The 57,671-nt window shown below is 69.4% G+C and carries 33 protein-coding genes (2 of these 33 running past the window's edge); 23 read left to right on the top strand and 10 right to left on the bottom strand.

Translation table 11 applies throughout. The annotated features are described in order from the left end of the window. The 6 genes from AB0I19_RS11720 to AB0I19_RS11695 all read left to right on the top strand — a co-directional run. On the top strand, positions 1–2,949 hold the final stretch of the coding sequence (locus AB0I19_RS11720; protein WP_357147466.1) for an amino acid adenylation domain-containing protein. 4,329 nt of this gene lie to the left of the window's left edge; only the last 2,949 of its 7,278 coding nucleotides appear in the window; its start codon lies beyond the left edge, outside the window; it ends in the stop codon at positions 2,947–2,949. 45 nt (positions 2,950–2,994) lie between these two features. After that, positions 2,995–8,817: an amino acid adenylation domain-containing protein gene (locus AB0I19_RS11715; protein WP_357147463.1), complete on the top strand. Its 5,823-nt coding sequence runs from the start codon at positions 2,995–2,997 to the stop codon at positions 8,815–8,817. A 140-nt stretch (positions 8,818–8,957) separates the two neighbouring features. Next, positions 8,958–16,295 (top strand): amino acid adenylation domain-containing protein, encoded by a 7,338-nt coding sequence (locus AB0I19_RS11710; protein WP_357147460.1) that lies wholly within the window; start codon positions 8,958–8,960, stop codon positions 16,293–16,295. Positions 16,296–16,357: 62 nt separating this feature from the next. Next, positions 16,358–33,955 carry an amino acid adenylation domain-containing protein gene (locus AB0I19_RS11705; RefSeq protein WP_357147457.1) on the top strand — a complete coding sequence of 5,866 codons (17,598 nt, stop codon included), beginning with the start codon at positions 16,358–16,360 and terminating at the stop codon, positions 33,953–33,955. Positions 33,956–34,160: 205 nt separating this feature from the next. Continuing rightward, entirely contained in the window at positions 34,161–35,183 is a 1,023-nt protein-coding gene (locus tag AB0I19_RS11700; protein WP_357147739.1) for an alpha/beta hydrolase family protein, read from the top strand. 183 nt (positions 35,184–35,366) lie between these two features. Beyond that, positions 35,367–36,605, top strand: a complete 1,239-nt coding sequence (locus tag AB0I19_RS11695; RefSeq protein ID WP_357147454.1) for a TetR/AcrR family transcriptional regulator — start codon at positions 35,367–35,369, stop codon at positions 36,603–36,605. Here the strand turns inward: AB0I19_RS11695 and AB0I19_RS11690 are convergent. Further along, entirely contained in the window at positions 36,588–38,087 is a 1,500-nt protein-coding gene (locus tag AB0I19_RS11690) for an aldehyde dehydrogenase family protein (RefSeq protein WP_067491229.1), read from the bottom strand. The two genes, AB0I19_RS11695 and AB0I19_RS11690, sit on opposite strands and share 18 nt — an antisense overlap. Positions 38,088–38,300: 213 nt before the next feature. On the opposite strand from AB0I19_RS11690, the gene AB0I19_RS11685 reads away from it, so the two are divergent. The 3 genes from AB0I19_RS11685 to AB0I19_RS11675 are packed head-to-tail and all read left to right on the top strand — an operon-like array spanning position 38,301 to position 40,935. After that, positions 38,301–39,302 (top strand): daunorubicin/doxorubicin resistance ABC transporter ATP-binding protein DrrA, encoded by a 1,002-nt coding sequence (locus AB0I19_RS11685; protein WP_067491227.1) that lies wholly within the window; start codon positions 38,301–38,303, stop codon positions 39,300–39,302. After that, entirely contained in the window at positions 39,302–40,111 is an 810-nt protein-coding gene (locus tag AB0I19_RS11680) for an ABC transporter permease (RefSeq protein ID WP_357147452.1), read from the top strand. The genes AB0I19_RS11685 and AB0I19_RS11680 overlap by 1 nt, the downstream gene beginning before the upstream one ends. After that, positions 40,108–40,935: an ABC transporter permease gene (locus AB0I19_RS11675; RefSeq protein ID WP_357147449.1), complete on the top strand. Its 828-nt coding sequence runs from the start codon at positions 40,108–40,110 to the stop codon at positions 40,933–40,935. The genes AB0I19_RS11680 and AB0I19_RS11675 overlap by 4 nt, the downstream gene beginning before the upstream one ends. Before the next feature lie 40 nt (positions 40,936–40,975). Here the strand turns inward: AB0I19_RS11675 and AB0I19_RS11670 are convergent, their stop codons facing one another. Further along, on the bottom strand, positions 40,976–42,139 hold the full coding sequence (locus AB0I19_RS11670) for a lycopene cyclase family protein (RefSeq protein ID WP_357147447.1): 1,164 nt from the start codon (positions 42,137–42,139) through the stop codon (positions 40,976–40,978). 64 nt (positions 42,140–42,203) lie between these two features. Between AB0I19_RS11670 and AB0I19_RS11665 the strand changes: the two genes are divergently transcribed. Next, entirely contained in the window at positions 42,204–42,644 is a 441-nt protein-coding gene (locus AB0I19_RS11665) for a hypothetical protein (RefSeq protein ID WP_357147444.1), read from the top strand. On the opposite strand, the gene AB0I19_RS11660 is transcribed toward AB0I19_RS11665, so the two are convergent. The 4 genes from AB0I19_RS11660 to AB0I19_RS11645 form a co-directional block, all read right to left on the bottom strand. Then, entirely contained in the window at positions 42,641–43,216 is a 576-nt protein-coding gene (locus AB0I19_RS11660; protein ID WP_357147441.1) for a Uma2 family endonuclease, read from the bottom strand. The genes AB0I19_RS11665 and AB0I19_RS11660 overlap by 4 nt on opposite strands. A 78-nt stretch (positions 43,217–43,294) precedes the next feature. Continuing rightward, positions 43,295–44,461, bottom strand: coding sequence for an ABC transporter permease (locus tag AB0I19_RS11655; protein WP_357147439.1), 1,167 nt, complete (start codon positions 44,459–44,461; stop codon positions 43,295–43,297). A gap of 52 nt (positions 44,462–44,513) precedes the next feature. Further along, positions 44,514–45,386: an ATP-binding cassette domain-containing protein gene (locus tag AB0I19_RS11650; protein WP_357147437.1), complete on the bottom strand. Its 873-nt coding sequence runs from the start codon at positions 45,384–45,386 to the stop codon at positions 44,514–44,516. A gap of 49 nt (positions 45,387–45,435) precedes the next feature. Beyond that, positions 45,436–45,912, bottom strand: a complete 477-nt coding sequence (locus tag AB0I19_RS11645) for a hotdog fold domain-containing protein (protein WP_067641056.1) — start codon at positions 45,910–45,912, stop codon at positions 45,436–45,438. Positions 45,913–46,361: 449 nt separating this feature from the next. Here AB0I19_RS11645 and rpsJ point away from each other — a divergent pair, with 449 nt between their 5' ends. From rpsJ to AB0I19_RS11580, 13 genes are all read left to right on the top strand, one after another. After that, positions 46,362–46,667 (top strand): 30S ribosomal protein S10, encoded by a 306-nt coding sequence (gene rpsJ / locus AB0I19_RS11640; RefSeq protein ID WP_003938093.1) that lies wholly within the window; start codon positions 46,362–46,364, stop codon positions 46,665–46,667. 14 nt (positions 46,668–46,681) lie between these two features. Next, positions 46,682–47,347: a 50S ribosomal protein L3 gene (gene rplC, locus AB0I19_RS11635; RefSeq protein WP_067491154.1), complete on the top strand. Its 666-nt coding sequence runs from the start codon at positions 46,682–46,684 to the stop codon at positions 47,345–47,347. Then, complete coding sequence (gene rplD, locus AB0I19_RS11630) at positions 47,344–48,018, top strand: 50S ribosomal protein L4 (protein ID WP_067491153.1); 675 nt, start codon at positions 47,344–47,346, stop codon at positions 48,016–48,018. The genes rplC and rplD overlap by 4 nt, the downstream gene beginning before the upstream one ends. Next, a complete protein-coding gene (rplW, locus tag AB0I19_RS11625) occupies positions 48,015–48,320 on the top strand; it encodes a 50S ribosomal protein L23 (RefSeq protein WP_019045018.1) in 306 nt (101 codons plus the stop codon). The genes rplD and rplW overlap by 4 nt, the downstream gene beginning before the upstream one ends. 33 nt (positions 48,321–48,353) lie before the next feature. Continuing rightward, a complete protein-coding gene (gene rplB, locus AB0I19_RS11620; protein ID WP_067491152.1) occupies positions 48,354–49,190 on the top strand; it encodes a 50S ribosomal protein L2 in 837 nt (278 codons plus the stop codon). A 15-nt stretch (positions 49,191–49,205) separates the two neighbouring features. After that, complete coding sequence (gene rpsS / locus AB0I19_RS11615) at positions 49,206–49,487, top strand: 30S ribosomal protein S19 (RefSeq protein WP_067491151.1); 282 nt, start codon at positions 49,206–49,208, stop codon at positions 49,485–49,487. Further along, positions 49,484–49,897, top strand: coding sequence for a 50S ribosomal protein L22 (gene rplV / locus AB0I19_RS11610; RefSeq protein WP_067491149.1), 414 nt, complete (start codon positions 49,484–49,486; stop codon positions 49,895–49,897). The genes rpsS and rplV overlap by 4 nt, the downstream gene beginning before the upstream one ends. Continuing rightward, entirely contained in the window at positions 49,898–50,695 is a 798-nt protein-coding gene (gene rpsC, locus AB0I19_RS11605; RefSeq protein WP_067491148.1) for a 30S ribosomal protein S3, read from the top strand. Positions 50,696–50,698: 3 nt separating this feature from the next. Further along, the gene (rplP, locus tag AB0I19_RS11600; protein WP_067491147.1) at positions 50,699–51,115 is read left to right on the top strand and encodes a 50S ribosomal protein L16; all 417 of its coding nucleotides are present in this window, start codon (positions 50,699–50,701) and stop codon (positions 51,113–51,115) included. Further along, positions 51,115–51,354 (top strand): 50S ribosomal protein L29, encoded by a 240-nt coding sequence (gene rpmC / locus AB0I19_RS11595; protein WP_019045024.1) that lies wholly within the window; start codon positions 51,115–51,117, stop codon positions 51,352–51,354. Before rplP ends, rpmC begins: the two co-directional genes overlap by 1 nt. Beyond that, positions 51,351–51,620, top strand: coding sequence for a 30S ribosomal protein S17 (gene rpsQ / locus AB0I19_RS11590; RefSeq protein WP_067491145.1), 270 nt, complete (start codon positions 51,351–51,353; stop codon positions 51,618–51,620). Before rpmC ends, rpsQ begins: the two co-directional genes overlap by 4 nt. A gap of 786 nt (positions 51,621–52,406) precedes the next feature. Beyond that, positions 52,407–52,601 (top strand): ribbon-helix-helix protein, CopG family, encoded by a 195-nt coding sequence (locus tag AB0I19_RS11585; RefSeq protein WP_357147433.1) that lies wholly within the window; start codon positions 52,407–52,409, stop codon positions 52,599–52,601. Beyond that, positions 52,598–52,975: a type II toxin-antitoxin system death-on-curing family toxin gene (locus AB0I19_RS11580; protein ID WP_357147430.1), complete on the top strand. Its 378-nt coding sequence runs from the start codon at positions 52,598–52,600 to the stop codon at positions 52,973–52,975. Before AB0I19_RS11585 ends, AB0I19_RS11580 begins: the two co-directional genes overlap by 4 nt. 1 nt (position 52,976) lies before the next feature. On the opposite strand, the gene AB0I19_RS11575 is transcribed toward AB0I19_RS11580, so the two are convergent. The 4 genes from AB0I19_RS11575 to AB0I19_RS11560 form a co-directional block, all read right to left on the bottom strand. Beyond that, positions 52,977–55,178 carry a hypothetical protein gene (locus tag AB0I19_RS11575; RefSeq protein WP_357147427.1) on the bottom strand — a complete coding sequence of 734 codons (2,202 nt, stop codon included), beginning with the start codon at positions 55,176–55,178 and terminating at the stop codon, positions 52,977–52,979. 122 nt (positions 55,179–55,300) lie between these two features. Further along, positions 55,301–56,137, bottom strand: coding sequence for an SDR family oxidoreductase (locus AB0I19_RS11570; protein ID WP_357147424.1), 837 nt, complete (start codon positions 56,135–56,137; stop codon positions 55,301–55,303). Between the two features lie 10 nt (positions 56,138–56,147). Continuing rightward, on the bottom strand, positions 56,148–56,876 hold the full coding sequence (locus tag AB0I19_RS11565) for a CPBP family intramembrane glutamic endopeptidase (RefSeq protein WP_357147422.1): 729 nt from the start codon (positions 56,874–56,876) through the stop codon (positions 56,148–56,150). A 46-nt stretch (positions 56,877–56,922) separates the two neighbouring features. Beyond that, positions 56,923–57,671, bottom strand: partial view of an RluA family pseudouridine synthase gene (locus tag AB0I19_RS11560; RefSeq protein ID WP_357147419.1) — the 3' portion only. It continues 193 nt past the right edge of the window; only the last 749 of its 942 coding nucleotides appear in the window; the start codon falls outside the window, past its right edge; it ends in the stop codon at positions 56,923–56,925.

Genomic DNA, 57,671 nt, shown 5'->3' with positions numbered 1-57,671 from the left:
GGTGATCAGCTCGCACGCGGGTACGTCGCCAGGCCGGATCTCACCGCCGATCGCTTCGTCGCCAATCCCTTCGGCGCGAACGCGCGCATGTACCGCACCGGCGACCTGGTGGTCTGGCGCACGCAGCCGGACGGCAGGGGCACGCTGGAATACCTGGGCCGCACCGACTTCCAGGTGAAGTTCCGTGGTCAGCGCATCGAGCTCGGCGAGATCGAGACCGCGCTGCTCGGCCAGCCCGCGGTGAGCCAGGCCGTGGCGATCGTCGCGGATTCGCCTGCGGGAGAACAGCTGGTGGCCTACGCGGTGCCGAAGCCGGGCGCCACGATCGAACCGGCACCGCTGCTGGCCGCCATCGGGGAGACGTTGCCGTCCTACATGGTTCCGGCCGCGCTGGTCGCGCTCGACGAACTGCCGCTCAACCCCAGCGGCAAGCTCGATCGCAAGGCGCTGCCCGCACCCACCTTCACCGCGGGTGAGTTCCGGGCACCGGCCACGCCCACCGAGGAGATCGTGGCGGGCGTCTACGCCGAACTGCTCGGCATGGCCCGGGTCGGCGCCGACGACGACTACTTCGCGCTCGGCGGCAACTCACTGCTGGCCACCCGTGCGATCGCCAGGATCAACGAGGCGCTCGACGCCGACATCAGCATCCGCGACCTGTTCGAGGCGCCGACGGTGACCGCGCTGGCCGCCCGGATCAGCGCGAGCGGTTCCGGCGCACGGCCCGCCCTCGTCCCGGCCGCACGCCCGCAACGGATTCCGCTGTCGCTGGCACAGCAGCGCATGTGGGTGCTCAACCAGGTCGACCCCGCCTCGGGCGCCTACAACCTGCCCTTCGCGCTCCGCCTCACCGGTGACCTCGATGTGGCCGCGCTCGACGCCGCCATCGCCGATGTGCTCGGCAGGCACGAGTCGCTGCGCACCCGTTTCCCCACCGCCGACGGCGAGGGCGCCTACCAGGAGATCGTCGCGGTCGCCGAGGTGCTGCCCGACGGCCTGGTCGTGGAGACCACCGACGACGTGCTCGGCCGGGTCGCCGAACTCGCGGGCGCCGGTTTCGACGTCACCCGTGAGGTGCCCGTGCGGGCGCGGCTGCTCACCGACGGATCGTCGGATTCGCTGCTGGTGTTCGTGGTGCACCACATCTCCGCCGACGGCGCCTCGCTCGCCCCGCTGGCGCGCGACCTGATCACCGCCTACGTCGCCCGTACGGGTGGGCAGAGCCCGGCGTGGACGCCGCTGCCGGTGCAGTACGCGGACTTCGCGCTCTGGCAGCGCGAGGTGGTCGGCGCCGACGACGAGCCGGGTTCGGTGGCCGCCGCCCAGCTCGACTACTGGCGTACCCAGCTGGCCGGAATGCCGCCGCTGCTCGAGCTGCCGCAGGACCGTCCGCGTCCCTCGGTGCCGAGCCTGCGCGGCGCGACCACCGAGCTGCGGCTGCCCGCCGAGGTGCACGAGCAGCTGAATCATCTTGCGCGCGAGCACAAGTCGTCGCTGTTCATGGTTGTGCACGCGGCGCTGGCCGTGCTGCTCGCCCGGCTGTCGGGTAGCACCGACATCGCGATCGGGACCGCCGTCGCCGGCCGTGGTGAGCGGGCGCTCGACGAGCTGGTCGGCATGTTCGTCAACACGCTCACACTGCGCACCGCGCTGGACCCGGCGGGCTCGTTCGACGAGGCCGTCGACCTGGCCCGCGAGACCGATCTCGGGGCGTTCGCCAATGCCGATCTGCCGTTCGAGCGGGTCGTCGAGGTGGTGGCGCCGGGCAAGGGCAGCGCACACAACCCGCTGTTCCAGGTGGCGCTGACCTTCAGCAACAACGAGACCGCCGCACTCGAACTGCCCGGCCTCACCGTCGCCGCGCTCGACACCGGGGTGTCGGCCAAGTTCGACCTGCAGGTCGACGTGGAGCCGCGCTACACCGACGAGGGCGCGCCGGGTGAGCTGGTCGCCCTGTTCAACTACGCCATCGACCTGTTCGACGAGGCGACCGTCCGCTCCATCGGCACGCGCTTCGCCCGCATCCTCACGGCGGTGGCCGCCGACCCGCAGGTCCGCGTGGGCGACATCGACATCCTCGACGAGAGCGAACGCGCCCGCTTGCTCGCAGGCGCCGCCCAGGCACCCGCGCCGACCACGGCGACCGGCGGAACCACGCTCACCCAGGCCTTCACCGCCGCCGCCGAGGACGACCCGGACGGGCCCGCGCTGGTCTGGGGCGAGGAGCAGCTCGGTTTCGAACAGCTCGACGCCCGCTCCTCGCGCCTGGCACGCCTGCTGATCGCGCGTGGTTTCGGACCGGGTTCCGGTGTTGCCCTTGCTCTTCCGCGTGGCGCCGACTGGGCCGTCGCGGTGTGGGCGGTGCTCAAGGCGGGTGCGGCGATCGTGCCGTTCTCGCGGGAGACGGCGGCCGAGCCGACGGCCAAGATCGGCATCACCACCGGCACGGCACCCTCGTCGGAGCTCGACTGGGTGGTGCTCGACGATCCCGCCGTGCGCACCGAACTGTCCACGCAGTCGGCCCGCCCGGTGACCTACGCCGACCGCACCCGCGCCCTGCGCGGCAGCGACCCGGCCTTCGTCGGCGCCGAGGGCGTGCGCAGCTACGACGACCTCGCCACGGCGGGCTCGCGGGTGCGCACCGAGGCCGAGCTCACCTTCGAATCACGGACCTTCGCCACCGCGACCGACACCTTCGCGGCCGTCGTCGAACCGGTCGCGGCCGGTGTGGCTGGTGCGTCGATGGTGCTGGTCACCGGCGATCCGTCGGCGGCGCTCGCCGAGGAATGGGTGAGTCACCTGTTCGGTGACCGGGCCGGTCTGGACGCGGTGGATACGGGCGAACTCGAGGATCTACGCGCGGTGATCGCCGACGACGCGGCACCCGGCGACGCGGGCCGGGCCGAGGTGGTCCTGGTACTCGCCGAGCTGAGCGCCGCCGCGGTCTGAAACCATGACCGAGGCAGTTTCGGTGACGGATGAGGTGGATTCGCGATGACACGACCGGTACGCACTCGCCCGGTGCGCACACGCCGCGCCCGGGTGACCGCGCTGCCGCAGCTGCTGGCCACCGCCGTGGAGACCGCTCCCGACGGTGTCGCCGTGGTGCTCGCCGATGCCACCCGCACCCTCGGTAGCCTCACCTACGCCGAGCTCGACGAGCGGTCCAGCCGCATCGCGCGCCTGCTCATCGCGCGCGGGATCGGCGCGGGCGACCTGGTGGCCCTGGGGATTCCGCGCTCGATCGAGTCGGTGCTCGCGGTGTGGGCGGTGGCCAAGACCGGTGCCGGTTTCGTGCCCGTCGACCCGAACTACCCGCCGGACCGGGTGGCGCACATGGTCACCGATTCCGGGGCGGTGTTCGGGCTGACCGTCGCGAGCGCGGCCGAGCGGCTGCCCGCCCAGGTGCAGTGGCTGGCCATCGACGACGCGGCAACGGTGGCGCGCCTCGACGAGTTCTCCGGTGTGCCGATCACCAATGCCGACCGGGTGCGCCAGATCCGCGCCGAGGACCTCGCCTACGTCATCTACACCTCGGGCTCGACGGGTCTGCCCAAGGGCGTGGCGGTGTCGCAGGCCGGGCTCGCCGGGTTCAGTGCCGAACAGCGCAAGCACTACGGGGTCGAAGCACACTCGCGGACACTGCATTTCGCGTCCCCGTCGTTCGACGCGTCCATTCTCGAACTGCTGCTCGCCGTCGGTGCGGGCGCGACCATGGTGATCGTCGATCCGAGTGTGTTCGGCGGTGACGAACTGGCCGCGCTGCTGCGCCGGGAGCGGGTGAGTCACGCCTTCATCACCCCGGCCGCGCTCGCCTCGATCGACCCGGCCGGTCTCGACGACTTCCGGGTGGTCGCGGTGGGCGGCGAGGCATGTCCGCCGGATCTACTGCGGCGCTGGGCGATTCCGCTGGCCGACGGCAGTCTGCGGCAGTTCCACAATGTGTACGGGCCGACCGAGACCACCATCGTCACCAATATCAGTGTGCCGCTGAAACCGGGTGATCCGCTCACCATCGGCGGACCGCTGGCCGGTGTGGCCGAATACGTGCTCGACGATCGGCTCGGCCCGGTGCCGCCCGGTGTCACCGGCGAGCTGTACATCACCGGCGCCCAGCTCACCCGCGGTTACCACGCGCGGCCGGGGCTCACCGCGTCGCGTTTCGTGCCGAACCCGTTCGAGCCCGCCGGTTCCCGGCTCTACCGCACCGGCGACCTGGTCCGCTGGACCACTGACGGCGCCCTGGAGTACGTGGGGCGCAACGACTTCCAGGTGAAGATCCGTGGTTTCCGGATCGAGCTCGGCGAGATCGACGCCGTGCTCTCCGCGCACGAAAGCCTCGACTTCGCCGCCACCGTCGGCCACGAACTCGACAGCGGCGCAACTATTCTCGTGTCCTACGTGCACGCCGCCCCGGGTGCCGTCGTCGACACCGCCGAGCTCACCGCGTTCGCCGAACGCAGCCTGCCCGCGCACATGGTGCCGACCGTGCTGATGGAACTCGACACCATCCCGCTCACCCCCGTGGGCAAGCTGGACCGCCGGGCGCTGCCCGCGCCGGTGCTCGAGCATGCCGAATTCCGCCCGCCCGTCACCCCGGTCGAGCAGATCGTGGCGGGCACCTTCGCCCAGGTGCTCGACGCCGACACCCAACTCGGCCTCGACGACGACTTCTTCGCCCTCGGCGGCAACTCGCTGCTGGCCACCCAGGTCGCGGCCCGGCTCGGTGCCGCCCTCGACACCGAATTCCCGGTGCGGCTGCTGTTCGAGGCGCCGACGGTGGAGGCGCTGGCGCGTCGACTCGCCGAATCCGCCGGTGCCGGTGCGCGTCCGGCGCTGGTGGTCCGCGAGCGGCCCGACCGGATCCCGCTGTCGCTGGCCCAGCAGCGGATGTGGTTCCTCAACCAGTTCGATCCGCAGTCGGTGGCCTACAACATCCCGATGGCGGTGCGGCTCACCGGCGCCATCGACGTGGCCGCGCTCGACGCGGCCGTCGCCGACCTGGTGGCCAGGCACGAAACCCTGCGCACCGTCTACCCCGAGACCGACGACGGGCCGGTGCAGCGGATCCTCGATCCGTCGGAGGCGACACCCCGGCTCGAGGTGCGTACCCTGACGGCCGCCGAATTGCCTACGGCCATGCGGGAACTCGGCTCGCACGGTTTCGATGTGCGCAGTCAGGTGCCGTTGCGGGTCGCGCTGTTCCAGCTCGGTCCGGAGGAATCGGTGCTCGCGGTCGTCGTGCATCACATCGCCGGTGACGGCAGTTCGCTCGCCCCGCTCAGCCGGGATCTGATGCTGGCCTACGGCGCCCGTTCGGCGGGTACCGCGCCGGACTGGGCGCCCCTGCCTGTGCAGTACGCCGACTACGCGTTGTGGCAGCGCGAGCTGCTCGGCAACGAGGACGACCCGGATTCGCTGGCCTCGGCCCAGCTCGACTACTGGCGCACGGCCCTGGCCGGGCTGCCCGACCAGCTCGACCTGCCCGCCGACCATCCGCGCCCGGCCGTCCAGTCGCTGGCCGGTGGCCGGGTGCCGATCGAGATCGACGCCGACACCCACCGCGCGCTGCTCGCCCTGGCACGTGCGCAGGGCGCCACCCTGTTCATGGTTGTGCACGCCGCGCTCGCCGTGACTCTCGGTAGGCTGGCCGGTACCGATGACCTGGCCATCGGAACCCCCGTCGCCGGTCGTGGTGAGGCCGCGCTCGACGACCTCATCGGCATGTTCGTCAACACCCTCGTCTTCCGCACCACCCTGAACGCAGGCGAACCGTTCACCGATCTGCTCGCGCGGCAGCGGGAAACGGACCTGCAGGTGTTCGCCCACGCCGACCTGCCGTTCGAACGACTCGTGGAGGCGATCAATCCGGCTCGCTCCACCGCGCGGCACCCGCTGTTCCAGGTGGGTCTGTCCTTCCAGAACCTCACCCGCACCGGGCTCGAGCTGGGGGAGACCGATGTCGAAGGCGTTGACGTGGACCTGGCGGTCTCGCAGTTCGACCTGCATGCCATCGTCGCCGACGCCTACGACAGCGAAGGCGCGGCCCAGGGCATCAACGGTGTACTCACCTACGCCACCGATCTTTTCGAGCCCGAGACCGCGCGGGTGTACGCCGACAGGTTCGCGCGGGTACTCGCCGGAATCGCGGCCGCACCCGAGCGGCCAGTCGACGAAATCGACCTGCTGTCCGAGGACGAACGCACTCGAATCCTGCACGACTGGAACGACACTCGGCACGAGTGCCCGTCGACCACGTTGCCCGCGTTGTTCGACGAGACGGTCGCGCGGTATCCCGATCGGGTGGCGTCGGTCGCTCCCGACGGTGCCGAGCTGACCTACCGCGAGTTCGCGACGAGGGTGAACCAGCTTGCACGGCACCTGATTTCGCAAGGCGTCGGTGTGGAGGACCGGGTGGGGCTCGCCATCCGGCGGTCCGTGGATCTCGTCGTCGCCATGTACGCGGTGGCTCAGGCGGGAGCGGCCTATGTTCCGCTCGATCCCGATCAGCCCGCCGAACGAGTGCGCCACGTCCTCGACACCGCCGCGCCGGTGTGCGTATTGACCACCACGCGTGACGGTTTCGGCGATGCCGTCGCGATCGACACACTCGACCTCGCCGGGTATCCGGCGAGTCCGATCGAGGCACGTGAGCGGCGGGGCCGTCTGCGGCCGGAGAACACGGCTTACGTCGTCTTCACCTCCGGGTCCACCGGCAAGCCCAAGGGCGTCGCGGTGCCGCACGGCGCCATCGTCAACCAATTGCTGTGGAAGACCGAATATTTCGGCCTCACCAGCGACGATTCCGTGCTGCTGAAGACCGCCGCCACCTTCGATCTCTCGGTCTGGGAGTTCTGGACCACCGCCGTGAGCGGCGGCAAACTGGTGATCGCCGCACCGGACGGGCACCGCGACCCCGCCTACCTGCTGCGGGTGCTCACCGATCAGCAGGTGAGCACGCTGCACGTGGTCCCGTCCATGCTCGACGCCCTGCTCACCGAATGCGCGGGCGCGCTTCCGGTTTCGCTGCGCCGCGTGCTCGCCATCGGCGAAGCCCTCCCGGCCGACACGGCTCAGCGTTTCCTCGCCGCCACCGACGCCGCCCTGCACAACCTGTACGGGCCGACCGAGGCGGCGGTCTCGATCACCGACCACCGCGTCACCGCCGCCGACCGCACCACGGTGCCGATCGGCGCGCCGGAATGGAACAGCCGCGTCTACGTGCTCGACGCCCGCCTGCGGCCGGTGCCTCCGGGCGTGGCGGGGGAGCTGTACCTGGCAGGCGACCAGCTCGCCCGAGGCTACTTCGCCCGCCCCGACCTCACCGCCGATCGTTTCGTCGCCAACCCCTTCGAACCGGGCGCCCGCATGTACCGCACCGGTGACCTGGTGGCCTGGAACGCGGTCGGCGAACTCGACTACCGGGGCCGCACCGACTTCCAGGTGAAGATCCGCGGCTTCCGCATCGAACTCGGCGACATCGAATCGGCCCTGCTCGCGGCGCCGCAAGTGGCCCAGGCGGCGGTGCTCGCCACCACCGACCCCCAGCTCGGTGACCGGCTGGTGGCCTATGTGGTGCCCGCCCCCGGCGCCGAACTCACCGCGACCGTCGCCAGAAACGCGGTGGCGCAGGTGCTTCCGTCGTACATGGTGCCGTCGGCGTTCGTCGTCCTCGATGGGCTGCCGCTCAATGCCAACGGCAAGCTCGACCGTGCCGCCCTGCCCGCGCCGGTCATCGAACCGCGCCGGTACCGGGCGCCGGAAAGCGCCGACGAGATCGCGGTCGCCGAGGTCTTCACCGAGGTGCTCGGTGTCGGCGACCCCGGCCTCGACGACGACTTCTTCGCCCTCGGCGGCAACTCACTGCTCGCTACCCGCGTGGTCCACCGCCTGCACGAACGCACCGGAACCGCGCTCACCGTCGCCGCGTTCTTCGCCGACCCCACCGTGGGTGGTCTCGCCGAGCGTCTCGGCGGTTCGGGACAGCAGGATCTGGCGGCCGCGCTGTCGGTCGTCCTGCCACTGAACGACGCCGCCCGCGGCGGCACGCGAGTCGGCGGTCCGGAACCGCTGTTCTGCCTGCATCCGGTATCCGGGTTGGCCTGGGCGTATTCGTCGCTGGTCCCGTACCTCCCGGCCGACCGCCCGGTTGTCGGCATCCAGTCACCCGCCCTCAGCGAACCCGGCTTCCAGCCCGGTACCCCCGACGAACTGATCGACCGCTATGTGGCCGAAATCCGCGCCGTCCAACCGCACGGCCCGTACCGGTTGCTCGGCTGGTCGCTCGGCGGTGTGCTCGCCCACGCCGTCGCCACCCGACTGCAGGCAGCGGGCGAGACGGTCGCCTCGCTGACCATGCTCGACAGTGTGCCCGGCGCCGACCTCACCGACTTCCGCGCCGAACTGCGTCATGCCCTGCTCGACCTGGGCATCCCCGACGACAAGCTCCCGTCGGCCGAGGATTTGGCCGACCTGGGTGATGACGCCGTGGCCGCTCTGCACACCACCCTCGCGGCCGACCTGCCGATCTCACGGGACGATTTCGTGGCGATGTACCGGGGCGCGCTGCGTTCGGTCGCGCTGGTGACCGAACTCGTCCCGGACCGGTTCGACGGATCGCTCACCTATTTCACGGCCATGGACACCGGTGGCGTGGACCGTGGCGGCGCTTCGCGGTGGCGGCACCACGTCAGCGGGGTCATCGTCGATCACCCCGTCGGCGCCACACATCAGCTCATGCTCGCCGACCCGGCACCGACCGTCATCGGACCGGTTCTGCACCAGGTCATCAGCGGGTCTGGGCATAGCACCACGTAACGGGCGGGCGGCAGATTACGATTCTGTTGCCAGAGAGTCGGTGTGTCATGGCGCACACCTCGGCGACGGTCGGCGGTGCAATGTAGAGATCTATGCTGTGTCCCGTTCGGCCTCGTCGGACGCGAGAGGTGTATTGGTCTGTGGAAAGCCCCCGCCGCGCTGGCCGTGAACGTCGTCGAACCGGCGGTCGAGCGCTGTTCGGCCAGTTGCTCACGGCTGCTGTCGAGTCCGCAGCCGATTCCGTCGCGCTGCGCTACAACCCGACCGGCATGCCCGGCGCCGAGCAGGTGCTCACCTACCGTGAGCTCGACGAACGCTCCTCGCGGCTGGCCCGTGAACTGATCGGCCGTGGTGTCGGCGCGGGCGACGTGGTCGCCGTCGGCATCTCCCGCTCCATCGAATCGGTGCTCGCGGTGTGGGCGGTCGCCAAGACCGGCGCCGCCTACGTGCCCGTCGACCCGGCCTACCCCAGCGACCGGATCGCGCACATCGCCGTCGATTCCGGCGCCACCCTCGGCCTCACCACGGCCGCCCACCGGGCGAGCCTCGGGACCAGCCTGTACTGGATCGAGCTGGACGACCCCGTCGTCGCCGAGCGCATCGCGGCCCACCCCGCGCACGCGGTGAGCTACGCCGACCGGGTGCGCCAGATCGACCCGGCCCACCCGGCCTACGTCATCTACACCTCCGGCTCCACCGGCAAACCCAAGGGCGTGGTGGTGACCCACGCGGGTCTGGCCTCGCTGGTCGCGGCCGAACGCGAGAACTTCGGGGTCGGCCCGGAATCGCGAGTGCTGCACGTGTGCTCGCCGAACTTCGACGTCTCGGTGCTCGAGCTGCTGCTCACCTTCGCCTCCGGTGCCACGCTGGTGATCTCGCCGCCGCGCGTGTTCGGCGGTTTCGAACTGTCGGATCTGTTGCGCCGCGAGCGCGTGACCCATCTGCTCATCACGCCCGGCGCCCTGGAATCGGTCGACCCGGCCGGGCTGCCCGACCTGCGCACCGTCGTCGTGGCGGGCGACCGGTTCGGGCCGGAACTGGTCGGCCGCTGGGCGGTCGACGGCCGCAACTTCCACAACGGTTACGGACCGACCGAGGCGACCATCCTCGCCACCAGCACCGCCGCCCTGCACCCGCACGAGCCGATCACCCTCGGCACCGCCGTGCCCGGCATGGGCCTGTTCGTGCTCGACGCGCGGCTGCGGCCGGTGCCCGCGGGCGTGGTGGGCGAGCTCTACCTCTCGGGTCCGGCGCTGGCGCAGGGGTACCTCGGCAAGCCCGGGCTCACCGCGCAGCGGTTCATCGCCTCGCCGTTCGGGCCGGGCAGGCTCTACCGCACCGGTGACCTGGTGCGTCGCGTGGAATCCGCTGCCACCCTGGAGTATCTCGGCCGCACCGACTTCCAGGTGAAGGTGCGTGGGTTCCGCATCGAGCTCGGCGAGATCGACAACGCCCTCACCGCCCATCCCGACCTCGACTACGCCGTCACCCTCGGCAAGTCCATGCCGTCGGGGGCCACCGGTCTCGTGTCGTATGTGCTGCCGCGTCTCGGACGCACGGTCGACACCGGCGAGCTGGCCGAATTCCTCGCCGAATCACTGCCCGCGTACATGATTCCGGCCGTCATCATGGTCCTGGACAAGCTGCCGCTGAACTCGGTCGGCAAACTCGACCGCGCCGCGCTGCCGACCCCGGTGTTCACCGCTCGCGGTTTCCGCGCGCCCGCCACACCCGCCGAGCAGGCCGTCGCCGATGTGTTCGCCGCGCTGCTCTTGCGCGACGGCGCGGGCCGGGTCGGCGCCGACGACGACTTCTTCGAACTCGGCGGCGACTCACTGCTGGCCGCCCAGGCCGTCGCCCGCATCGGTGCCGCACTCGACGTGCGGGTGCCCGTGCAGGCCGTCTTCGAGGCGCCGACCGTCGCCGCGCTGGCCCAGCGCGCCGAACAGCAGCGGACCTCGGCGGGCGCGCTGGCACTCGTCGCCCGGTCGCGACCCGCACAGATCCCGCTGTCCTACGCCCAGCAGCGGATGTGGTTCCTCAACCGGTTCGACCCGTCCTCGGCCGTCGACAACATCCCACTCGTCATCCGCCTGAACGGGCGCCTGGATCTGCCTGCCCTGCAAGCCGCGATCGGCGACCTCGCCACCCGGCACGAGGTGCTGCGCACGGTGTACCCGGCCATCGAGGGTGTCGACGGGCCGGTGCTGGAAGGCCACGGCCACCAGCTCATCCTCGCGCCCGGCGACCCGCTGGCCACCCCGGATTTCGAGGTCGTCGCGATCGAGGAGGCCGAGCTGGCCGACGCCGTCGCCGACACGGTGCTCACCGGCTTCGACGTCACCGCCGCACCGCCCGTACGGATCCGCATCTTCGAACTCGACGAGTCCGAACACGTGGTGGCGTGCGTGATCCACCACATCGCCGCCGACGGGTTCTCCTTCGCCCCACTCACCAGGGACCTGCTCACCGCCTACGCCGAACGACGCGGCGGCGGCGCGCCGCAGTGGCCGCCGCTGCCGGTGCAGTACGCCGACTACACGCTGTGGCAGCGCGAACTGCTCGGCCGCGAGGACGACCCGCATTCGCTGCTCGCCACCCAGATGGCGTTCTGGCGCGACACCCTCGCCGGCCTGCCCGAACAGCTGGAACTCCCCGCCGACCGGCCGCGCCCCGCCGTCGCGAGCCACGAGGGCGACCTGCACCACATCCATGTCCCGGCCTCGGTGCACGCGGGCCTGCAGAACCTCGCGCGCGAACACAACGCCACCGTGTTCATGGTGGTGCACACCGCGCTGGCGTTGCTGCTCGCGCGCCTGTCGGGCACCCGCGACATCGCCATCGGCACCCCGGTCGCCGGGCGCGGCGAGCAGGCGCTCGACGAGCTCATCGGCATGTTCGTCAACACCCTCGTGCTGCGCACGGAGATCGACCCGGCGGTGTCGTTCCGGCAACTGCTCATCGACGTCCGCGCCCGCGACCTGGCGGCTTTCGGCCACGCCGACGTGCCGTTCGAGCGGCTCGTCGAACTGCTCGAGCCGGTCCGTTCGACGTCGCGGCATCCGCTGTTCCAGGTGATGCTCACCTTCCAGAACCTGGCCCGCACCGACCTCGAACTGCCCGGGCTCACCGTCAGCGACGGTGATTTCACGGTGCCGATCGCCAAGTTCGATCTGCAGGTGGAGGTCGCCGAACACATCGGTGACGACGGGGCGCCGCAGGGCATGGCCGTGTCGTTCGGATACGCCACCGACCTGTTCGATCGCGGCACCGTCAGCGATTTCGCCGATCGGTGGGCGCGGGTGCTCGGCACCGTGGTCGCCGATCCGACCCTGCCCGTCGGGGACATCGACGTCCTCGCTCCCGGTGAGCGCGAACTCGTGCTCCGCGAAGGCAATTCGCCCGGTGTGCCGGTTCCCGAGGTGACCCTGGTCGACCTCCTCGCAGCCCAGGCGCGCCAGCGCCCCGGCGCCGTCGCGGTGCGGGCGGGGGAGCGGTCGCTGAGCTTCGCCGACCTGTTCGGTCAGGCCTCGGCGCTGGCCCGCGCGCTCATCGCCCGCGGCGCCGGTCCGGAAACCCTTGTCGCCGTTGCGGTGCCACGCACCGAGGAGTTGCCGGTCGCGCTGCTCGCGGTATTGCTGTCGGGTGCGGGGTATCTGCCGATCGACTCCGGGTACCCGGCGCAACGCCTGGAGTACGTGGTCGACGACGCGAAACCCGCTGTGCTGCTTGCCTCGTCGTCGGAATACGACATCCTGCGCGACGCCGGACACGGCTGGGCATCGGCACTGCCGGTGGTGCTGCTCGACGAGCGCGCCCTGCATTCCGACGCCCCGCTGCACTCCTCCGAACGCCACGCCCCGCTGCGGCCGGATCATCTGGCCTACGTCATCTACACCTCCGGTTCCACCGGTCTGCCCAAGGGCGTAGCGGTGAGCCACCGCAATGTGCTCGAGCTGTTCGCCAATACCCAGGTGCTGTTCAGCTTCGACGTCGACGACGTGTGGACGGTGTTCCACTCCTTCGCCTTCGACTTCTCGGTGTGGGAGCTGTGGTGCGCGCTGGCCGGTGGCGCGTCTGTGGTGGTCGTCGACCACGTCACCTCGCGCTCGCCGATCGAGTTCCGCGCCCTGCTCGCCCGCGAACAGGTGACGGTGCTGAGCCAGACACCGACCGCCTTCGCCCAGCTCGACGAGGCCGACCGCGCCGCCCAGGCCGCGGGCGCCGCCCCGCTCGCGCTGCGCTACGTGATCTTCGGTGGCGAGGCACTCGACCCGCGCAAACTCGTCCGCTGGTACGACCGGTACGGAAACAGCCCGGCCGCACCCGAACTGGTGAACATGTACGGCATCACCGAGACCACGGTGCACGTGTCGCACCTTGCCCTGTCGCCGCAGCCGTCGGCGACCGCGGGCAGCGTGATCGGTCGCGCCCTGCCCGGGCTTTCGGTCGCGGTGCTCGACGACCGGTTGCGTCCGGTGCCCTTCGGTGTGGCCGGTGAGCTCTACATCGCGGGCAACCAGGTGACGCGCGGCTACCTCGGCAAGCCGGGACTGACCGCGACCCGTTTCGTCGCCGACCCGTACGGTCCGCCCGGGTCGCGCCGCTACCGTTCCGGCGACCTCGGCCGCTGGGTCAGCTTCCGTGGCGCGCCGACCCTCGAATACGGCGGTCGTGGCGACCAGCAGGTGCAGTTGCGCGGCTTCCGGATCGAGCCGGGCGAGATCGAGTCGGCGCTGCTCGGCGTCGCCGGTGTCGGGCAGGCGGCGGTGGTCGTGCGTGCCGACGAACACGCGGGCGACCGGCTGATCGCCTACGTGGTCCCGGTGGCGGGGGCAGACCTCGACCCGGTGGCCGTCCGCGCGACCGTCGCCGAATTCCTCACCGGGTACATGGTTCCCGACGCCGTGATGGTGGTGGCCGGGCTGCCGCTGACCGCGAACGGCAAGCTCGACCGGGCCGCGCTGCCCGCCCCCGAGTTCGCCGCGGCGGCGACGTTCCGCGCGCCGACCACCCCGATCGAACAGAGCGTGGCCGAGGTGTTCGCCACGCTGCTCGGCGTGCCCGAGGTCGGACTGGACGACAACTTCTTCGATCGCGGCGGCAACTCGCTGCTGGCGACCCGCGCCATCGCCCGCATCGACGCCGCCCTGGCCGCCGACCTGGTGGTGCGCGACCTGTTCGAGGCGCCGACCGTGGCCGCCCTGTCCGCGCGGGTGCGCCCCGGCGCGGTCACCAACCCGCGCCCGCCGCTGGTTCCCGCCCAGGAGCGGGGCGTCATCCCGCTCTCGCCCGCCCAGCAGCGCATGTGGTTGCTCAACCGCATCGACCCGGATTCCCCGGCCTACAACATCCCGCTGGTGCTTCGCCTGCGCGGCGCGCTCGACACCTCGGCGCTGCGCTACGCCGTGGCCGATGTGCTCGAGCGGCACGAGGCGCTGCGCACCCGCTTCCCGGCCGACGCGCCGGGCGAGCTGCCGTACCAGGAGATCCTGCCGGTGAGCGCGGTACTGCCGGGCGGGCTGCCGATCGAGACCTGCGACGACCCGGCCGAACGGGTGATGCGGCTGCTGGCCGGTGGTTTCGATGTCACCGAGCGAGTTCCGTTGCGCGCGTGCCTGTTCACCGTGCCCGACACCGACCCGCTGGCCGAGGAGGAGCACGTCCTCGCGGTGGTGGTGCAGCACATCATCGCCGACGGTGCCTCCCTCGCCCCGCTGGCCCGCGACCTGGTGATCGCCTACCGCGCCCGCGTGGAGGGGCGTTCGCCGAGCTGGGCGCCGCTGCCGGTGCAGTACGCCGACTACGCGCTGTGGCAGCGCGCGGTGCTCGGCGACGAGAACGACGAGAGTTCCACCGCCGCACGCCAGCTCGCGTTCTGGCGGACCACCCTGGCCGGTCGCACCGGAACCATCGAACTGCCGCACGACCACCCGCGTCCGCCGCAGGCCTCGCTGCGCGGTGCCGATGTGCGGACCACCCTGCCCGCCGACGTGCACGCCGGGCTGGCCGAGATCGCCCGCGAGCACAACGCGTCGCTGTTCATGGTCGTGCACGCGGCGCTGGCGGTGCTGCTCGCCCGGGTGAGCGGCGACACCGATATCGCCATCGGCACGCCCATCGCCGGGCGGGGGGAACCGGAGCTCGACGACCTGGTCGGCATGTTCGTCAACACGCTGACCCTGCGCACCGAGGTCGCGCCGCAGCGCGGTTTCGCCGAATTCGTCGACACCGTGCGCGAAGTCGACCTCACCGCGTTCGCCCACGCCGACCTGCCGTTCGAGCGGATCGTGGAGGAGGTGGCGCCCACCGGCGCCGTCTCGCACAACCCGCTGTTCCAGGTGGTGCTGTCGTTCCACAACAACGAGACACCGATCCTGCGGCTGCCGGGACTCACCATCGAAGCGGTGGACTCCGCCGCCCGCTCGGCCAAGTTCGATCTGCAGGTGAACGTGGAACCCACGCACACCGCCACCGGCGAACCCGACGAGGTCGGCGTCGTGTTCACCTATGCGACAGACCTTTTCGAGGAACACACCGTCGCCGCGCTGGCGCGTGGCTTCGCCGAGATCGTCGCGGCCGTCGCCGCCGATCCCGCGGTGCGGGTGGGCGATATCGACCTGCGTGATGCCAGGGAGAAGGAACGCGAACTCACCGCCGCGGCCTACGCGCCCGCCCCGTCGGCCAACGGCGCCGCGCTGGCCCAGGAACTGGCCGCCGCCGTGGAAGAGGACCCCGACGCGCCTGCCCTCGACCTGGGCGACGCCGAACTGAGCTACCACCAGTTCGACGCCCGCTCTTCACAGTTGGCGCGGTCGCTGATCGCGCGTGGTGCGGGACCGGGCAACGGCGTCGCGATCCGGCTCGACCGGGGTGCCGAGGCCGCCATCGCCGTGTGGGCGGTGCTCAAGGCAGGGGCGGCGGTGGTGCCGCTGCTCACCATCGACGCGCCGCTACCCGACGGGCTGGAAGTGAAGCTCGGGCTCAGCCTCGACATCCTCGACCCGCCCGACGGTCTGGACTGGTACGACCTGGCCGACCCGGCCCTGCGCGCCGAACTGGCCGCGGAGTCGCCACGCCCCATCGGCTACGCCCACCGCACCCGCGCCCTGCGCGGCGACGACGTGGCCTTCGTCGGTGGTGGCCGGGTACTGAACTACGACGAACTGGCCGGTGCGGCCGAGCGGATCGGGCAGCGCACGGGTCTGAATTTCGAATCACGCACTCGCACGGCGGGTAGACCGGATTCGGTGGCCGGGGTGCTCGAACTGGTCGCGGCCGGAATCGCCGGTGCGGCTGTCGTTTTGGGGTCCGGTGACGACGGTGCCGACGAGGTGAGCCATGTGTTCACCGAATCGGCGGTCGCTGTTGCCGAACCAGGGGAAGGTGCCGGTGCGACGATCGTCGCGTTGAGTGAGATGATCGGCAACGCCGGCCGGTCGCAGCAGCGGCGTGCGGTGGCTGGGATGGATGGATAGGTACGAGGTGCGTGCATGACCGGGCAGCGGCGAGTCGACTCCGGCGATCGGATGGGGCTGTCGTGACCAGGGCGTCGCGGGCGTCCGGGACCCGAGCCAGGCAGCGGGGCAAGACGCTGCCGCAACTGCTGTCCGTCGCGGTGGAGTCCAACCCGGGTGGGGTGGCGCTGAGCTGGTCCGACGGTGTATCGGCGCCGGTTCGCCTGACCTACGGCGAACTCGACGAGCGCGCCAACCGGTTGGCCCGGTTGCTGATCGAGCGTGGGGTCGGTCCCGAAGATGTGGTCGCCGTCGGCATCGGCCGCTCACCGGAGTCGGTGCTCGCCATGTGGGCGGTGACCAAGGCCGGTGCGGCCTTCCTGCCCGTCGATCCGAACTATCCGCAGGCGCGGGTGTCGCACATGCTCGCCGACGCGGGCGCGGTGGTCGGGCTGTCGATGTCGGCGGCCGTCGATCGCCTGCCCGCCACCGTCGACTGGTTGTGCCTGGACGATCCCGCAGTGCGCCGCGCCGCCGAGGAACACCCCGGCGACCCCGTGACCTTCGCCGACCGGGTGCGCCCCCTGCGGCTGCAGCATCCCGCCTACGTGGTGTACACCTCCGGCTCGACCGGTCTGCCCAAGGGCGTCGTGGTGACCCACGCCGGTCTCGCCGGGTACTGCGCCGAGCAACGCGCCCACTACGGCATCGAACCAACCTCGCGCACTCTGCATTTCGCGTCGCCGTCGTTCGACGCCGCCGTGCTGGAGCTGCTGATGGCCGTCGGCGCGGGGGCGACCATGGTGATCGCGCCCGCGGGCATCCTCGGCGGTGCCGAGCTGGCCGAGGTGCTGCGCCGCGAGTCGGTGACGCACATGTTCATCACCACCGCCGCCCTCGCCTCGCTCGATCCCACCGGCCTCGACGAACTGGCCGTGGTCACCACCGGTGGTGAGGCGTGCCCGCCGGATCTGATCCGCCGCTGGGCGACCGGCACCCGGCGTTTCCACGATTGCTACGGGCCGACTGAAACCACCATCGTCACCAATATCAGTGCGCCGCTGGAGATCGGCGACACGGTGAACATCGGTGCCCCGCTGCGTGGGGTCACCGAGTACGTGCTCGACGAACGCCTGGTCCGCGTGCCCGATGGCATGATCGGCGAGCTGTACATCGCGGGTAACGGGCTGGCGCGCGGCTACCACCGCAGGCCCGCACTCACCGCTTCCCGGTTCGTCACCGATCCCTTCGACCCGGCGGGCGGACGCATGTACCGCACCGGCGACCTGGTGCGCAGACGGCCCGACGGCGCCATCGAATTCGTGGGACGCAACGACTTCCAGGTGAAGGTGCGCGGGTTCCGCATCGAGCTCGGCGAGATCGACACCGTGCTCACCGCGCACGAGTCCGTCGACTTCGCGGTGACCGTCGGCCACGAACTCGACAACGGCACAACGATTCTCGCGGCCTATGTGCATGCCGCGCCGGGTGCCTCGATCGATCTCGACGATGTGCTCGCCCACGCCAAGGCCGGTCTGCCCGCCCACATGGTGCCGACCGCGCTGACAGTGCTCGACACCATCCCGCTCACCCCCGTCGGCAAGCTCGACCGGGCCGCGCTGCCCGCGCCGACCCTGCGCGCCGCCGAGTTCCGCAGGCCGTCCGGGGCGATGGAGGAGCTGGTCGCCGCCGTCTTCACCGACCTGCTGCACCCGGCCGACCCGATCGGCGCCGACGACGACTTCTTCGCCCTCGGTGGTAACTCCCTGCTCGCCACCCGGGTCGCGGCGCGGCTCGGCGCCGAACTGTCGACCCGTGTTCCGGCCGGGCATGTCTTCGAAAGTCCCACTGTCGCCGGGCTTGCCGCGCTGCTGGAGCCGCTGAAGGGCGCCGGTGGGCACGCGCCGTTGACCCGGCGCGGCCGTCCCGAGCTGATTCCGCTTTCGCCCGCGCAGCGGCGGATGTGGTTCCTCAACCAGTTCGACCCGAACTCCACGGCCGAGACGATCCCGTTCGCCCTGCGCCTGACCGGGCCGTTCGACGCGCACGCGCTGTACGCGGCGTTGTCGGATCTGGTCGGCAGGCACGAATCCCTACGCACCTGGTATCCGGTGCTCACTGCCGGTGAAACCGCCGACGGCGACGGTGTGGCCGAAGGTGTCGGGCACCAGGTGATCCTGCCCGCTTCCGAAGCGGTGCCCGAGGTGCTCGTCGACAGCCTGTCCGAGGACGAATTGCCGCTCTGGCTGGCCGAATTCGCAGCCAAGGGTTTCGATGTGGCGGCCGGGGTACCGCTGCGGGTGGCGCTGGCCGAGCTCGGCCCGCGCGATCATGTGGTCGCGATCGCCCTGCACCACATCACCGCCGACGGTGCCTCCGTCACTCCGCTATTGCGCGACCTGCTTGGTGCCTACCTGGCTAGGCGCAACCGGTCCCGCCCCAGCTGGGCGCCCCTGCCGGTGCAGTACGCCGACTACACGCTGTGGCATCGCGAACTGCTCGGCGCCGAGGACGACTCCGACTCGCTCGCCGCCGCCCAGATCGCCTTCTGGCGCAATACGCTCGCCGCCCTGCCCGACCGCCTCGACCTGCCGACCGACCGCCCGCGGCCGCCCGTATTCACCGGACGCGGTGCGGAATTCGGCTTCCAGATCCCGGCCGCCGTGCACACCGCGCTCGCCGACCTGGCCCAACGCACCGGCACCTCGGAGTTCATGGTCGTGCACGCAGCGCTCGCGGTGCTGCTGAGCCGGGTGGCCCACACCGACGACATCGCCATCGGCACCCCGGTGGCCGGACGCGGTGCCCGCGAACTCGACGACCTGATCGGCATGTTCGTCAACACCCTGGTCCTGCGCACCCAGGTGGACCAGCGGGCCAGCTTCCTCGAGCTGCTGCGAGCGACCAAACGCGCCGACCTGGCCGCCTTCGCCCACGCCGATCTGCCGTTCGAACGGCTCGTCGAACTGCTCGACCCGGTGCGCTCGCAGGCGCATCATCCGCTGTTCCAGGTGGCCCTGTTCTTCCAGAACCTCGACCTGCCGACGCTGCGGTTGCCCGGCATGGAAGTGGCACCGGTCGAATTCGGTGGCGCCGTCGCGCGTTTCGACCTGCAACTGACCGTCGTGCCCGGCACCGATCCGGCCGAACCGATGGCGGCGCTGTTCACCTACGCCACCGATCTGTTCGACGCGGAGTCCATCGAGAACCTCGCCGGACAGTTCACCCGCCTGCTCTCGGCGGTGACCGGCGAGCCGTCGCTGAGTGTGGCCGAGGTCGACCTGCTCACCGACGACGAACGCCACCAGAGCATCGTCGCCTGGAACGACACCACCCACCCGGTGACGCCGGAGCTCGTGCTCGACGCCTATCGCCGTGCGGTGCAGGCACATCCGTCGGCGACGGCGCTGGTGTACGAGGGCGTCGCGCTCACCTATCGGCAGTTCGACGAGCGGGTCAACGCACTGGCCCGCGTGCTGATCGGCGCGGGTGTCGGCCCGGAAAGTCTTGTCGGACTGGCTGTCCGGCGCTCGCCGGAACTGGTGATCGGGATGTACGCGGTGCTCACCGCCGGTGGCGCCTACGTCCCGCTCGACCCCGATCACCCGGCCGACCGCATCGCCTACATCCTCGACACCGCCCGCCCCGCCTGCGTGCTGAGCACCCGTGCCGACGCCACAGCCCTCCCCACGGGAATCGACGTGGTGCTGGTCGACGAAATCGACACCACCGGTGTGTCCGTCGAACCGGTGCGCCCCGAGGAACTCCTCGCTCCGCTGCACCCCGAGCACCCCGCCTACGTCATCTTCACCTCCGGTTCCACCGGTAAGCCCAAGGGCGTGTTGATCTCGCATGCCGCCATCCACAACCAGCTGGTGTGGATGCTGGCGAAATACCCCCTGGTCCTGGGCGACGTCTACCTCCAGAAGACCGCGACCACCTTCGACGTGTCCCTCTGGGGCTATTTCCTCCCCTTGCGCGTGGGGGCCACCCTGCTGCTGGCGACTCCCGACGGCCACCGTGATCCGGCGTATCTCATCGATCTCATCGATACCCACCGCGTCACCGTCACCGACTTCGTCCCGTCGATGCTCACGGTCTTCGCGGCGCAGGCTCGCGCCGACCGGCCGGAAGTCGACTCCACGACGAGCGGGTCGGCACGCAGCGACAACGCTTCCGGTGTGGTCGCCGACGCCACCCAGGCCTCGGGCGGATCGGCCGACTCGGCACCGCGAGGTGTGGCGGGTGGGCTGCCGCAGCGTGTGCCCGGGAATTCCGCAGGGCTCCAAGGCGGTTCGGCGCACACGGCGACGAGCGGTGGCGATGCCGGTCAGGCTTCGTCCGGGCTCGGTGGCTCGACGCAGTCCGGTTCGCGACAGGCGCACGGTCTGGGTGGTCCGGCCTCGGCGGCCCCGTCCGGATCCGTCGGGGATCGTGTCACCCGCGAGCGGCTGTTGCGTTCGGCGCTGGCTACCGCGCCCGCCCAGGAGGACGAGCCGCCGGCGTGGTCGCTGCGGGCCGCGCGGACGTCGGTCAACCCGCTCCCCGGGCCGGTCGATGCGCAGCCTGCCAGCCTGTCGACATTGCGCGACGTGTTCGTGATCGGTGAGGCGTTGCCCCCGGAAACCGTCGATGCCATGGCCGAGGTGTGTTCGGCGCGGCTGCACAATCTGTACGGGCCGACCGAGGCGGCTGTCTCGGTGACCTACTGGCCCGCCAGGGCGGGGGAGCGCTCGGTGCCGATCGGCCTGCCGCAGTGGAACACTCGGGTGTACGTGCTCGACGAGCGGCTGCGGCCGGTGCCGCCGGGCATCGCGGGTGAGCTCTATCTCGCGGGTGACCAGCTCGCGCGCGGGTATGTCGCGCGGCCCGGCCTCACCGCCGACCGGTTCGTCGCCGACCCGTTCGCCGCCGATTTCGGTGGTTCGGTGACCGGCGCCCGCATGTACCGCACCGGTGACCTGGTGGTGTGGCGCAGGCCGACCGCCGGCGAGCCCCAACGGCTCGACTACCTGGGACGCATCGACTTCCAGGTGAAGTTTCGCGGCCAGCGCATCGAGCTCGGGGAAATCGAAACCGCTCTGCTGGCAAGCGAATCCGTGAGCCAGGCGGTGGCGATGGTCGCCGCGACCGAACTGGGCGATCAGCTGGTGGCCTATGTGGTTCCGGCGCCCGGCCGCGCCGCCGACCCGGATCGCTTGTTGGCCTCGGTCTCCAAAACCCTTCCGGCGTACATGGTTCCGGCCGCCATCACGGTGCTCGACGAATTGCCACTCAACCCGAGCGGCAAACTCGACCGCAAAGCGCTGCCCGCACCGCATTTCACCACCCGCGCCTTCCGCGCCCCGGCGACCGCGGCTGAGAAACTGGTCGCTGGGCTCTACGGGGAAGTGCTGGGGCGCAAGGACATCGGCGCCGACGACGACTTCTTCGCCCTCGGCGGAAACTCCCTTGTCGCGACCCGGCTGGTCGCCCGTCTCGGTGCCGCCACCGGCAGCCGCATCCCCGTGCGCACCCTGTTCGAGCACCCGACGGTCGCGGCGCTGGCCGCCACCATCGACCCGGCCGCCGTCGACGCGACGGCGGACACCGTCTCCACCCTCGGCCGCCTGGACCGCCCGGCCGAACTCCCACTGTCACCTGCCCAGCGCCGCATGTGGTTCCTCAACCGCTTCGACCAGGGCGCCACCGGCGACGGCACCGCCGCCTACAACCTCCCCTTCGCGCTGCGCCTCACCGGCAACCTGGACGTCGACGCCCTCACCACGGCCCTGCACGACGTCCTGGCCCGCCACGAAGTCCTGCGCACCGTCTACCCCGACACCGGCGACGGCCCGATCCAGCGGATCCTGCCCGCCGACGAGGTCGACCTCGACATCACGGTCCACCGCATCGGCGAACCCGCCGACCCCTTCGCCACCACCAAGCTCCCGGTCGTGAACGCTGCCGCCGATGCGGCCGGACAGCCCTTCTTCCGTTCGGGTGGCCGTTCGCTACCGGGCGGCGACGCACACCTCGGCGAAGACGGCGCCCCGTCCCCCGGCGCGGATCACCCGACCTCCGGCGTTTCCGGTTTCGGGGACGATCGGCCCGCCGGCGTGGGGGCCGCCGAGTCCGGGTCCGGCGCGGAGCTGGTCGAACAGATCACCGTGCTGGCCTCGACCGCCTTCGATGTGACGACCGAGGTGCCCTTGCGGGTGCGGTTGTTCGAGGTGACCGGTGCCGATCCGGACGCGCCGACGGAATACGTGCTCGCGGTGGTGGTGCACCACATCGCGGCCGACGCCTCGTCGATGGCGCCACTGGTGCGCGATATGACCACCGCCTATCTCGCACGGGCGGCCGGGCACGCGCCCGACTGGGCGAGTCTGCCGGTGCAGTACGCCGACTACGCGCTGTGGCAGGTGGACCGGCTGGGCGCGGAGAGCGACCCCGAATCTCTTGCCGCGCAACAGGTTGACTTCTGGCAGGCGGAACTATCCGGGCTGCCGGACCTGCTGGAACTGCCCGCCGATCGCCCGCGCCCCGCCGTCGCCTCGCTCGCGGGTGACCGGGTGCCGGTGCGGATCGACGCCGACACCCACGCCGGGCTCGCGCGGATCGCGCAGCAGACCGGTTCGACGGTCTTCATGGTGCTGCACACCGCCTTCGCCGTGCTGCTCGCGCGGCTGGCCGGTACCGCCGACGTGGCGGTCGGGACACCCGTCGCCGGCCGCGGGGAACGCGAACTCGACGATCTGATCGGCATGTTCGTCAACACCGTCGTCCTGCGCACCCGCTACGACGGGAGCGCGGCCTTCACCGGCCTGCTCGCCGACCAGCGCGACCGCGATCTGGCCGCCTTCGCCGCCGCCGATGTGCCCTTCGAACGGCTCGTGGAGGTCCTCGACCCGCCGCGTTCCACGGCACGTCACCCGCTGTTCCAGGTCGGCCTGTCCTTCCAGAACGTGGACCACGCCACCCTCGAACTGCCGGGTCTGCGGATCGCCCCGGTGCCCGCGGAGCTCGCGGTCTCGCAATTCGACCTGCACCTGATCGCCGGTGACGGGTACGCCGAGGACGGCAGCCCCACCGGCATCGAAGGGTTCTTCACCTACGCCACCGACCTGTTCGACGCCGCCACCGTGGCCGGGTTCGCCGAGCGGCTGAACCTGCTGCTCGACGCGATCGTGCGGGACCCGGCCCGGGTGGTCGGCGATGTCGACCTGCGCACGGCCGTCGAGCGGTCGAGCGAAATCGTCAACGGTGCCGCCGATCTCGCGATGCCGACCGGCACCCTCGCCGATCTGCCCGCCTCGGCGCGGCCCGAAGCGATCGCCCTCGTCGCGGACCTGCCCGAGGGCCGTCTCGAACTGACCTATGCCGAGTTCGAGGCGCGCGCGAACCGCCTTGCCCGCCATCTCATCTCGCTCGGTGTCGGCCCGGAGTCGCTGGTCGCGCTCGCCCTGCCCCGTTCGGTGGACCTGGTGGTGGCCATGTACGCGGTGGCTCGTTCCGGCGGCGCCTACGTGCCGATCGACCCGGATCAACCCGCCGACCGTACCGACTACATCCTGCACACGGCAGCACCGATCTGCGTGCTCTCCAACGGTTTCCGCACCGACGCGGCACCTGTGGTCCGGGTGGACCATCCGGCGGTGCAGTCCGCCGATCCGGCCCCGGTGACCGATGCGGATCGTCGGGCGCCGCTGCGTCCGGAGAACACGGCCTACGTCATCTTCACCTCCGGCTCCACCGGGCGACCCAAGGGTGTCGCGGTCCCGCATGCGGCTGTGGTCAACCAATTGCAGTGGCTCCGTGCTGAATTCGAGACGACGGCGGCCGACGCGTTCCTGCTGAAGACCCCCGCCACCTTCGACCTCTCGGTGTGGGAGTTCTGGTCGGCGGCCGTCTGCGGTGGTCGCCTGGTGATCGCCGCACCCGACGGGCATCGCGATCCGGCCTACCTGGACGCGCTCATCGCCGACGCGGGCGTCACCACACTCACGGCGGTTCCGTCGCTGCTCGACACCCTCGTCGGCTACTGGGAGGCGACCGCGCCACCACTGCGCCGCATCCTGGCGATCGGCGAAGCACTGCCCGCCGCGCTGGCGCGGCGACTGCTGAATACATTGCCGGACACCAGGGTCGACAACCTCTACGGTCCGACCGAGGCCGCCGTCTCGATCACCGATCATCGGGTGACTTCCGCCGACACCGAGACGGTTCCCATCGGCACGCCCGAGTGGAACAGCCGCGTCTACGTGCTCGACGAGCGGCTGCGCCCCGTCCCACCCGGCGTGCGTGGCGAGCTGTACCTCGGTGGTGTTCAGCTGGCCAGGGGTTACCTGCGCAAACCGGCCCTCACCGCCGAGCGTTTCCTGGCCGACCCCTTCCAGCCGGGTGCCCGCATGTACCGCACCGGTGACCTGGTCATCCGCACGCCCGCGGACAGCGCGACCCGTGGCGAACTGATCTACCTGGGCCGCACCGACTTCCAGGTGAAGGTCCGTGGCTTCCGGGTGGAGCCAGGCGAGGTCGAGGCCGCGCTCCTCGCTCTCCCTCGGATCGCCCAAGCCGCCGTCCTGGCACGCACCGACGCCCACTACGGCGACCGCCTCGTCGCATACGTGGTGCCGGCGGACTCCCGCGCGGCCGAAGGTGGAGACATCACCTGGGCATCCGCCCCGGCCATTCGCCCGGAACTCGATGTGGCGCAGATCAAGTCCGCACTGCGGGAGAAGTTGCCCGCGTACCTGGTGCCCGAGGCATTCGTGGTGCTCGATGCGCTGCCGCGCACCGTCAACGGCAAGCTGGACCGCGCTGCGCTGCCCGCACCGGTCTTCGAATCCGCCGCTTTCCGCGCGCCGACGACGCCGACGGAACAGTTGATCGCCGGGGTCTACGCCGACATCCTCGGGGTGGACGACGTCGGTGCCGATGACGACTTCTTCGCCCTCGGCGGCAACTCTCTACTCGCGACCCGTGCGGCCGCCCGCATCGCCGAGGCGTTGAACCGCGCGGTGGGCGTGCGACTGCTGTTCGAGGCCCCGACGGTCACCGAACTCGCGCTGCGGGTGCACCGAGCCGACGCGTTGTCGGCCGCGCGCCCGGTCGCGGGACCGCGCCCGGCCCAGGTGCCGCTGTCGCTGGCCCAGCAGCGCATGTGGCTGCTCAACCAGCTCGACCCCGACGCGACCGTCTACAACATCCCCGCCGCCATCCGCCTCACCGGCACCCTCGACCTGCCCGCCCTCGAGGCCGCCGTCCGTGACCTGTTCACCCGCCACGAAGTCCTGCGCACCCGCTACCCGGCGACCCCGCACGATCGGGTCCGGCAGCCTGCGGCGCTCACCAGGGGAACCGCCACCGGGCAACCTGCGACCGGTGTTTCGGTGGATGCCACCACAGCGCACCGTGGCACGGGGACGGCTGGGCAACCGGCGACCGGTGCGTCGGCGGGCGCCACGGCCGGGCGCGGCACCGAATGGGGCCCTATGCAGGAGGTGCTGGCACCGGGCGCGGTCGAACTCGACCTCACACCTCTACCGGTCACCGCCGACGACGTCCTCGCCGAAGTGCGGTGCACCGCCTCGACCGGGTTCGATGTCACCGCCGCGCCACCGGTCCGGTTGCGCCTGCTCCGGCTCGGTGCCGACGAACACGTGTTGGTGTTCGTCGCGCATCACATCGCCGCCGACGGCTTCTCGATGGGCCCACTCACCAGGGACCTGGTGCTCGCCTACACCGCGCGCACCTCGGGCGCCGCGCCCGCGTGGACGCCACTGCCCCTCCAATACGCCGATTACGCGGTGTGGCAACGCGATACGCTCGGCGACGAGGCGGACCCGGCATCGATCGCGGCGAACCAGCTCGCCTACTGGACCACCGAACTCGCCGACCTTCCCGACGAGATCGACCTGCCGACCGACCGGCCACGACCAGCGGTGCAGTCCTTCGCCGGTGCCACAACGGGTTTCGACATCGACGCCGACCTGCACGCCGGTCTCGCCGCATTGGCACGACGCGAAGGCGTCACCCTGTTCATGGTGGTGCAGGCCGCACTCGCCACCCTCCTGGCCCGCCTGTCCGACACCGACGATGTCGCCATCGGCACCCCGATCGCCGGTCGCGGCGCGCGCGAACTCGACGACCTCGTCGGCATGTTCGTCAACACCCTCGTGCTGCGCAGCCGCGTCGCGGGCGACGAACCGTTCACCGCGCTGCTGGCAGCCACCCGCGACACCGACCTGCGCGCCTTCGCCCACGCCGACGTCCCGTTCGAGCGGGTCGTCGACGCGGTCCAACCGGCCCGCTCGACGAGCAGGCACCCCCTGTTCCAGGTGGCGCTGTCGTTCGAGAACCTCGCGCCGGTGACCGTGGAACTGCCCGGCCTCGCCGTGCACGCCCTCGACGCCCGCACCGACGACGCCAAGTTCGACCTGCTGCTCACCGTGCGCGAACAGCAGCACAACGGCGGCATGTACGCCGAATTCACCTACGCCACCGACCTGTTCGACGAATCGACGGTGCGTACTCTCGGCGCCCGATTCACCCGCCTGCTGGCCGCCGTCGCCGCCGACCCCGCCGTGCCCGTCGGTGATATCGACCTGCTCGACGAGCGGGAACTCGCCGCGCAGACCACCTTCGCGGGCCCATCCGCCGCGCCGCCGCGCACCCTCGCCCAGCTCATGGGCGACGCGGTCCGCGCCAATCCGTCGGGAATCGCACTGCGCGGCGAAGGACGCGGCTTCACCTACACCGACCTCGACGCGGCCGCCAACCAGTTGGCTCGTGCGCTCATCGCCCGTGGCGCGGGCCCGGAGGTCCCGGTGGCCGTGGCCATCCGGCGATCGGTGGAATCCGTGCTCGCGCTGTGGGCCATCGCCCGCACCGGCGCGGTGATCGTGCCGATCGACCCCGGCTATCCCCTCGACCGGATCGCGCACATGGTCGCCGATTCGGGTGCGACCCTCGGCGTCACCCTGGCCGCCGAACTTGCCGACCTGCCCGCGTTGCCGGCCGCCGGTGGCTGGGTGGCGCTCGACGACCGCGCGTTCACCGCCGAGGTCGCGGCCAATCCCGGTGTCGGGCTACGCGAGATCGAGCTACTCGGTACCGCACGCCCGGGTGGCGCGGCGTACATGATCTACACCTCCGGGTCGACCGGTCTGCCCAAGGGCGTCGTGGTCACCCATGCCGGTGTCGCCAACTTCTGCGCCGAACAGGTCGAGCGCTACCGGCTCGACAAGTCCACGCGCGCACTGGCATTCGCCTCGCCGTCGTTCGACGCGTCCATGCTGGAACTGCTGCTCGCCCTCGGCGGCGCGGGCACCCTGGTCCTCACCCCGGCCGACACCGTCGTCGGCACCGACCTGACCGCACTGATCCGCGCGGAAGGGGTGACCCATGCCAACCTCACCCCGACCGTGCTCGCCACGCTCGAACCCGAGGACCTGCCCGACCTGCGCGTCCTGAGCGTCGGCGGCGAGCACCTGCCCGCCGAGCTCGCCGCCCGTTGGGACACGCTGCCGCAGCGTCGCGTGCACAACGCCTACGGCCCCACCGAGGCGACCATCGCCGTCACGCTCAGCGCACCGCTGCACGGCACCGACGTGAACATGGGTGGCCCGATCCGTGGCGTCCGTGCGCTGATCCTCGATCCGCGCCTGCACCCGGTGCCCGAAGGCGCCACCGGTGAGCTCTACGTGGGCGGCATCCAGCTGGCGCGCGGCTACCATCAGCGCGCGGGCCTCACCGCCGCCCGCTTCGTCGCCGATCCGCACGGTCCGGCCGGCGCCCGCCTCTACCGCACCGGCGACCTCGTCCGCCGCCGCGGCGACGTGCTGGAATATCTGGGCCGCAACGACTTCCAGGTGAAGATCCGTGGTCTGCGCATCGAACTCGGCGAGATCGATGCCGTGCTGGCCGCCGCACCCGGCGTCAGCTGGGTCACCACGATGGGCCGCGACAACGGCACCGGATCGACCATGCTCGTGTCCTATGTGCAAGGCACAGATCTGGAACCGGGCGCACTCACCGCCGCCGCCGCCGAGGCGCTGCCGGACTACATGGTGCCCGCCGCCGTCGTCGTACTCGACGAACTGCCGCTCACCCCGAGCGGCAAACTCGACCGCCGCGCCCTGCCCGACCCGGTGCTCGGCCGCCGCGAGTTGCGGCCGCCGCGCAGCTCGGCCGAACGCGCCGTCGCTCGCGTGATCGGCGAGGTGCTCGGCCACGACCGGGTCGGTGTGGACGACGACTTCTTCGCCCTCGGCGGCGACAGCATCACCGCCATCCAGGTGGTGTCGCGGGCCGCCGACGCCGGCGTCACCCTGCGCCCGCGCGACCTGTTCGCCGCGCGCACCGTCGGCGCCCTCGCCGAGCGTGCGCAACTCACCGCCGAGGCGACCACCCGGACCGGCGCCCTGCCGCTCACCGCCACCGCCGCCCAGCTCCTGGAAGCGGGGGAGCAGGCCGTCGAACCACGCGCCCTGCTGCTCGACGTGCCCGCCGACTGCCCCGACGAGGCCGTCGCCGCCGTCGCGGCCGCGGTGATGAACCAGCACCCCATGCTGTGGGCGGTCCTCGACCGCACCGAATCCGACCCGGTACTGCGCATCCCCCCGGCCGCGGAACGCACCGGCGGCGCCTTCCGCAGGCTGGCCGGTGAGGACGGCGAGGCCTCGCTGCCCGTGGACGACATCGTCGCCGCCGCGGCCGCCGCGCTCGACCCCGACGAGGGTCGCAACATCCACTTCATCCTCACCGGCGACGGCCCGTCCACCCTCGTCGTGGTGGCCAATGCGCTCGTGCTGGACGAGGTTTCCTGGCGCGCCGTGGTCGATCAGCTCACCACCGCCTGGAGCCGGGGCCGCCACGCCGCACCCTCGGCGCCCGACGCGGGTCTCGACGACCTGATCCGCCGCCTGGCCGACTACCCGTCCTCGCCCGCCGCCCGCGCAGAACGCGAGTACTGGCACCGCGCCGTGCGCGCCAGGACGGCCGATTCGGGCGACCTGCGCCAGCGCCGCCGGGTATCGCTGAGCATCACCGGCGAGGGCACCGCCGCCGTCGGCACCGTCGCCGAGGCCTATCGCGCCACGGTCGACGAGGTGCTGCTCACCGCCGTCGCCCTCGCACTGCACACCGCCGCCGATTCGGCGGCCGTCCGCGCGATCGGCAGCGTCGTCCGGCTGCGCGCCGACCAGCGCGTCCTCGGACGGCACGACGCGGAGAACGTGGTCGGCGGATTCACCACCGACTTCCCGCTCGCGCTCCGCCTTGACGGCGTTGACCCGGCCGACGCGCTCGTCGGCGGCCCCGCCGCGGGCACGGCCCTGTCCCAGATCAAGGAACTGTGCCGCACAGTTCCGGCCCACGGCGCCGGCTTCGGACTGCTGCGCTACCTCGACGCCGACGCGGCCGACACCGTGCGCACCGTCGACCGCGGCCGCTTCGCGCTCCGGGTGCGCGACCTGCGACCCGCCCGCGTCCACACGGACGTGGCCGTCGACGATCTGGTCCTCGTGCTCACCGTCGACGCCACCGCCGACGGCATGGTCGCCCGCTTCGACTACGCCGCGACGGTTCTCGACGCCGACGCGGTGAAGCACTTCGCCGAGCACTGGATCCGCGCCCTCGGCGGACTCGCCGAACACGGCCTGCGCCCGGACGCGGGCGGATTCACCCCGTCGGACTTCGCCCTGGTCCGCCTCGGCCAGACCGAACTCGACCGCCTGGTGCGCCGCTACCCCCGGCTCAGCGACATCTGGCCGGTGACACCGCTGCAGTCCGGGATGCTGTTCCACGCCCTGCTCGCCGAGAACTCGGTCGACCCCTACATCACCCAGATCGTCCTCGACCTCGACCCGTCCGTCGACACCGAACGCCTGCACACCGCCGCTCAGACCGTGCTCGACCGGCACGACAATCTGCGCGTCGCCTTCGCCACCGACCCGGCGGGCACACCGCTGCAGGTGGTCATCGACGACGTGGACGTGCCGTGGCAGCTGATCGATGCCGACGAAGCCACCTACGAGCGCATCCGAAGTGCCGACCTGGCAACGCATTTCGACATGGCGGTCGCGCCGCAGCTGCGTTTCACCCTGGTGCGCACACCCCAGCGCGCCCACCTGGTGGTGACCAGCCACCACATCCTCATCGACGGCTGGTCGATGCCGCTGCTGCTGCAGGAGCTGCTCGCCGCCTACACCGTCGGGCGCACCCGTCGCCTGCCGAAACCGGCGCCCTACCGCGACTACCTGGCCTGGCTCACCGAGCAGGATCTCGACGCCGCCCGCCAGGCCTGGCGTGGCGCGCTCACCGGCCTGGCCGAACCGACCCCGCTGGCTCCGGTCGAGAAGGGCCGCGAAATCGCCTCGGGCACCGGGGAAACCGGTTTCGCGCTCTCACCGGCCGATACCGCGGCGCTGACCCGGCTCGCCGCCGACCTCGGCGTCACGGTGAACACCGTGGTCCAGGCGGCCTGGGGTCTGCTCATCGCCCGCCTCGTCGATCGCGACGACGTGGTGTTCGGCGCCACCGTGTCGGGCAGGCCCGCCGCGCTGCCCGGCGTGGAACGCATGGTCGGGCTGTTCCTCAACGCCATCCCGGTACGGGTGCGGGTACGGCCCGAGCACACCGTCGCCGAGCTGCTGCGCACCCTGCAGGACGAGCAGGCCGCCCTGTTCGACTACCACTACCTCGGTCTCGGTGAGATCCAGGAGATCGTCGGTGTCGACGCGCTGTTCGATTCGCTCGTCGTGTTCGAGTCGTTCCCCGTCGACCGGGCGGCGATCGACCGGGCCGCGAGCGGGTCGGCCACCATCACCGGCCTCGACGCGACCAACGGCACCCACTACCCGCTCACCGTGCAGGTGGTGGCAGGCGACCAGCTGCGTGTGTCGGTGAAGTACCTGCGCGACGTGTTCGACGCCTACACCGCACACCTGCTGTCCCAACGGTTCTCACTGCTGCTTGCCCGCTTCACGGCCGACCCGCAGACCCGCCTCGGCGCACTCGACGTGCTGCTGGCCGACGAACGCGGCACCCTCACCGCGCTCAACGCCACCGACGCACCGGAACTGCTCGACGAGTCGACGCTACTGACGCTGTTCGACGCCCAGGTGGCCCGCACACCCGACGCGGTCGCGGTGATCGACGGCGAGAACAGCTACACCTACGAGCAATTCGACGCCAGGTCACGGAAACTCGCCGCCACGCTGAGCGCGCTCGGAGCCGGTCCGGAGGTGCTGATCGCGGTCGCCATGCGGCGCGGTATCGAGCTCGTCACCAGCATCTACGCGGTGTTGCGCACAGGGGCGGCCTACGTCCCGGTCGACCCGGACCATCCGGCCGAACGCACCGAACGCGTGCTCGCCGCCGCGGCACCGCTGTGTGTGCTCACGACCACGGACACCGGATTCCACAGCAGCGCAAGGGTCGTCGAGATCGACACCCTCGCCCCCGATTCCGCCCCGTTGGCCCAACCGGCACCGGACAACCTCGCCTATGTGATCCACACTTCCGGTTCCACCGGAAAACCCAAGGGCGTCATGCTGACCCACCGTCAGCTCGTCGCCCAGTTCCGCTGGGCGCAACGCGACTACCTGCACAGCCCCGGCGATGTGGTGCTGCACAAGACACCGGTCACCTTCGACATCTCCACCTGGGAACTGCTGTGGCCGTTGCAGACCGGTGCGGCGGTGGTCATCGCCCGGCCCGACGGGCACCGCGACCCCGACTACCTCGCCGAGGTCATCACCGAACATTCCGTCACCACCGTGCACTTCGTGCCGTCCATGCTCGACGCCTTCCTGACCGACCGCCGGGCGGGCCAACTGCCCTCGCTGCGACGGGTGTTCGCCGCGGGTGAGGCACTGCAGGCCGCGACCGCGCGCCGGTTCGCCGAGGTGCTCCCCGGAGCCGACCTCGTCAACTGGTACGGCCCGGCCGAGGCCACCGTCGTCACGGCGACCGAAGTGACCGCGGGGGAGCACATTCCGATCGGCGAACCGGTCGCCAACACTCGCGTCCACGTGCTCGACCGGCACCTGCGGCCGGTACCGCCCGGCATCGCGGGCGAGCTGTACCTCGAAGGCGTGCAGCTGGCGCGTGGGTACCTCGCCGCGCCCGCGCTCACCGCCGAACGGTTCGTCGCCCACCCGGGTGGCGGCAGGCTCTACCGCACCGGCGACGTGGTCCGCCTCGACGCCGACGGCGCACTGGAATACCTGGGGCGCAGTGACTTCCAGGTAAAACTACGGGGTCAGCGGATCGAACTCGGTGAGGTCGAAGCGGTCCTGCGCGGGCATCCGGCGGTGCGGCACGCCGCCGTCGCCTTGGTCCACGGCCCGACCGGTGACCGCCTCGTCGGCTATGTCGTCCCCACCGAAACGCGCGCCGAGCAGCCGGGAACCGCCACCCCGGCGGCGGGCTACTCCATCGAAAGCGGTACGAGTACTGGTGGATTGGATGAAGCCGAAGTGCTGTCCTATGCCCGCACCGCGCTCCCTGCGTACATGGTCCCGGCCACGCTGGTCGTGCTCGCCGCGCTGCCGCTCAACGCCAGCGGCAAGCTCGACCGCAAAGCCCTGCCCGTCCCGGCGGCGACCACCCGGCCCTACCGGCCGCCGACCACCCCGGTCCAGCGCGCGGTCGCCGAGGTCTTCGCCGAGGTGCTCGGTGCGGGCAAGGTCGGCCTCGACGACGACTTCTTCGAGCTCGGCGGCAACTCGCTCGTCGCGACCAAGGCCATCAGCAGGCTGCGCACCCGCGTCGGCGCCGACGTGCGCGTGCAGTGGTTCTTCAGCGACGCCACCGTGGCCGCGCTCGCCGAACGCATCGACGCCACCCAGGCGGGCGCCGGCGACTACGACCTCGAATCCGACGACGCCCTCGGCGTGCTGCTGCCCATCCGCAACCGCGTGCCACACGGCACCGAGGCGGGTGGCCCGCTGTTCTGCGTGCACCCCATGTACGGGCTGGCCTGGTGCTATGCGGGGCTGGCTCAATACATTCCGGCGCGCAGACCGATCTTCGGTCTGCAGTCACCCGCGCTCAGCGAGTCCGGGTATCTGCCGGGCACCCTCGCCGAGATGGCCCGCCGCTATGTCATCGAGATCAAAGCCGTCCAGCCACAGGGCCCCTACCGCCTGATGGGCTGGTCGCTCGGCGGTGTGCTCGCCCATGCCGTCGCCACCGAACTGCAGGCGGACGGCGAGCAGGTGAGCATGCTCGCCATGCTCGACTCGCACCCCGACATCGACGTCCCCGATTTCCACACCGCCGTGCGCGACGCGCTGGCCGAACTCGGGGTCGACCTGAGCGCCGCCGTGGCGACCAACGGGGTGCGCGAACTCAGCGACGAGGCGCTGGCCGCCCTGCACGCGATCATCCCGGCCAACATGGCCGTGCTCACCCCCGAGCGGGTGCGCCGCATCTATCGCAGCGCGGTGCGATCGGCGGAACTGATCGCCGAGCACCGGCCCGCCGTATTCCGGGGCAGGCTGGAGTATTTCAGCGCGCTCGGCCACGAGAAGGCGGCCGCGAACTGGGCCCGGTATGTCGACGGCGAAATCCGCGATCGGCCGGTCGCGGTGGTGCACGATCAGATGACCTCACCGCAGGCACTCGCCGAGATCGGGCCCCGGCTCGCGGAACTGCTCGACGCGGGCGACCGGGCAACCGGGGCGCGATGAGGCGGCTGTGGCTGATGCGGCATGATGTGACCGCGCTGTTGTAACGATTACTACTGTTGTATCGAGTGCATAACCCGTAAGGTTCTGCCGTGGTGCAACTACGCCCCGGGAAACCGGGTGCGGACCGAGTCGGAATTCGAGACGAAGCGAAGGTGCGAAAGTGATCCGTCGGCACACCCGGCGTCGTGGCCTCCGAGCCGCGGCGATGATCGCGGCAACGGCAGTGGCCGCCGGACTGTTGTCCGGCCTCGGCATCGCACCGGCTTCGGCCGACCCGATCATCGATTCCAAGAGCCTGCTCGCCAACCCGGTCTCCGAAGACGGTTCCAAGATCGTCAAGGCCGAGGTGAAGGATTCGCGCAGCCTGCGGCTGCACGTGTACTCGGCGGCCATGGACCAGAACATCATCGTCGACGTGCAGCGTCCCGCCGACGCCTCGGTCCCGCGCCCCACCCTGTACCTGCTCAACGGTGCGGGCGGTGGCGAGGATTCGGCGTCCTGGGTCGCCAAGACCGACGCGCTGGAATTCCTGTCGGACAAGAACGTCAACGTGATCCAGCCGATCGGTGGCTCCTGGAGCTACTACACCGACTGGATCAAGGACGACCCGGTCGTCGGCCGCAACAAGTGGAAGACCTTCTTCACCGAGGAACTGCCCCCGCTCGTCGACGGCGCGCTCGGCACCAACGGAGTGAACGCCATCGCGGGTCTGTCGACCTCCGGCACCACCGTTCTCGCGCTGCCGATCGCCAAGCCCGGCCTGTACAAGGCGGCCGCGGCCTACAGTGGCTGCGCGCAGACCTCCGACCCGGTCGGTTCGGAATTCGTGAAGCTCACGGTCGAGACCTGGGGCGGCGGCGACACCATGAACATGTGGGGCCCGCAGGGCTCCGAGGAATGGGTCAAGAACGACCCGTACGTGAACGCCGAAGGCCTGCGCGGCGTGGAACTCTACGTCTCCACCGGCAACGGCCTGCCCGGACCGTACGACACCCTCGACGGCCCCTACGCGCTGCCTGGTGCCTACGGTCTGGCCAACCAGATCGTCATCGGCGGCATCATCGAGGCGGGCACCAACTACTGCACCAATAACCTGGCCAACCGGCTGAAAGAGCTGAACATCCCGGCCACCTTCAACTTCCGTCCCAACGGCACCCACTCGTGGGGCTACTGGCAGGACGAGCTGAAGCTGTCGTGGCCGACGCTGGCCCGGGGCCTCGGCCTCTAAGTTCCCCACGATTCCACCCGAACCGTCCCGCTCGCACCGTCGCGAGCGGGACGGTTCGCGTTTGCCCGACTTCGTCACGCCGTTTGCGAATTGTGGTTAACTTAGGTTGACTGGTCCAGCGCCGTGGCCGGACGGCGCCGAGCCGTCGACGACGGTTCGCGCAACGGGAAGTGAGCAACGTACATGGTCGCCGATCGCAGGGAGTCCCACCGCGGCCCCGAGCAGGCGACCGCGCAGGCCAAGGTGGTCCGCCGCAGGCCCAAGGACCGCAAGATGCAGATCATGCGCGCCGCCGCAAGGGCGTTCAGCGCGCGCGGCTACTACCCGGTCGGCGTCGACGAGATCGCGGCCGAGGTCGGCATCTCCGGGCCCGCGCTCTACCGGCACTTCGCCAACAAATACGCACTGCTCGTCGCCGCCGCCGAAGAGGGTGCGCGTGGGCTGCGCGATGTGGCGAAAGCGGCCGATGACCCGGCGCTGAGCCCGCACGACCGCCTCCACGCGCTACTCACCGCCGTGGCCGAGCACAATATCGACATCCGGCGCGAAGCCGGTCTGTACCGCTGGGAACGTCGTTACCTCGAGCGCGAGGACCGCGTCCGCATCCGCGCGTTCTACCGGGAACTCGAGGCGATGGTCGCCACGCCCATCGCGGAACTGCGACCCGACGCGAGCCCCGAGGACATCACGCTGCTCGCCGTCGGCGCACTCAGCGCCCTGGCGAGCATCGCCGCGCACCGCACCACACTCTCGCATTCGCGCATGCTCGCCCTGCAGCTCGACATGGCCTGGTCCATCGTGCGCGCCGACCTGCCGCCCGCACCGGCGCCGGCCGAGCCGGACAAGCAGAATCGCGGGCTGCCGGTGACATCGAAACGTGAACAGCTGCTCACCGAGGCGATCCGCATCTTCGGCCGCAACGGCTACCACGAGTCGGGTATCGAGGAGATCGGCGCCGCCGTCGGCATCAACGCCTCCAGCGTGTACCGCCACTTCGACAGCAAAGCCGACCTGCTCGCCGCGGCCTTCCACCGCGCGGGCGACCGCCTCGCCGTGGGGATCAGCGAAGCGCTCGCGCAGTCGAACGACCGCGCCGACGCCGCCCGCCGCATCGCCGACGAGCACGCCCGCCTCACCTTCGCGACGCCGGAGATCATGCCGGTGTACTACGCCGAATTCAGCAATCTGCCCCAGGCCGAACAGCATCGGCTGCGCGCGATCCAGCGCCAGAACATCCTCGAATGGGCCAACCTGCTCGACGGCGACCCGATCGAGGCGCGGTTCCGGGTGCACGCCGCGATCGGTCAGATCATCGATGTGGGCAGGCTGCTGCGCTTCGACTCCCGGCCCGAACAGCTCGCCCGGCTCGGCGCGCTCACCGGTGCGGTGCTGCTCGGCGGTCAGTCAGCGCCCGTGGCGTAACCGGAACGCCGCCTTGGCCAGGCGCAGATGTCCCGGCCTGCGATCGAACGTCGACAGGCGCACCGGCGCGCGGAAACGCCTGCGCGCGATCGACATCGTCCGGCTGAATTCCTGCAAACCCTGCTGACCGTGGCTGTGCCCCTGCCCGTATTCGCCGACCCCGCCGAACGGCAGGGCCGGGATACCGGTGAACGCGGTCGACGAATTCACCGTCACCACACCGACTTTCAGCTGGGCGGCGATGAACTCGGCGCTGACGATATCGCGGGTGAACACGGTGACGGCGATGCCGTTGCCCGCCGCGTTCACCCGGGTCACCGCGTCGGCCAGATCCGACACCCGGTTCACCACCAGCACCGGGCCGATGCCCTCGCCGGTGATCGCGATGCTCTCCTCCGGCACCTCGGCGAGCACGATCGGCTCCACATACGGGTCGCGGAAGGAGTCGAGTCCGCCGAGCACCGCGTGCCCGCCGCGGGCGATGGCATCGCGCACCTGGGAGCGCACCACGTCGACCTGGTCGGCGTTGATCATCGGGCCGTAGGCGGCGCGGTTGTCCGCGCCCGGCCGCAGCTTGGCAGCCCGGTCGGCGGCGCGGGCGAGGAAATCGTCGAAGACCGAGTCGGCGACATAGCAGCGCTGGATACCCGAGGCGTTCTGACCGGAATTGGCCATGGCCCCGAACACGGCGGCCTCGGCGGCTTCGTCGAGGGCGGCGTCGACGTGCACGATCATGCTGCCCTTGCCGCTGTGCTCGACGACCACCGGCGTGAGCGAGCGCGCACACTGCGCGATCACCTCGCGGCCACCGGCCTCGGGACCGGCGTAGGCGATCTTGTCCACCTCCGCGCCGCACAGCGCGGTCGCGGTGCGCGCGTCGCCCGTCACGGCCTGCAGCACCGGATAATCGGGTACCACGCGCGACCAGCTCGCGGCCAGCCACAGGCCGACGCCGGTGGTGATCTCGTGCGGTTTGAACACCACCGTGTTCCCCGCGGCCATGGCGTAGGCGATGGATCCCATCGGCGTGAACACCGGGTTGTTCCACGCACCGAGCACGCCGACCACACCGAGCGGCAGATAGCCCACCGAGGCGTATTGATTGCGGGTGAACCAGCCCGAGCGCAATCGTTTGCGGCCGAGTGCGCGTTCGGCATTACGGGCGGCCCAATCCAGATTCTCCACCGCGAGCATCACCTCGAGCGCGGCATCGGCCTCCGGTTTCCCCGTCTCGTTGCGCAGGATCTCGACCAATTCGCCACTGCGCCGGGCGATATGGCTTCGCCAATCCAGCAGCAGGCTGCGGCGTTCACCGAAATCCAGTTCCCCCCACCAGTTCTGTGTCGCCCTCGCGGTGCGGACCGCGCGCGTGACCTCGGCGCCGCCCTGCACCGGATATTGCGCGAGCTGTTCGCCGGTGCGCGGATCGAACGACATCAGCAGATCGGTACGGCCCGGCAATGCGGCGGCCGATTCGGCCATGGTCACCTCCCTCTACCCGGATGCCAGGGTATGGGCGTGTCGTCGCGGCGACAAGGAATCGGACCGAATCTCCCCGGGCCTGCTGGAGTACCGACCCGGAAAATCTCCGGACCGGTAACATCGCGCCGAACGGTATGGATCACTTACCGGGAAGAAAATTCCGTGGCGCGCACCCGTTCGATCGGCGCCGCCGCGGCCGATGGTGGAGAGTTGATGCCGAGTTCTATCTCAGTGGATTCGCCCGTGGGTGGCGTCGCGTCGCACGGCGGTGAGCCCGCGGTGCTCGTTTCCGACGTGCGCAAATCCTTCGGCGACGTGCACGCGCTGCAAGGCATCAGTTTCCAGGCCGAGAAGGCCAGCGTGCTCGGCATCCTCGGGCCCAACGGCGCGGGCAAGACCACCACGGTCAAGATCCTGTCCACGCTGCTGCGCCCCGACTCCGGCACCGCCGTCGTCGCCGGGCACGACGTGCTCACCGACGCCGCGGGCGTGCGCCGCTCGATCATGATGACCGGCCAGTACGCCGCGCTCGACGAGAACCTCACCGGACGCGAGAACCTCGAACTGTTCGGTCGCCTGATGGGCCTGACCAAGTCGGCCGCCCGCAAGCGCGCCGAGGTGCTGCTCGAGGAATTCGACCTGGTCAGCGCCGGTAAACGGGCCGTGCGCAACTACTCGGGCGGTATGCGTCGCCGCGTCGACATCGCCTGCGGGCTGGTGGTCCGCCCCGAGGTGGTGTTCCTCGACGAACCGACCACCGGGCTCGACCCGCGCAGCCGTCAGGGCGTGTGGGACCTGGTGACGGCGCTGAAGAACCAGGGCATCACGGTGCTGCTCACCACGCAGTACCTCGAAGAAGCCGACGTGCTCAGCGACAACATCATCGTCATCGACAAGGGCACCGTCATCGCCGAAGGCACCGCCGATCAGCTCAAGGCCAAGACCGGCGGCAGCTACTGCGAGATCATCCCGCTCGACCTCAGCCGCATCGCGGCCGCCGTCCAGGCCCTCGGTGACCTGGTCCCGGCCGCCGTCGCCGCCGAGATCGCGGGCGCCGACAAGCTGTCCATCCCCGCACCCGACGGCGCGGCCACCCTCGCCGAGGCGCTGCGCAGGCTCGACAACGCGGGCATCGAACTGGCCGACATCGCCCTGCGCCGCCCCTCTCTCGACGACGTGTTCCTGTCGATCACCGGTCATTCGGGCGGCCACTAGTGAGCGTATCCACCCCTGCGGCGAAGGAGCTCTTCGCCGACCTACCCCAGGTGCACCAGAGCAGTTTCGCGCAGTGGCGCGCGCTGACCGGTCGCATCGTGCGGACCATGGCGACCAAGGGCGAACTGATCGTCGCCGTGCTCACCCCGCTGGTGGTGACCGTCGCGTTCTACCTGCCGTTGCGCTACGTGATGAAGGTGCAGGGCATCGACTACGCGCAGTACGTGATGCCCATCATCGTGCTGCAGACCATGGCGATGACCATGATGTCGAACGCCCAGCTCGCGGCGTTCGAGGCGCTCACCGGGTTGAGTACCCGGCTGCAGACCATGCCGATCGGGTCGCTGGTTCCGCTGATGTCGCGGATCTGCGCCGGTCTGGTGCGTTCGCTGGTCTCGCTGGTCGCGACCGTCGGCTACGGGTACCTGATCGGATTCCGGTTCACCGGCGGCGTGGTGCAGGCACTGGCGTTCTGCGGGTTCGCGCTCGCGGTCGGCGTTGTACTCACCCTCGGCGCCGACGCGCTGGGCAGCCTCACCAAGAACCCCGAGGCGCTGAGCCAGGCACTCACGCTGCCGATCCTGATCTTCGGCATGATGTCGACCGGCTTCGTGCCCGAGAACAGTTTCCCCACCTGGGCGCGCGGGTTCGCCCGCAACCAGCCGATCTCGCAGTTCGCGCAGACCCTCAGCGATATGGCCGCCGGTCAGCTGTCGTGGGCGGGCACCTGGGTGTCGCTGGTGTGGCTCGGCGTCGCGGCAGTTGTATTCCTCCCACTGGCGGTGTGGGCGAGTGTGAGGCGATCATGACGACAACGGAAACGGCGGCCCAGCTGCCGGTGGTGCACGCCAAGCCGGAGAGCGCGGTGTCGGTGTGGTTCAGCCACAGCCTCATCCAGACCAAACGACTGCTGATGGTGTGGTTGCGCGACCCGTCTACCACCATCCAGACAATCGCCTACCCGGCCGTGACGCTGCTGATGTTCCGCATCGTCCTCGGCGACTCCATCACCGCAGCCACCGGCACACCCAGCATCTACGGCCAGGCCGCGCTGCTCACCCTCGTCGCGGCGATGACCGGTGCGGTGGTCAGCGCGCTCGGCTTCAAACGCGAGAAGGCCTCGGGCCTGCTCAGCCGCTTCTACACGATGCCGCTGAACAAGGCGTCGCTGCTCACCGGGCGCCTGATCGCGGAGGCGTTGCGCATCCTCATCACCACGGTGATCGTGCTGCTCGTCGCCGTACCGCTGGGCTTCCTGTTCATGGAAGACCCGCTGACCAATATCGCGCTGGTCTGCGTTCCGATCCTGTTCGGGCTCGGCTTCGCGGTGATGGTGACGGCGCTGGCGACGATCACCGAGGGCGTGATGCTCATCAGCCTGATCGGCATCCTCAACACCCTGCTGATGTTCTTCAACACCGGCTTCGTCCCGATCATCGCCTACCCCACCTGGTTGCAGACCGTGGTCGCGAACCAGCCGATGAGCTGTGCGATCGACGCGATGAAGGGCCTGTCCTACGGCGGTCCCGTCGCGGACCCGCTGCTCAAGACAGTCCTGTGGACGGTGGGGATGATCGCGGTGTTCGCCTACCCGGCCATCCGCGGCTACAAGAAGGCCGCCGAGACCGCGTAGTTCTGTGGAAGGCCGCGCCGTTGCAACGGCGCGGCCCTTCTCATGCCGGTTCCGCGAACGGGTAGTCGACCCAGCGGTTGCGGTTGGTCCAGCCGACCAGGTCGTAGCGCCAGCGGAACGGCCAGGTGTGGGCGACAGTGTTGAACAGCACCGCGCCGAGGGCGGTGTAGTCGTCGTGGGCCGACAGCAGCGCGCGCTGGCCGCGTTCGGACTCGGTGAAGAACGCTTCGAACATGGCGATCGACTGGTCGGTGGTGAGTCGGCCCAGGCCCCACAGACCGCGCATCCGCATCCAGTACACCGCCCGCGCCTGCCACGGCCACAGCGCCTCGACGGGGTCGGTGCCCTGTTGCACGGCCGAGACGGCGGTGTCGATGAGGGCCAGGGAATCGCCCACGCTGTAGCCCGTGCACGGGTGCATCATGCCGCCGCGGGAACCGAACGGGATCGCCGCCGCGGCGCCCTTCTTCGGTGGCGGCTGGTCGAGCGGGTAGTGGGCGGCCTCGTGCGGTTCGTCGCCGGTGAGCCGAATGCCGTGGGCGGCAAGACGATTCAATGTCCGCTTGCGCAGTTCGTGCTGGGGCATACCGCCGCGCAGGCCGAGGCTCGTCTCTTCGAAGATGACGGTTCCGTCGCCGAGCGGCACCGCGTACAGGAACGACGGCGGCTCGTCCGGGCCCGCACCGTTCTCCGGTCGCCAGTCCAGCAGCAGACCCTCGCCGTCACCGACCATCGGCGCCGCGGTCTCGGCATCGACGAAGATCCCGTGCGCCGACGCCGCCCGCCGCTTGCCGAGCGTCGGCAGCCCGCGGGTGTCGAACACCGTGCCCGCCGAGATCACCGTCCCGTCGGCCAGCTCCACCTCGTGCTGGTCCACCCGCCCGGCCCGCTGCGCGAACACCGTCGCGTCATCGATCGCGAGCGCAGCGTGCAACCCCGCCTTCGACAGCACACAGTAGGCCCGCTCGATCCGATGCTCGGTCTTGGTCCACACCGTCGGCGCCGCGATCCGCTGCGCGATAGCGCTCTCCGGCAACCAGCCCGGCAACTCGTCCACCCAGCACGAGAACGTCGGCGGAAACAACCGCTCCGGCCGCGGATCCACCGCCGCCACCCGCAACCCGGCCACCGCAGCCCGATGCGCCAACCCCCGCCCAGCCGGCCCCAACCCGACCACGCAAATATCGAACTCCCGCACACTCACCCCCGCATTCAATCCACACCCCACACCCCGGCGCAACCACCGCGCGCCGTGGTCAGATAACACCATGAGCAATCAGGGGGAGCCGACGCCCGGGCACGCCGCTGCGATCGCAGCGATTCTTACCGTGGTCGTCGCAGGATGCTGCGGTGTCTTCGTGCTGCTGAGCGCGTTGCTTCTGACGGACTACGAGCAAGGACTCGGCGATACCTCGGGCGCCGCAGTGGCGGTGGCGGTGGTGATAGAGGTGCCGATCCTCGTCTGGCTGGCCGGCGCGATCCTGCTCATGTTCCGGCGTCGACTCGGGCGCTGGATCGTGGGGATCGGTGCGGGGGCCGGTCTGCTCGCCACGGTCTCGACCGCGGTGACCGTCGATCCGGAATCCCGACCGTGGGTCGCGGCAGCCATCGTGATCTTCGGCCTGATCCTGGGCCTCACCGTCAGCAACTCGACAGGACGATGGGTCGCCCACCCGGCGCTACCGCGGCTCGGCAGCAAGCCGCGCTAGTGTCCGGTCGACGACACGCGAGGTGCGACGAGTGCTGCCGGGTCGATACGAATGGCTTTGCCTGCCAGGTCGATCGCGATGGGATGTGAGTCCTCGGCGACGAGTTCGTAGTGTTCGGCGACCAACGTGTAGGCAGTGACCGATATCGGCTCTTCGAGATCGACGAGCCAGTAGTTCTCGATGCCTGCTTCCGCGTATTCGGCGAACTTGGTGACACGGTCGGTGCGGCGCGTTCCGGGCGACAGGATCTCGACGGCGAGGGTGACCTCGTCCGGCGTCCAGCGCGCCACCGCCTCGGCGAGGGCAGGGACTACGCAGAGGTCGGGTACCCGGACCGTCGCAGGCGGCCGGGCGTCTATGACGACTTCGACTTCGCCGAGAGGTTCGAGTTCCGGGGGGAGCTGTCGCTCGAGCTGCCAGGCCAGACGGGTGATAACGCGCTGATGAATCGAGGTCGGACGTGGCGACACGACGAGTACCCCCTCCACGAGCTCGTATGTCCGGCTGTTGTCCTCGGCGCGCGCGTCCCAATCGGCCAAGGTCAGCAGGTGGTCCGGCCAAGGTGTGGTCATGTGTCACCTCCTCCGTCCGTGCTGCTCCAGTCTGCCACGCCGCCCGGCTCACTCGGCGTCTACGACGTGGGCTGGTCGTCAGTCCTCGAGGGCGAGGGCCTGGCGGATGGTGAGGCGGCCCTGGGTTTGCATGAGGGAGCGGCGGTAGATCTTTTCGGCCACGATGACGACGGCGTAGGTGGCGGCGACCATCAGCGCCAGGGCGATGAGGGGTTCCCACCAGGCCGCCGTGCCCTCGGCCAGGCGGCTCGGCATGGCGATGATCGAGGTGATCGGGAGGTAGGAAGCGACGACGCGGCCGGTTCCGGTGAGGAAGATGCCCGCGAACAGCACGATCATGATCAGCATCGACAGGGGAGTGGCGGTGGACTGCAGGTCCTCGCTGCGCGTCGACAACGAGCCTGCCACCGCCCACAGGCTGGCCAGGGCCAGGAAGCCGACGACGAAGAACACGATGAACCAGCCCGCGGCACCGGCGATCGGACCCAGCTGATCGGCCTTGCCGAGGAACACCAACCCGCCCAGCCCGGCGCCGACGAACAGCACGAGCTGCCCGAAGGCCAGCACCGCATTGCCGACCACCTTGCCGATCAGCAACTGCCGCAACGGAATCGCGCTCGCCAGGATCTCCACGATCCGGTTCTGCTTCTCCTCGACCACACTCTGCGCGATCGACATCCCGAACAGAATCGACGCGAGATAGAAGAGGAAGGCGAAGACCAACGCCACGATCTTGGCCAGGCCAGGATCGATCGCGCTCTTGTCCAGCAACGTGTAGCTCACCTGCGCGCCACGGGTGAGGTCGTCCATGGTTGCCCCGAAATCGGCGGCATTGCGCTGCAAGGCCAGTTGCTGTGCGGCGGCGGTGATGTAGGTGGTCGCGTCGTCGTTCTCGGCGGAATAGCCGATGAGTTCCCACCCGTCGGGCGTGGGAACGAGACCGGCCTCCACGCCATCGTCGCGAACGCTCTGCTCGACCTCGGCTCGGTCGGTCACCTGGTACCCGCGGAAGCTGAGGTCGGTGCCCGACCGGGCCGCCAGCTCGTTGGCCAGGCTCAGCACTTCGCCCGCGCCGCTCCCGGTGGCGACGATGTCGACCCGTTCGGGCCTGCTGCCGAGAAACCCGCTCACGGCGACCGAGGCGATGATCGCCACGATGGTCACCACTGTCGAGATCACGAAATTGCGATCCCGCAGCTTCACCACGATCTCGCGAGCCGAAACGATCCGCCACACCCCGTTCACGCCGCACCTCCTCGGCACGCGGCGATCACGCGATCCGCTGACTCCAGCCGCCTCACGCCGTCACCTCCCGGTAGATCTCGGCAACGGTCGGCCTGACCTCGGTGAACTCACGCACCGATCCGCGCGACAACGCCTCTTTCAAAATGGCGTCGGTCTCCGACGCCTCGAAAACCGCACGCCCACCGTCTATTTCAGCGGATCGAATCCCGGGATGGGACCGTAACCACTCCGCGTCACCGTCGACGACGAGCCGATATCGCAACCCGCCGGCGGAGCGAAGCTCGTCGACCGAGCCCTGCCCGACCACCCGCCCCGAGGACAGAATGACGAGCCGGTCGCACAACCGCTCGACCAGATCGAGCTGATGCGAAGAGAACAGCACGGGCACACCCTTCGCCGCGTACTCCCGCAACAACTCGACCATCGAGTCGACGGCCAGCGGGTCCAGCCCGGAGAACGGTTCGTCGAGAATCAGCGCCGACGGCTCCGCGATCACCGCGGCCGCGATCTGCACCCGCTGCTGATTGCCGAGCGACAGCGACTCGAGCTTGTCCTTGGCCCGGTCGGCCAAACCGAACCGGTCGAGCAGGCCGAGCGCACGGGTCTTGGCCTCCTCGGCGGGCACAGCACGCAAGCGTGCGAGGTAGACGAGCTGATCGAGCACCGGTTGTTTGGGGTAGAGCCCGCGTTCCTCCGGCATGTACCCGAAGGAGCGGCGATCCAGCGCCGTGACCGGTCGCCCGTCCCAGCGCACCTCGCCGGCCTGCACGGCGAGCACGCCCATGATCATCCGCATGGTCGTGGTCTTGCCCGCCCCGTTCCCACCGACGAACCCGGTGAGCACCCCCGGCGCCACCGTGAACGACACGTCGTCGACCGCGACCTTGTCGCCGAACCGGCGGACCACATGCGCGACTTCCAGCATCGAACCTCCCCGTCTGTAGCCGTGATCACAACCGTACCGGCCCAACGGATTACCGGGGCGTGACCCAGGTGGTGATCTCGGCGCGCACCACCTCGACGCCGTCCTTGTCGAAGATCGACACCGGCACCGTCAGCTCGCGCCCTTCGGTGATCGCCGCGAAATCGGGGATCTCGGCCAGCTTCGCGACCGCGCGCAACCCCGACTCGGCCTTCGCCAGGTACTGCACATTCATGCCCTTGGGGATCCAGCGATGGGTGGTCGGCACCGTCGCCTCGCTCAGCATGCCCATCGCCACCTCGGCCAGATTGCACGCGGCGATGGCGTGGAAGGTGCCGAGATGATTGTGGATGCCGAACCATTTCGGCGAGGTCACCTCGCACAGCCCGGGCTCGAGCCGCACCACTTGCGGCAGCACCGTGCCGAAGTAGGGGACCCGGGCCACCATCCCGAGTGAGAACAGCGCGTGCCCGATGCGGTTGTCGGGCAGCTTCTTCCAGCCGCGGTACGTCGCGGTTTCCTGTGCCATCCCCGTATCTTACTCAAAAGTAAGATAAGCGGGAAGCCCACCTGACCAGCGCCGGTGACCCGCCAGCTACCATGGTCGAGCACAGTCCGATCAGTGACCGATGCCTCATGCCCCCCGATTTGAAGAGCTTTGTCGGCATGGTGCATACTGTTCGGGTTGCCTTGCGCAGGATCGTCGCCCTTCGGGGCCGACGGGTCGAGCAGGGCAGGCAGCAGTTGTGTATCCCACCGGTTCGCCGGTGTGGATACGTTCGGGACCACGTTGTAGCAAAAAGGGCGACACGCCCGACCGCGTGGACCGGAGAACCATGACAGATGAACAGCGGCGAGGACTGGGCGGTGCCCGGTGGCGATCTCGAAACCTCACGTGTGTTCGGGCTGTGCAAATGAGGGTGGTGCGGGAGCTTGCTCCTGTGACCACGAAGGAAAGCGGAGAAAAGGACACTTAGCGTGGCGGGACAAAAGATCCGCATCAGGCTCAAGGCCTATGACCACGAGGCGATCGATGCGTCTGCGCGCAAGATCGTGGAGACGGTGACCCGCACCGGCGCCCGTGTGGTCGGGCCTGTGCCGTTGCCCACCGAGAAGAACGTGTACTGCGTCATCCGTTCGCCGCACAAGTACAAGGACTCGCGCGAACACTTCGAGATGCGTACACACAAGCGCCTCATCGACATCCTCGACCCGACGCCGAAGACGGTCGACGCGCTCATGCGCATCGACCTGCCGGCCAGCGTCGACGTCAACATTCAGTGACGGGGACTCGAGATATGACTGACAACAAGAACCGGCCCGCAGCCGGCATCCTGGGCACCAAGCTCGGCATGACCCAGGTCTTCGACGAGAAGAACCGCGTCGTCCCGGTCACCGTCATCAAGGCGGGCCCGAACGTGGTCACCCAGATCCGCACCGTGGAGCGCGACGGCTACTCGGCCGTCCAGATCGCTTTCGGCGCCATCGACCCGCGCAAGGTGAACAAGCCGGTTTCCGGCCAGTTCGCCAAGGCCGGTGTCACCCCGCGCCGCCACGTCACCGAGATCCGCGTCGCGGATGCCTCCACCTTCGAGGTCGGCCAGGAGCTTTCCGCCGACGTCTTCGAAGAGGGCACCTACGTCGACGTGACCGGAATCAGCAAGGGCAAGGGCTTCGCAGGCACCATGAAGCGTCACGGCTTCAAGGGCCAGGGCGCCTCGCACGGTGCGCAGGCTGTGCACCGCCGCCCGGGTTCCATCGGTGGCTGTGCCACTCCCGGCCGCGTGTTCAAGGGCATGCGCATGTCGGGCCGTATGGGTAACGACCGCGTGACCACGCAGAACCTGTCGGTTCACAAGGTCGACGCCGAGAACGGCCTGCTCCTGGTCAAGGGTGCCATCCCCGGCCGCAAGGGCAACGTCGTGATCGTCAAGAGCGCCGTGAAGGGTGGTGCGCACGCATGACCAGCCTCGAGAAGAAGGCCAACCTGACGCTGACCGTTAAGGCTGCAGGCGGCAAGACCGAAGGCACCGTCGACCTCCCCGCGGAGATCTTCGACGTGACCGCCAACGTCGCGCTGATGCACCAGGTCGTCATCGCGCAGCTGGCCGCCGCTCGCCAGGGCACCCACGCCACGAAGACTCGTGGCCAGGTCTCCGGTGGTGGCAAGAAGCCTTACCGCCAGAAGGGCACCGGCCGCGCCCGCCAGGGTTCGACCCGTGCGCCGCAGTTCGCCGGCGGTGGCACCGTCCACGGCCCGCAGCCGCGCGACTACAGCCAGCGGACCCCCAAGAAGATGAAGGCCGCCGCCCTGCGCGGTGCCCTGTCCGACCGGGCCCGCAACGAGCGCATCCACGTGATCACCGAACTGGTCTCGGGTCAGACCCCGTCGACCAAGGCCGCGAAGAGCTTCCTGTCCGAGCTGTCGGACCGCAAGAAGTTCCTCGTCGTCGTCGGTCGCGAGGACGTCGCCGCGTGGAAGAGCGTGGCGAACCTGCAGAACGTGCTGCCGATCGCCCCGGATCAGCTCAACACCTACGACGTCCTCAACAGCGACGAACTGGTGTTCAGCGTCGAGGCCCTGAACGCGTTCGTTCACGGTCCCGCCGAGGCGGCCCAGGAGGAGAGCAAGTGAGCACCATCGCCGACCCCCGCGACATCCTGCTCGCACCGGTCATCTCGGAGAAGTCCTACGGACTGATCGAGGAAGGTACCTACACCTTCCTGGTGCACCCGGATTCGAACAAGACGCAGATCAAGATCGCCGTCGAGAAGGTTTTCGGCGTCAAGGTCACCAGCGTCAACACCGCCAACCGTCAGGGCAAGCGCAAGCGGACCCGCTTCGGTTACGGCAAGCGCAAGGACACCAAGCGCGCGCTCGTGACCATCTCGGCCGACAGCAAGCCCATCGAGATCTTCGGAGGACCGGTCGCGTAAGCGGCTGGCGATCCAGAAAGCAGAGAAGAACTCATGGCAATCCGTAAATACAAGCCGACTACACCGGGCCGTCGTGGCTCGAGTGTCTCGGACTTCGCCGAGATCACCCGGTCGACGCCGGAGAAGTCGCTGCTGCGCCCGCTCACCAAGTCCGGTGGTCGTAACGCGCACGGTCGCATCACCACGCGTCACCGCGGTGGCGGTCACAAGCGTGCCTACCGTGTCATCGACTTCCGTCGACTGGACAAGGACGGCATCCCGGCCAAGGTCGCGCACATCGAGTACGACCCCAACCGCACCGCCAACATCGCACTGCTGCACTTCGCCGACGGCGAGAAGCGCTACATCATCGCGCCGAAGGGCATCAAGCAGGGCAGCCCGATCGAGTCCGGCCCCACGGCCGACATCAAGCCGGGTAACAACCTGCCGCTGCGCAACATCCCGACCGGTACCACGATCCACAACGTGGAGCTGCGTCCGGGCGGCGGCGCCAAGATGGCCCGTGCCGCAGGCATGAGCATTCAGCTGCTCGGCAAGGAAGGGCCGTACGCGACCCTTCGTATGCCGTCGGGTGAAATCCGCCGTGTCGACGTGCGCTGCCGCGCCACCGTCGGCGAGGTCGGCAACGCCGAGCAGTCGAACATCAACTGGGGCAAGGCCGGCCGTATGCGCTGGAAGGGCCGTCGTCCTACCGTCCGTGGTGTCGTCATGAACCCGGTCGACCACCCGCACGGTGGTGGTGAGGGTAAGACCTCCGGTGGTCGCCACCCGGTCTCCCCGTGGGGCCAGCCTGAGGGCCGTACCCGCAAGCCCAACCGCCCGAGCGACAAGCTCATCGTCCGCCGTCGCAAGACCGGCAAGAAGCGCTAAAGGAGGAGGTAAGAAATGCCACGCAGCCTCAAGAAGGGCCCGTTCGTCGACGACCACCTCCTGAAGAAGGTGGACGTCCAGAACGAAAAAGGCACCAAGCAGGTCATCAAGACCTGGTCGCGTCGCTCGACCATCATCCCCGATTTCATCGGTCACACTTTCGCCGTCCACGACGGTCGCAAGCACGTCCCGGTGTTCGTCTCGGACAACATGGTCGGCCACAAGCTCGGTGAGTTCGCGCCGACCAGGACGTTCAAGAGCCACGTCAAGGACGACCGGAAGAGCAAGCGGCGATGACTGAAACCAACACCGAAACGGTTCAGAACCCGACTGCCCGCGCTACCGCTAAGCATGTGCGGGTCACCCCGATGAAGGCGCGTCGCGTCGTGGACATGGTCCGCGGCAAGCGTGTCGAGGACGCGCTGGCCATCCTGCGGTTCGCCCCGCAGGCCGCCAGCGAGCCGGTGGCCAAGGTCGTGGCTTCGGCTGCGGCGAACGCCGAGAACAACCTCGGCCTCAACCCGGCCACCCTGGTCATCTCGACTGCTTTCGTCGACGAGGGTGCCACCATGAAGCGTTTCCAGCCGCGGGCCCAGGGCCGCGCGTTCCGGATTCGCAAGCGCACGAGCCACATCACCATCGAGGTCGAGAGCGTGCCCACTGCCGGCGCTGCCACTCGTAGCCGCCGGAAGGGAGGGGCAAAGTAAATGGGACAGAAAATCAACCCCCATGGCTTCCGCCTCGGTATCACCACCGACTGGAAGTCGCGTTGGTACGCGGACAAGCAGTACGCGGAATACGTGAAGGAAGACGTTCAGATCCGCAAGCTCCTCGCCACTGGCATGGAGCGGGCCGGTATCTCGAAGGTCGAGATCGAGCGCACCCGTGATCGCGTCCGTGTGGATATCCACACCGCGCGTCCCGGCATCGTGATCGGTCGCCGTGGCGCGGAGGCCGATCGCATCCGCGCCGAGCTGGAGAAGCTCACCAAGAAGCAGGTTCAGCTGAACATCCTCGAGGTCAAGAACCCCGAGTCGGATGCGCAGCTGGTTGCTCAGGGTGTTGCCGAGCAGCTGTCCAACCGTGTGGCGTTCCGTCGTGCGATGCGTAAGGCCATCCAGTCGGCCATGCGTTCGCCGAACGTCAAGGGCATCCGTGTGCAGTGCTCGGGCCGCCTCGGTGGCGCCGAAATGTCGCGCTCGGAGTTCTACCGTGAAGGTCGCGTCCCGCTGCACACGCTGCGCGCGGACATCGACTACGGCCTTTACGAGGCCAAGACCACCTTCGGTCGCATCGGCGTGAAGGTCTGGATCTACAAGGGTGACATCGTCGGTGGTCGTCGTGAGGTGACCGCTGCCGCTGCCGCTGCTCCGGATCGCCAGCGTCGCGAGCGTCCGAGCCGCCCCCGTCGGTCCGGCGCCACTGGCACCACCGCGACCAGCACCGAGGTCGGTCGCGCCGCCACCGCAGTGGCGGAGGCTCCGGCAGAGAACAAGGAGGGCTGACGCATGCTGATGCCCCGTAGGGTCAAGCACCGCAAGCAGCACCACCCCAGCCGCTCCGGCATGTCCAAGGGCGGCACCGCGGTGGCGTTCGGTGACTACGGCATCCAGGCTCTCGAGCCTGCCTACGTCACCAACCGTCAGATCGAGTCGGCGCGTATCGCGATGACCCGCCACATCAAGCGTGGCGGCAAGATCTGGATCAACATCTACCCCGACCGCCCGCTCACCAAGAAGCCTGCCGAGACCCGCATGGGTTCCGGTAAGGGTTCGCCGGAGTGGTGGGTCGCGAACGTGAAGCCCGGTCGGGTCATGTTCGAGATGTCTTACCCCAACGAGGAGACCGCTCGCGAGGCCCTGCGCCGCGCGATGCACAAGCTCCCCATGAAGTGCAGGATCGTGACCAGGGAGGAGCAGTTCTGATGGCTACCGGAACACCGGCCGCAGAGCTCCGCGAGCTCAACGAAGAAGAGCTCGTGGCCAAACTGCGCGAGTCGAAGGAAGAGCTGTTCAACCTGCGCTTCCAGATGGCGACGGGTCAGCTCGACAACAACCGTCGTCTGCGCGTCGTCCGCCACGAGATCGCGCGCATTTACACGGTCATGCGTGAGCGCGAGCTCGGCCTGGCCACGGCGCCCGCGGGCAAGGGAGATGCGGCATGAGCGAGAAGAAGGAAGAGCGCGGCAGCCGCAAGGTTCGTAGCGGCTACGTCGTCTCGGACAAGATGAACAAGACGATCGTCGTCGAGCTGGAAGACCGTCACCGGCACCCGCTCTACGGCAAGATCATTCGCACCACCTCCAAGGTGAAGGCGCATGACGAGAACGAGATCGCCGGCGTCGGCGACCGCGTTCAGCTGATGGAGACCCGTCCGCTGTCGGCCACCAAGCGCTGGCGTCTGGTCGAGGTCCTGGAGAAGGCCAAGTAAGGTCCCTCCTCGATCCATCGAGATCGTTGCACGAAGGCCCGTTTCCCTCTGGGAAGCGGGCCTTCGTCGTTGCCAATCGGCGGCCGTGCCTTTGCTGGCTGGTCGATATCTATTGTTGCCACTGCAGTGGCGACTTGGGAGCGGATGGCGTCGGACCTGGTCGCTGCCAGTTTGGAGTCCGGCTGGAACGTGAGGAGAGCCGGTTGGGGGTCGTTCGACATAGCGGGCTGGCCAAAACCAGAATCTGCCGAGCCGTTTCGGCTCGAGCTCGATGAACGGCTCGGGTTTAGTGTCTCCTCCGAGTGGCGAGTACTTTTGTCCGACACATGGTTTGGCAAGGAGCCCCGCGACTGGTTGCGAGCTGACGGCGCATTGTGGGACGATGCGAATCGCGGTGCGATCTGGCGGGCTTTGTCGGGCGCAAGGAGCGCGCGCGACGCTGTTGCGCACCGATTGCCGCACAAGAAGGCAATGGACGCCCAGTTGCTGGGACACGATGGATCGCCAAGTCCGAAGATTCCTGCTGGAAACGCCCTTCTCGCGCATTGCGTGTGGGAGAGCGATAATCCTGGAAGGTCCGGTCTCGGTACGCCAACGGTCCAGCACGGGTACGCGCGCGGCGTAGTCGCCGAGCTAATGCAGATAGCTGACGATACTATCCGCGCTGTGCGCGAGCATCCCTCCTCGATCCATCGAGATCATTGCCACGAAGGCCCGTTTCCCTCTGGGAGGCGGACTTTTGTCGTCGGCATGGGTCGAGTGATACCTGGCTGATACCATCGGATCATGGCGATGACACTGCGTCTCAATGGGGACGACGACCGGCGGTTGACCGAGTTGGCCGAACGCCTGGGACGGAGCAAACAGGATCTGGCTCAAGAGGCCATTCACATGTATGTGACACGGCAAGCAGAGGCATTCGGGTCCTTGATCGACTCGATCATGGACGAGCACGCCGAGCTGATGCGACGGCTTGCGTGATCTACCTCGATCTCGCTGAGGTCGTTGCCATTGCCCGTGCGGTGAACAAGACGCCGCACGCGGTTCGCGATATCGGCCTGCTGGCAGGTGCTGTCGAGCGTCCGAAGGCGACTGTCTTCGGCCAGGAAGCCTATCCCGGGCTGTTCCTCAAGGCAGCGGCTCTGCTGCATTCGATCGCCCGGAATCACGCGCTGATCGACGGCAACAAACGCACTGCGTTCGTCGCATCTGTCGCGATGCTCCGATTGAACGGATACCGTGTTCGTCCCCTCCCCGACGAGCAGGAGGAGTTGATGAACCGTATCGCGACCGGCGATGCCGAGGTTGCCGAGATAGCGCAGAGCTTGGAGTCGTGGTCCGACGGGATCGGGTAACTCAGCCGGTGAAGGCGTAGGGGTGGCGGATCTTTCGGGCGAATTCGACGACGTTGGTGACGGTTTTGCCGGGGACGCCCACTTCGGCGCCGATGCTGCGGGCTGACCAGGATTGGTCGGTGAGTTCGAGGATTTCCTCGATTTGTTCGAGGGTCAGGCGCAGGGGGCTGTGGGTGGCGATGCGGCGGGCGAGGGCGCGGACCTCGGTGTCGTCGTAGTCGAACTCGTCGACAGGGTGGTCTTCGAGGAGGTCGTCCTCTGGGGCGGATTCCTGCGCGGTGAGCGGTTCGTCGGCATTCGAGGTGTCAGTTGGCAGTGCGACCGGCGCAGTGGGTTCGGGGTCTTCGGCGGACGTCTCGGTCGGTGCGACCGGCTCAGATGTTCGGGCCGACGGTTCGACCCGTGCGATCGACTCGGATTTGCGGGTAGACGGGGTGGCCGGTGCGACGGTCTCGGTGACCTCAGTGACCGGTGCGACGGGCTCGGTGACTGCGGTGGGCGACGCGACTGGCTTGGTTACCCGGGCGGGTTCGGTCTCGAGCAGCAGTTGCTCGGCGGGTTCCGTGGCGAGGGTGAGCTGTTCGGGCTCGTCGGCGGGGGCCGGTGAATTGTGTTGCGCTACCACCGGAGTGGGGGCAGCCGTGTCGCCGTTGTGGTCACGGGCGACGGTGCCGGCGTGCGCCGTCGCCTCGGGAACGGGGTCGGTGCCGGTCGCTTCGCCGGGAGTGGGCTGGGCGGCGGCGGTGACGGGTATTCGCCGCAACGAGGGGGTGGCGCCATTGGTGTCGCTGTGGCCGTTGCGGCGGTGGTCGGCGGCGGCCCGGTGGATGAGTTCGAGAGTGCCGGGGGCGGTCGACTTTTCGGTAGCAGGGCGGCGGGTGATGTGCGGGCGCTTGGGGTTCGGGCGCTCGCCCGGCGCGGCGTCGTCGGATCCGGCGATCGGATCGTCCTCGTCGCTACGCGGCGCTTCGATATCGGGTGCGGCGTCGTGCCCGGTATTGCCGCCGCGTGCGATGTCGCCATCGATAGCGGCTTCGTTGTCCAGACCGGCGTTGTCGAGCTCGGCGTTATCGACCTGCACGGCCTCATTGCTGTGTGTGGCGCGGTCGGCCTGCAGGGCATGGTGGTCGACCCGTGCGCTGTCGGCGGCCCGAGTATCGAGGGAGACGTCGACACCGTGTTGGGCGCGGACCTCGCGGACGGAATCCTCGCCGACGACCATCGCGACCGGCTCAGCACGGACGGAATCCTCGCCGACAACCGTCGCGACCGACTCGGCACGGACGGAATCATCTACGGGCCCGACCTCGTCGGAGACCGCTTCGGTGAGCGTCGCGGTGTCGACGGCGGACAAGCGTGCGCCATTGCCGATCGTCGACAGCGGGTCCGGCTGAGCCACAGCAGAATCCACCCGCTCGGAGGGGGAGTAGCTCCCCGGCAGCTCGACCGAGGCGCCCTCGATCAACATCGCGTACCGCGCCGAAACCCAGGCGTGCAACCAGATCACGACACCGACCATCACCGGCGCGATGGAGAACTCGGCCGCCCGCCCCCACGCACCGGAGGCAAGATGGGGCCCGGCGTTGAGGGCGACGGTGGTGCCGAGGAGGGCGAGTTCGAACACGATGACCTTGCCGCGTTCGAGTTCACGCCCCCAGCGGGCGGCGGTGGTCGCGGCGATCATGATGACGATGATCGGGATGGAGATCATCGCCTCGATGCCGAAACTGAGCCAGTACAGCGGGTCGCTCATGTCCCCGCTCGGCACGAGGTTGTGCTGCACATTCACCCCGGCCCACACCATGCCGAGCAGCACCACACCGATCAGCGCGCGCGAGGACCATTCGGCGCGCCGGTAGAGCTGCGCGAGCCGCGCGTCGGCACTCGATACGCGGCGCCGTGCGGCCAGGGCTTTGCGGTGCCAGCGGGCGTCGGCTTCGTCGGTACGCCGGATCAAAGCGCCGGTGCGACGGTCACGTTTGTCGGCGGCGAGTTCGTCAGCGACAGCGCGACGCCGCTGTTTACGGCGCTGGGCCCGGATCCATTCGGCGAGTTCGCGTTCGGCGCGGATCTCCGCTTCCGAGAGGGCGTCGTAGAGTGCCGTGTCGTGCTGTAGCGGCAGCTTGCCCCTGGCGGTGGCGACCTGCTTGGCGAGGGCCGTGATCTCGGTATCGGCAGGGTCGATCGACCGATCGTCGGACATCTCGCGCCTTCCGCGTCACTCGAACATATGGACTATCGAACATATGTGTGATTGCAGAGAGCGTAAACGCCGACCGTTCCCGGGTCAACGATCATGGTGTGGAATTGGAGCGGAGAAAGCTCTCAGGCCCCGGAATCGCCGTCGAGTAAACGCTTTTCGTACGTGGCTCGTGCGGACGAACCACTAACGGCCGCAAGCTGATTGGGAACAGTCCGCCGCAGTATCAGATCTCGGGCCCACTGGGGAAGCACTCCAGCCCATCGCAGCATCGGCCCGAGCGACCCCGGCACCGTCACCTCGAAGCGTGGCCGCTGGATCACCTCGACAACGGCCCGCGCCACATCGACGGGCTGCAACAGCGGCGCCGCCCCGGTGGACGTGCCCTTCGCGAGTTCGGTGTCGACGACCCCCGGCATGATCGCGCTCAACCGCACACCGCTGCCGCGCAGTTCCTCCCGCACCCCCGTCAGGTACCCGAGCACACCGTGTTTGGTCGCCGCGTAGGTCGCCTCCCCGGCGGGTGACACCTTCGATGCCACCGAGGCGATGGTGACGATATGTCCCCGCCCCCGTGCGCGCATGGCGGGCGCCGCCAGCCGCACACCCCGGATCACCCCGTGCAGATTCACCGCGAGCATCCGCGCGGTAGCACTGTCGGGTTCGTCGTCGAACGCCCCGACCCACATCACCCCGGCATTGTTGACCAGCACGTCGACCGGCCCGAGCAGCGCCTCGGTGACGGCGAGGAAGTCGTGGAACGACCGCTCCGAGGTCACATCGAGCTCGCACCCGTGCACGGTCCCCGGCAACTCGGCCGCCGCCGCCCGCGCCGCATCGCCGGACAGGTCCCCGATACACACCAAGGCCCCCGCGGCCCCGAGTTCCCGGGCGATCTCCCGCCCGATCCCGGCCGCCCCACCGGTCACCGCGACTACCAATCCGACAAGCGCACGTTTCACCGGACCGATGCTAGGCCAGTGCGGTGTGCCAGACGAGGGCTGCGGCGAGGGCGCCTGCTCCGTTGAGGGACCAGTGCAGGGCGATGGGGGCGAGGAGGCTGCCGCTGCGGCGGCGGAGCCAGGTGAAGACCACGCCCGCGGCGGCGGTGGCGGCGACCGCGAGGGTGATGCCGATGACCTGGCCCGCGAGGCCACCGCCGACGATGCCGGACAGGCCGGTATTGCTCGCGGTGAGGCCGAGGGAGGAGGCGATGTGCCAGAGGCCGAAGAGCAGCGAGCCCGCCGCGAACAGGCCGCGTACACCGAGCACCCGGTCGAGGGTGCCGTGCAGGACCCCGCGGAAGGCGAGTTCCTCGGGGATCACGGTCTGCAGCGGGATGACGATCATCGATGCGATCAGTGCGCCGGAGATCGTCGCGTACCGGTCGGCGAGGAAGAAGGGCCTGGTGATCGGCAGCAATGCCCCGATCGCGACGGCGGTGAGCACGATCCCCACCGCGCCGAGCGCGTAGACGGTGCCGCGGCGCCAATGCCTGGGTGACAGCCCGAGTTCGGTCCAGCCGAGCCCGCGTTTGCGCATCAGGGCGAGCAGCAGGAAGGCCGCGACGGGCACGGTGACGATATTGGCCCAGGCGGTGGTGAAGTGTGCGATCAGATTGGTTCCGGCGAGCACAACCACCACGACGGCGATATCGATATAGGCGTGCAGTCCGGGTCGGGGATCGGCGGAGACGGGCACCCGGTCGAGTGTACGGAATTATTACAGAAGGGAAACGGTCCGTGAGCTACTCGACAGCCGATCCGGACCAACCGGGCAAATCGTGCCACGCCTGCAGAGTTCGCCGCGATTCGAATCGCCGGGGCACGCGACTGATCGGGTCGGTGAATTCGAGGGTGGCCGCCAGTAATTGCAGTGGCCGCGTGTAGTCGTCGACGGATTTGTCGGTGACGACCGGATAGAAATCGTCGCCGAGGATCGGCACGCCGAGGCTGTTCATATGCAGCCGGAGTTGATGGGTGCGCCCGGTATGTGGCCGCAAGCGGTACCGGCCGAGCCCGTCGCGATGCTCGACGAGCTCCACGTGGGTCTCGGCATTGGGCACTCCGGGCACTTCCTGCGCGGCGAGCACATGCTTTTCCTTGATGATCCGGCTGCGCACGACCCTCGGCAGCTCCAACGCGGGATCGTAGGGCGCGATCGCCTCGTATTCCTTGCGCACGGTCCGGTGCCCGAACATCGTCTGATATGCCCCGCGCACGGCCGGATTCACCACGAACAGGATCAGTCCGGCGGTCACCCGGTCGAGGCGGTGCGCCGGGATCAGGTCGGGCAGGTCGAGTTCGCGCCGCAACCGAACCAGCGCGGTCTGCAGGATGTGCTGACCGCGCGGAATGGTCGCGAGAAAGTGCGGTTTGTCGACGACGAGGATGTCGTCGTCGCGGTGCACGATGCCGATCTCGAACGGCACCTCCTGCTCCACGGGCAGGTCACGATGAAACCAGACCGCACCGCCCGCGACGTACGGCGCGTCGG

This window comes from Nocardia sp. NPDC050413 (assembly GCF_040655475.1).
Lineage (GTDB): Bacteria > Actinomycetota > Actinomycetes > Mycobacteriales > Mycobacteriaceae > Nocardia > Nocardia coubleae.
Note: the sequence above shows the minus strand (reverse complement) of the source record. Positions and strands in the feature narration are given on the sequence as shown.

Bases quoted from the DNA above. Each gene is read 5' to 3' on its own strand.
- AB0I19_RS11665 (WP_357147444.1), top strand. From the start codon at position 42,204: ATGAGCAATCAGGGGGAGCCGACGCCCGGGCACGCCGCTGCGATCGCA.
- AB0I19_RS11660 (WP_357147441.1), bottom strand. From the start codon at position 43,216: ATGACCACACCTTGGCCGGACCACCTGCTGACCTTGGCCGATTGGGAC.
- rplV (WP_067491149.1), top strand. From the start codon at position 49,484: ATGACTGAAACCAACACCGAAACGGTTCAGAACCCGACTGCCCGCGCT.
- AB0I19_RS11695 (WP_357147454.1), top strand. From the start codon at position 35,367: ATGGTCGCCGATCGCAGGGAGTCCCACCGCGGCCCCGAGCAGGCGACC.
- rplP (WP_067491147.1), top strand. From the start codon at position 50,699: ATGCTGATGCCCCGTAGGGTCAAGCACCGCAAGCAGCACCACCCCAGC.
- rplB (WP_067491152.1), top strand. From the start codon at position 48,354: ATGGCAATCCGTAAATACAAGCCGACTACACCGGGCCGTCGTGGCTCG.
- AB0I19_RS11575 (WP_357147427.1), bottom strand. From the start codon at position 55,178: ATGTCCGACGATCGGTCGATCGACCCTGCCGATACCGAGATCACGGCC.
- rplD (WP_067491153.1), top strand. From the start codon at position 47,344: ATGACCAGCCTCGAGAAGAAGGCCAACCTGACGCTGACCGTTAAGGCT.
- rpsQ (WP_067491145.1), top strand. From the start codon at position 51,351: ATGAGCGAGAAGAAGGAAGAGCGCGGCAGCCGCAAGGTTCGTAGCGGC.
- rpsS (WP_067491151.1), top strand. From the start codon at position 49,206: ATGCCACGCAGCCTCAAGAAGGGCCCGTTCGTCGACGACCACCTCCTG.
- AB0I19_RS11675 (WP_357147449.1), top strand. From the start codon at position 40,108: ATGACGACAACGGAAACGGCGGCCCAGCTGCCGGTGGTGCACGCCAAG.
- rpmC (WP_019045024.1), top strand. From the start codon at position 51,115: ATGGCTACCGGAACACCGGCCGCAGAGCTCCGCGAGCTCAACGAAGAA.
- AB0I19_RS11690 (WP_067491229.1), bottom strand. From the start codon at position 38,087: ATGGCCGAATCGGCCGCCGCATTGCCGGGCCGTACCGATCTGCTGATG.
- AB0I19_RS11585 (WP_357147433.1), top strand. From the start codon at position 52,407: ATGGCGATGACACTGCGTCTCAATGGGGACGACGACCGGCGGTTGACC.
- AB0I19_RS11645 (WP_067641056.1), bottom strand. From the start codon at position 45,912: ATGGCACAGGAAACCGCGACGTACCGCGGCTGGAAGAAGCTGCCCGAC.
- rpsC (WP_067491148.1), top strand. From the start codon at position 49,898: ATGGGACAGAAAATCAACCCCCATGGCTTCCGCCTCGGTATCACCACC.
- AB0I19_RS11650 (WP_357147437.1), bottom strand. From the start codon at position 45,386: ATGCTGGAAGTCGCGCATGTGGTCCGCCGGTTCGGCGACAAGGTCGCG.
- rplC (WP_067491154.1), top strand. From the start codon at position 46,682: ATGACTGACAACAAGAACCGGCCCGCAGCCGGCATCCTGGGCACCAAG.
- AB0I19_RS11700 (WP_357147739.1), top strand. From the start codon at position 34,161: ATGATCGCGGCAACGGCAGTGGCCGCCGGACTGTTGTCCGGCCTCGGC.
- AB0I19_RS11685 (WP_067491227.1), top strand. From the start codon at position 38,301: ATGCCGAGTTCTATCTCAGTGGATTCGCCCGTGGGTGGCGTCGCGTCG.
- AB0I19_RS11715 (WP_357147463.1), top strand. From the start codon at position 2,995: ATGACACGACCGGTACGCACTCGCCCGGTGCGCACACGCCGCGCCCGG.